Here is a 57,671-nt window from a genome sequence, read left to right on the forward strand (position 1 = left end):
AATTTTAGGGTCATTCGTCTCAACGGAGAGTCTGACCATGTTCATTTGTTGATTGAATATCCGCCTAAGCTTTCTATTTCTCAGATAGTCAATTCTCTTAAAGGCGTTTCTAGTCGTATGTTAAGAAAGGAATTTAAACTAACTCCCCACAAAGAACATTTGTGGAGTCCTAGCTATTTTTGTGTCAGTTGTGGAGGTGCGCCAATTGCGAAGATTAAAGAGTCTATTGGCAATCAAGAATCGCACCTTTAGGGTGGGGTTTTCGACCCATCTATTAAATTGATAAAAAGATCGATCGGCGCACCCTGTTCTATTTGATATTGTAAAGAGCCAGAAGAGCCAAAATTAAAAATGATTTTTGTTTGAGGATATTTTTGCTGGTAAAGAGTTTGAATATCTGTCAGGGCATCCTGCATACTAGCAGCGGCGGATACAGTCAATTCTGTATTGTCTGAATGGCGATCGCTAACCTGAGCGCAACTACCAATTAAACCCACCAAACAGTAAACAAGTAAAAATTTCTCAATTTTGCCTCTTATTTCCCTTGGCATTAATAGCAGCAGTGCAATTTTAAAGAGTTGAAGATAATTAAAACTTGAAGCGAGTTTACCTAAATACAGGCGATTCGGAGATCACGCCTGTGCTAAGCATCCCTTATTGCTGCTGCCTTCCGGCTCTGACAAGGTTCGGGCGTTAATACTGCATGAGTCCGAATCATTACCTAGCATAACATATTTATTGCCACTGCTAATTTTAAGTTGAAATTTGATGAGACACAAGCTATGAGCTTTTATTTCCTCCCTAAACTATTTAACCTTACCAAAACGGCGATCGCGCTGTTGATAGGTCGCTAAAGCTTTATGAAACTCAACCCGATCGAAGTCTGGCCATAAAGTAGCAGTAACATAAATTTCAGCATAGGCCATTTGCCAAAGTAGAAAATTGCTGATTCGCATTTCGCCACTGGTACGAATTAAAAGATCGGGATGAGGAATTCCTTTGGTATAAAGATGTTGTTCAAATATCTCTTCGTTAATCTGAGCAGCTTTTAAGTACCCTTGTTCTACTTTAGTAGCGATCGCCTGACAAGCCTGAATAATTTCATGTCTACCGCCATAGTTAGTCGCTACAGTAAATTGAATTCCTTGATTATTTTTAGTATCTTCCATCGAGCGATCGATTTCTTGGCGTAAAGAATTCGGTAGATCCAACAAATTACCGACAAAACGAATTTTTACGTTTTCTTGTTTCATCTCCTGTAATTCCCGTCGCAAAACTCGCTCAAACAAGGTCATCAGAAACTGCACCTCGCCGTGTGGTCGCCCCCAATTTTCCGTTGAAAAAGCATAGGCAGTCAGAGCAGGAATGCCCCAGTCCTTACAGCAGCGTAGCAAATCCTTCAAAGCATCCACGCCCTTCTGATGACCAAGAATGCGAGGTTTACCCTGGTTTTTAGCCCAACGACCATTTCCATCCATAATTACTGCCACGTGTCTTGGTAGACGGCTTGTGCTTAAATCTGTGGGTAGTTGTTGCAAAGTGACTGGTTCTACACTCATCGTTAAAATAGGACTCGAAAATGCTGAATAATTATAAAAGAATTTAATCCACTTTCTTATTGAGCATTCCTTTTAAGACCACGCTGTTGTGATCTAATGTGTTTCAGTTGAGGGGTAGTCTAGTTGTAATAACGGTTAAATTCTTGAGAAGCTTTACGGCTTCTTTTTACGGGAATTTGACGGCAACAAACGTACAACGCGCTCTAGGAGTATTTTGCCTTGAAAACCAATTTTACGACTAAGACGTACCGCATCCCGATCGACTATTGGGGCAAATCTATCTTGTAACAGCTCCTTTAGTTTACTACTGGTTAGAGGTCTATTTAACGTTCCTCGTTCAGCTAATGAAATTGAACCAGTTTCTTCTGAGACAACAATACATAAACATTTTTCTACTCGTTCGGTAATTCCCATTGCTGCGCGGTGGCGAGTTCCCAATTGGCGAGAGGCTGTGCGCTCAGAAAGAGGCAGGATTGCTGCTGCTGCCAAGATTCTCGAACCGCTAATTACAACTGCACCATCGTGCAATAGGGTACTAGTTTGAAAAATAGTTTGCAAAAGTTCTTTGGAAACCTCCGCATTCAAAATGACTCCTGCCGATACAAAATTTTCTTCCTCCAAAAAACCAGTCGTTTCCATCAACACTAATGCTCCAGTTCGATTTTGAGATAGCTCTTTGATAGCATCGACAATACGATCAATGACGCTATCTGGTTGAGTCGTAGGTCTACCAGAACCTTGAAACAGTTTCAGAACTTTTCCTTGCCCAATTTGTTCTAGCAAACGGCGAAATTGAGACTGAAAAATAACTGCCATTGCTACAGCAGAACCTAACACCAATTTTTCCAATAAGAACTCGAGTAACTGTAGCTCTAACTGTCCACTGACTACAGTTGCCAGCATCAGGACGATAAATCCTCTTACCATCCACAAGCTACGGCGTTCACCCTCGCCAATAATTAACAGCAAAGCGTAGCTCAAGGCTAATACTAAGCCCAAATCGATGAGATTAATTAAATTTGGCAACCAGGAAAGAATCTGATTTGAGTCAGGAACCAAACCCGACAATGACATTATTTTAGTTACTTTGCTATGAATGGTTAGCGGGACACAAACCTGAGAATTTAAAGTGTTGAATTAGGTTCGAGTACTTAGAATCAGCAACTTTAAATAGTAGGCTGGCTTCTATACTAAATCTACTATTGGTGTTTTACCAGTCTTTCGGGTAAGCGATCGCGTTCTATCAAATTATGATAGGTTTCACGTTCAATAATTAAGTTAGCTTCTCCTTCATAAACGACTAAAGCTGCTGGTCTACCAATTCGATTATAGTTGGATGCCATACTATAGTTATAGGCCCCTGTGTCTAAAACTACCAAGACATCTCCAGGTTCTGTTTTAGGCAGTGCAGCATCTTTGATGACTACATCTCCCGATTCGCAGTGTTTACCTGCTACTGTAACTTCTTCAGTTGTGGGTTCAGCCATGCGATTGGCAATCACAGCACGATATACAGACTTGTAAGTAATGGGACGAGGGTTGTCCGACATTCCTCCATCTACCGCTACATAAGTATGAAAATTAGGAATTTCTTTGCTGCTGCCTACAGTATATGCCGTAACACAAGCCGAACCAATTAAGGATCTTCCTGGTTCAGCAATCAACTTAGGTAAAGGTAGACTTGCTTCGTTGCAGGCTTTTTCCACTGCTTGACTGACTGCTTTAACCCATTCGCAAATGCTTGGTGGATCGTCAGATTCAGTGTAGCGAATACCCAACCCTCCCCCAACATTAAGAGTTGTTACAGGTAAGCCATAACCCTGAGCTTTTTTCATCCAGTCAACTAATACAACCGCCAAGTCTTGATGGGGTTGTCGTTCAAAAATTTGTGAGCCGATATGAGCGTGTAAACCAATACAGCTTAAACTTTTTTGCTGAGAAAGGTAAACAAACACTTCATCCAACTGATTAGGATCGAAACCAAACTTACTGTCTAAATGTCCTGTACGAATATATTCGTGAGTATGGCATTCAATCCCAGGAGTAAGACGAATCATAATGGGTACTGGTTGTTCACTTTGAGTGGAAGCGATTTGTGCCAAAGTTTTTAACTCTAGCCAGTTGTCAACCATGATGGTACAACCAGCTTCTACCGCCAACTCCAATTCAGCAACAGATTTATTGTTACCGTGGAAATAAATTTTGTTTTGGCTAACCCCAGCTTGTAGAGTCGTGTATAGTTCTCCTCCAGATACTACGTCAAATCCCAATCCTTCACTATCAATAATTCGGCATACAGCCAGACAACTCCAGGCTTTAGAAGCGTAAATCACCTGAGATTCTCCACCATAGTAAGTGGCAAAACTATCACGATACTGGCTGCAAGCTGTTCTAAGTGTAAATTCATCTAATACGTATAGAGGAGAACCATACTGATTGACTAACTGTTGCAGTTCACAGCCTCCAATTTCTAAATGATTGTGGCGATTGACTTTGGCAGTCAAGGGCATTAACTCTTGATTGGGGGAAGGAGGAATTTCTAAACTGGTAATTTGTGGAACATAACGATGTCCAGTATTGGGTAAACTGCGATCGGTCGAAAGCATAATTCTCTAATAAGTTGTTGGGAGTAAAATCTGTAATAATCAACTATTTTCTAGTTTACAGTCGTCTACTGTCAAAAAGTAGCTAAGTTAGATCGTGTCTAAAAATATAAATTGTTAATATTTTCTTGGAACAACTAGAGATTAGGGAAAGAGTGAAAATTTTAAAAATTAAATTATTAACTGCACCCCAAGTATCTGAAATCGTAGCTTTGGATCGAATTTGTATAGGTGGTTTATGGACAGCAGAAGCATATTTAAGAGAAATTGATAGTCCCAGAAGTACTCTGCTGGCTTTATATTATGCGGATGACAATGCTTCACAATCCCAATACGAGATGATCGGCATGGGTTGTCTGTGGGCAATTGTCGAAGAGGCTCACATTACATTACTGGGGATTCATCCTAATCATCGCCGACAAGGATTAGGAGAACTGCTATTATTAACTTTGTTTGAAGATGCGATCGCTCGCCAGCTAGAATGGGCAACCTTAGAAGTAAACGTCAATAATTTGGCAGGGATCGGTCTATATAAAAAATTTGGCTTTCAAGTTGCAGGCATTAGAAAAGGATACTACCAGCCAGCCGGAGAAGATGCTTCAATTCTATGGTTGAAAGGCCTACAGCAGCCAGAGTTCAAATCTAATTTGTCTCAGTGGCAGCATAAATTGCGCGCTCGCCTAAGTAAAAATCACTACTATTTGCACTAAATTAAAATTTGTTAATTTCAATACCGTATTTCCCTCACATTTCGGCAGGATCAGGAAACTAAAAGGCTGTGCTAAAATCACCATAACAAGGGCAAAGCAGGTGGATGGAATAAGACATGTTTGAACGCTTCACAGAAAAGGCAATAAAAGTGATTATGTTAGCCCAGGAGGAAGCACGCCGTCTGGGTCACAATTTCGTAGGGACTGAACAAATACTCTTAGGTTTAATCGGAGAGGGTACTGGAGTCGCAGCTAAAGTTCTCAAATCAATGGGAGTTAATCTAAAAGATGCTCGGATTGAAGTTGAGAAAATTATCGGGCGCGGTTCTGGTTTTGTCGCAGTAGAAATCCCCTTTACTCCAAGAGCTAAAAGAGTTTTGGAATTATCTTTAGAAGAAGCACGTCAGTTAGGGCATAACTATATTGGCACTGAACATTTACTTTTAGGGTTAATTAGAGAAGGTGAGGGAGTTGCTGCCAGAGTCCTCGAAAACCTGGGCGTAGACTTGTCCAAAGTCCGCACCCAAGTAATTAGAATGTTGGGAGAAACTGCTGAAGTGGCTGCTGGTTCTGGCGGTACTCAAGGCAGAAATAAAACTCCTACTCTAGATGAATTTGGCTCAAATCTTACCCAAATGGCAGGGGAAGGAAAACTTGACCCTGTAGTTGGTAGACAGAAAGAAATTGAGCGGGTAATTCAAATTCTCGGTCGCCGTACTAAAAACAACCCCGTTCTGATTGGTGAACCTGGAGTTGGTAAAACCGCGATCGCCGAAGGATTGGCACAACGGATTGCTAATAGAGATATTCCCGATATTTTAGAAGATAAACGAGTCGTTACTCTAGATATTGGCTTATTAGTAGCTGGTACTAAATACCGTGGTGAATTTGAGGAACGTCTCAAAAAAATCATGGATGAAATTCGTCAGGCTGGCAATGTAATTCTCGTAATTGACGAGGTACATACCTTAATTGGTGCTGGTGCAGCCGAAGGCGCGATTGATGCCGCCAATATCCTTAAGCCAGCTTTGGCCAGAGGAGAATTACAGTGTATTGGTGCAACTACCCTCGACGAATATCGTAAGCACATCGAACGAGATGCAGCCTTAGAACGTCGTTTCCAACCCGTTCAGGTAGGCGAACCAACGGTAGATGAAACCATTGAAATTCTCTACGGTTTACGCGAGCGTTACGAACAACACCATAAATTAAAAATATTAGACGAAGCATTAGAAGCAGCAGCCAAGCTGTCAGATCGTTATATTAGCGATCGCTATTTACCCGATAAGGCGATCGACTTGATCGATGAAGCTGGTTCTCGCGTCCGTTTGATTAATTCTCAGCTTCCTCCAGCAGCTAAAGAGCTAGATAAGGAACTGCGGGAAATTCTCAAGCAAAAAGACGATGCGGTTAGATCGCAAGACTTCGACCAAGCTGGAGAACTGCGCGATCGTGAAATGGAAATCAAGGAGCAAATCCGCAATATTGCTTCCACTAAGAAAAACGAAGCAGAAGGCGGAGAAGAGTCTCCTTTCGTAGACGAAGAGGAAATCGCTCACATTGTTGCTTCTTGGACTGGTGTACCAGTTAACAAGATTACCGAATCTGAATCTGAAAAACTGATGCACATGGAGGATACCCTTCATCAGCGCATTATCGGACAAGAAGATGCAGTCAAAGCCACTTCGCGCGCCATCAGAAGGGCTAGAGTGGGTCTAAAGAACCCTAACCGTCCGATCGCTAGCTTTATCTTCTCTGGACCTACTGGGGTAGGTAAAACCGAACTTACCAAAGCACTAGCAACCTACTTCTTTGGTTCGGAAGACGCGATGATTCGTCTCGATATGTCCGAATACATGGAACGCCATACGGTTTCTAAACTGATTGGTTCTCCTCCAGGATATGTCGGCTATAACGAAGGTGGACAGCTAACCGAAGCGGTTCGTCGTCGCCCCTATACAGTGGTGCTATTTGATGAGATCGAAAAAGCACACCCCGATATCTTCAATATGCTGTTGCAGATCTTAGAAGATGGTCGCTTGACTGATGCCAAAGGTAGAACAGTAGACTTTAAAAACACTCTACTGATCTTGACTTCCAACATCGGTTCTAAAGTAATCGAGAAAGGTGGTGGCGGTCTTGGTTTCGAGTTTGCTGAGGACCAAGCAGAAGCTAAATACAACCGTATCCGTTCTTTGGTCAACGAAGAGTTAAAAAGCTACTTCCGTCCAGAGTTCCTCAACCGTCTCGATGAAATTATTGTCTTCCGTCAGCTAAACAAAGACGAAGTAAAAGAAATCAGCGAACTCTTACTCAAAGAAGTGTTCCAACGCTTAACCGAGAAAGACATTACCCTAGAAGTTACCGACAAATTCAAAGAGCGTTTGGTAGACGAGGGCTACAACCCCGCCTACGGTGCGCGTCCTCTACGTCGAGCAATTATGCGCCTTTTAGAAGATGTCCTAGCTGAAGAAATTCTTTCTGGTCGTCTAGGCGAAGGAGATACCGCAACAGTAGATATCGACGAAGAAAACAAAGTCGCGATCGTACCTCAAAAAGAGAAGGTAGAATTACTTCCCTCTTCGTAATCGCTCAATAGCAATTGAATAATTAATTTAGGTGGAGATGTCAAAGTCTCTGCCTTTTTTATGGCAAATCATGTTTGGGTTAATCGATCGTGTCTTGTCTCAGTGGCGATCGCACTTGGGCTAACTAATACTATAGTCATTCCAAATAACAACCAAACGATCTCTTAAAAAAGTAGCAAGTAGCCTTAAAGGACTCTATCACGGACGACACGTAGTTAGTCTATTACGGATTCCGTGCATGATTAGCCCGTGCATGATTAGCTCCTTACGTCCTAAAGGACTAGCCCTAAAGAATTAGCTTCGCGTCCTTCGCGTCGCAGTAGCACGTAGCAAGTGAAAATAATTTACTCCTGACTTCTGACTTACCTAATTTTTAACGTTGAGATTAACCGTGCGATCGCTGTCTTCTTGATTTTCTTTTTACCAACAGTCTCTAAAATTTTATTTAAGTAAGGCTATAATGCTGAACAAAAAAGTCGCGAATTATGAGACAGAAATTACAGCATTGGTCAATTATTATACTTTTGAGCCTGAGATTATGGACTGGTTTGATTGAACCAGCTCAAGCTAGCAATGGACTATCTCCCCCTAGCCAAAAACATATTTTGGAAAGATTGAGCTTCGGCGTAACTTCAGCACAAACAAGACTAGTAAACGAAATCGGCATAGAAGCTTATATTCAGTCTCAACTTTCTCCTCAACTTGTTCCAGAATCTGCCATAGTCAATGATTATTTAGCAAAATTGAGTTCAATTCATCAAAAGCCAATTGAACTACAAAAGCAAGACATTGCTATTCGCAAAAAACTACGTAACTCTAAACTATCTATCAAGCAAAAGAAAAAAATACGTCGAGAAATCGGAAGCTTAAACGCTCAAGCCAGAGATGAAGCCATGGATGCTCATTTAGTTAGGGCAATTTATTCCGATCGCCAGCTACAGGAGGTAATGGTAGATTTTTGGTTTAATCACTTTAATGTTTATGCAGAGAAAGGTTCAGTAGAGCTGTGGTTAAGCGATTACGAAAATAAAATTCGGACTCATGCCTTAGGTAACTTCCGTGACTTATTGATCGCGACAGCGAAACATCCAGCAATGCTAATCTACTTGGATAACCGCAAAAATACTGACCCAAACAGTCCTGGAGGAGAAAAAAACCAGTTGGGTCTCAACGAAAATTATGCTCGCGAGCTAATGGAATTACACACTTTAGGGGTAAACGCTGGTTACACTCAAGATGATGTCATTGCCTTAGCTAGGATATTTACAGGTTGGGGTATGGATACTCGTGGCAAAAAAGGAGATGGTCAAGGCTTCTTCTACTATGAAAATCGTCACGATCGAGAAGACAAGATGTTTCTTGGGCAGAAAATCTCAGCTAACGGCATGAAAGAAGGTGAACAAGCTATTGATATTTTGGTAAGACATCCTGCAACCGCCCATTTCATTAGCTATAAACTAGCGCAATATTTCGTAGCAGATCGACCACCCGAGAGTTTGGTAGACAAGCTGTCGCAAGAGTTTAGGGAAACTAATGGAAACATTAAGCTAGTCTTAGATGCTTTGATTCATAGTGAAGAGTTTAATAGTCCTGAGTATTATAAGCAAAAGTTTAAAACCCCTTATCAATATGTAATTTCTTTAGTTCGCATGGGAGAAATTGAACAGCCTAATCTCAAAAGGGTTCGGGGAATGTTAGAGCAGTTATCGATGCCTTTATATATGTGTCTTGCGCCTACTGGCTATCGAAATACTCAAGAAGCTTGGCTAAATCCCCAAGCAATGTTACAAAGAACAGGTTTAGCAACCGCGATCGCTAATGGAACTTTAAACCGTAGCTATTCGATCGAACAAAAACAATTAACCAGGAACTTTGGTAAGCTTTCTAGCAACACTAAACAGGTAGTTACGAAAAGTCCTCGTAAGCTTCGTTCGGCTCTAATTATGGGTAGTCCAGAGTCGATGTATCGATAAACTGTTGAGGGTTAGTTAGCTTCGTTGAGATTAATTCTTTTTAGCTATTAGCTATCAGTTATTTACTTCAAGATTGAATTTGTTATTATTCGGGTTCGATAAATATGCAAAGAAGAAAATTTTTTACCGCAGCGAGTTTAGCAACGGCGGGAATGTTGCTTCCAGTGGGTTGCAATAGTTGGGTAGCTCAAAGAGTTAATTCGGCAAGCGATCGCCAACGCTTAGTCGTAGTTTTTCTGCGGGGTGCAGTTGATGGTTTGAATATTGTTATTCCCCACCAAGAAGCCGAATATTATGAGGCAAGACCAACTATAGCTGTTCCCTATCCTCAGGAAAAAAATGGTGGGATTGACCTTGATGGCTTTTTTAGTTTGCATCCCAAACTGCAAGATTTGATGCCTTTATGGAACAATAAGAATTTGGCGTTTGTTCATGCTAGTGGTTCACCAGTACCAGAACGCTCCCATTTCCAGGCTCAAGATTATATTGAAAACGGTACGCCAGGAGTAAAAAATACCCAAGACGGCTGGATGAATCGGCTTTTAGCTGAATTACGTCCAGATACACCAACTCAGGCACTTAACGTCGGTGTAACTACTCCCTATATACTTAAAGGCAAAATGGCGATCGCATCTCTTAAACCTGGAATGAATTCCGCCGCCCCAATTGCAACAGATCGTCCTCGTGTCGATAAAGCTTTTAGTAGTTTGTATAGTGGCACAGATGCCTTGAGCAAGGCCTATCAAGATGGCAAAAAAGCTAGAGAAATAGTTTTAGCAGACTTAAAGCAAGAGATGATTTCTGCTTCACGGGCGGCAAAAAGTGCCAACGCCTTTATCGATGATGCAGCCGAAGTAGCGAGGTTAATGGTCGGAAATGCCAAAACTCAATTAGCATTTATGGAGATTGGAGGTTGGGATACTCACATCAATCAAAATCCTGTTTTCGATCGCTTGCTGCCTTCTCTGGGTAGAGGTTTAGCTATACTTGCTCAAGGATTAGAACCAATCTTCTCTGACACGGTAATAGTTGTAATCTCAGAATTTGGTCGGACAGTTAAAGAGAATGGGAATAAAGGAACAGATCATGGCTATGGCAATGCGATATGGCTTTTAGGAGGAGGAATTCGGGGAGGAAATGTCTATGGAGAGTGGCAAGGTTTAGATCGATCTATACTATATGAAAGTAGAGATTTACCTGTAACGACCGACTTCAGAGCAATTCTTGCGCCTATTTTACAGCAGAATTTATCAGTTTCTAGCGATAGCTTAAATCGGATCTTCCCTAATTATCAACCGACTAATCAGATTGATTTTTTAGCCTAAAAAATTATCATAGTTTCGTCAAAATATTTTAAAATTTAATAAAAGCTAAGAACTAAAAGCTATCAGCTGCTCAACCCAACCTGACATTATATGGAACTATTCCAGATGCTTTTTCCTTCATCTTCATGAAAGCGATAGAATAATGCTTCGTCTTTAAACTGATGTTCATCTAGTACATGATGAAATATACCTTTATCAATCATTGTTTGACCTACATTAACTGCATCTTCCCTAGATAGTTTAATCTTATCTACAATCCAGTCAATGGCTTCGTTGCCCAAAAAGCAGCGTTGAAACAGCTTTAATTTATAGCGGCGAGTTTTGATCTCTACTCCTTGTTGAGAACGCATTTCTAAGGCTAATTGTCGAATGCTAATCCGATTTAAACTAGTCTTTGATTGATCGGTGCTATGAGAAGAATGAGTATTTGCAGCCTGTTGGACTGGACTTGAAGTGGCAACAATATCTGATTTGTACTGGTTATTCTGCATCCAAATGCCCACACTATTTTTTTCTTTAACTAACAAAGTGGCAATTTTAGATCTTTCTTCATGGTCTAGATATTCTTCACGACACTCTTTGATCGCTGCTTCTATTTCTTCTCTCGGAAAAGCTTTTTCTCTGATAAACAAATTATCGTTGTAAATTAAGCCTGATATGGTTTTATCTCGGTGTTGTATCTTGCAATACTTTACCTGCGTATGATCTAAGAAAAGCATTTATTTTCTTACTCCTATATCTGCCCCTATAGTTGTTCCAAGTAATAATCAATTTACACAGTTATAACTCAACTTTCGTCGTCTTAAGTGTTCTAAATAGTTATTAGCGTTTATGCTGAACTGGAACGATCGCGCTATATTCAAAATTGTTTAAACTGGGTTGAACCAAAAAATAATTTTGTTGGCTTAATTTAATGTTGTCTGACTCACAGTTTGCTTTAGGGGAGTAATAAGTTAGCACATATTCTTGACCAATTAATAATTCTGTTTCTGTCTCTACTTCTCCTTGCCACTGAGTCTTGGTTACTAAAATAACTAATTGATTGGCTAGTTGAGGAATCGCTTTGGCTACCTGTCTACGGTAAATTTGGTCTAAGCTACCGAAGGGGGAGTCCATGACGATGGGAAAAGTGCTGCTATCGTAACCCATAAGAGTATTGCGCTGACTCCATTGTCTCACTCGGTCGATAATGCCCCCGATAAACGACAGGCTTAAGATTTGGTTTTCTCCTGTAGAGGCTGCAACAGGTGCTTCTACCCCTAATGTATTTTCCACCAAGGTTAATTTATAATCACTACTGAGCTTTGGAATATAAGGAGTAAAAGAAATAAAGCTAAATATTTCCTGGACTTTTTGTTCTAAAGTTAGGCGAAACTGCTGTTCTAGACGTGTTCTAACTTCGTTTAATCGGTCGATCGCATCCTGCGCTACCTGGATTCGCTTTTGAGTCAGCTTTTGTTTGCTTTCAGTTAGCTGATGTCGCGCTATGGTTTGACTTAATTTATCTAGCTGTGTCGAGCGATCGCTTTTTTGCTGCTGATTTTCTCCCTGTTCTAAAATTAAGTTTTTTAACTCATCTTCAATTGCCTCTATGTTCTGCTGTAGCTGTTGAGTATTTTGATTGGGATAGCTTTTTAGCTGCCTATTAGCTTGTTCTATCTCTGCTTCGATACGGTTGAGTTCAAGATAATGATGCTTAATTTCTACTTGCTGTTGGTCTAGCTGTTGCCAAAAATTAGCTGACTCTACTTCAATTTTGCTTACCTGTGTCTCTAAACGAATGGCTGACTCCTCAACGTTTTTAATTTCAACTTTTTTGAGCCAAGACTTAACTTGGTTGTAGGATTCAGTATCGGGGTTTAAAGCTTCGCCACAAAGACAGCGTTGCTGTGATAATAGTTGTTGAATAAACTCTTGCTTGAGTCCGCTGGAAAGTTGGTTGCGATCGCGTAATGTTTGTAGTAGACCTAAGAAATTATCAGCTATAGCTGGCAGAAAAATTAGGTGGCTATCGTTCGACAGTAGTTTCTTGAGCTTATTTTTGCTTTGGAGCAAATCTTTTTTGAGTGACTTGTGCTGTTTGAGCAGTTTAATTTTTAGCTGTTGAATCTCATCTGCACCACTAATCTCTAGTAGCTGTTGCGAGAAATTCGCTTTTTTCTGTTCTAACTGAGTTACTTGAGCGACAATTTTGGCAATACGTTGGTTGATGGCTTCACGCTCTTGCTCTAAATTAATTTGTTTTCTCAATAACTGTTTAGTTTGAGCATCTCCAAGTTCTTCTAACTCTTCTTGTAAAGTTCTCCGAGCTTTCTTTAAATGCTCGATCGCTCGATCTAAAATCTTAACTCCCAGCAATTCTTTAGTATCGTCGGCGATATTAGAATTATGATTCTGGCGAAAAAAACCATCAATTCTTTCCCCATCAAAGAAAAAATATTGATGCAGACTGGCAGGTAAAATGCGATTAATAATATCTTCGGGAGGCTCAAGGGGTGGATACCATCGTCCATCGTCTCCTGCAACCAACATAAATAACTTAGTCTGGCTATACTGCACCTGATGCTGAGAGTCTTTGTTAGCGTAACACTTGCGCTTTAGCTGATAGAGTTTGCGATCGCGCTCAAACTGTAGCTCTACCCAGCATTCCACACCCCGTTCAGCCTGAGCTTCCGTAACAGCTCGCTGATTAATTAATAGTTCTGGAGAAGCAAAAGCTGCCGTAAACTTTTCGTAGAGTACCCAGGTAAAAGCATTGAGAATCGAAGTTTTACCTGCACCGTTATTGCCATAGATAACTGTCGTGTTGCGATCTCCGCTAGCAAATTTAATCTGAGGAGTTTTGCCGTAAAACTGTCTAAAATTACACAGTTGCAGATAATTTAATTTCATTGCACGACTTGCTTGATAATATTGAGAACATCATCGTTAATATTACGTGGAGTCTTTAAATATAGCTTGTCTTTCTCTAGCTTTAAAACCTGCTCAATTACCTGCTTTACTTCCACTGGCGCGTTGGTAATTGGCTCTTGAATCGAAGTTAAATCAGATATATCGTTTTGGTCTTTTTTATTCATGGTTTGACAATACCTAAAAAACAAGCAAGCCTAATTTATGACAAGTTATTTCTGTATATTTTAGAGTATCAAAAGTTTTTCTCTGTCCCTGCGCTGAATCTAAACATTGCAATTACTTTGATTAGAGGAATGATCGAAGTCCCCTAAAGGATATGCCCGTGCATGATTTGCGACCCGAAGCTATATGCCCTAAAGGATACCGCTGCGCGTCGCGAAGCGGTATCCTTTAGGAGTCCTTTAGGACTGCATCAAGAACACAGATGATTAATTAGCTTACCAACTATGTTTATTTTTTTGATTAAGCACTTGAAGTAAAAGCTAATAGCTAACAACTAATCAATCAACAGCGTAGTCTATCAAGCATGAAAACTGCTGTAGGTTAGTCAATCACAGAAATTTAGGTTATCTTCGGTAAAAAACATTCTATTTAGCTAATGAGTATTAGTAGCCTAGAATTTGAATTTGATCTGATGTGGGATGAATTATTTCCCGATTTAGATTTAGAAACAGAAGTACGGCTAATTCCTAAGCGTCGTTTTAAATTCGACTATGTTAATTTTCCTGCCAAAGTAGCGATCGAAATTAACGGACAAATTTGGCATCAAGGCGGACACAGCACTGGTAAAAGCCTGATGCGAGATTATGAAAAACTCAATTTAGCACAACAATACGGCTACTGCGTTTTTCAACTATCCAAAGAAATGATTACTGAAAGCTGGTTAAGAGCGATCGCCAATACCATTCGTAGTCGTAGTTTAGTTAGTGTTCCTGTAAAGTCTTAACTCCTGAGTTCTGAGTTCTGACTTCGTTTATTGTCTTTGTCTAAATATTTCATAAAGAGCGATCGCTGCTGCCACAGAAGCATTAAGACTAGGTGTTTGACCTACTAAAGGAATCGCGACTAACTGGTCACAGTTTTTTTCAGTCAACTGACTCAAACCTTTGCCTTCGGAGCCGATGACTAGTCCCACTGCACCATTGAAGTTTGTTTCGTAGAGCATTGTATCGGTATCGGCAGTCGTGCCATAGATCCAAAAACCCGCTTCTTTAAGTTTAGAGATCGCTTGGTTCAGGTTTACTACTCTAGCGATCGCCATATTTTCTAATGCCCCTGCTGCTACCTTCATGACGCTAGAAGTTATACCCGCTGCTCTACGTTGGGGAATAATTAATCCTTGAACTCCTAAAGCTTCTGCTGTACGAATAATTGCCCCTAAATTGTGAGGATCTTCAATTCCATCAGCAATCACGATTACAGGGTCAGGAGTCTGTTTTGCCTGGTTAATCAGCTTGGATAAGTCCCAATAAGAATAGGGAGCAACTTGAGCTGCAATACCTTGATGATTGCCCCCCTGGGTTAGCTGGGACAGACGACGGGAATCCACCTCATCGATAATTGTGCCGTTGGCTTTGGCTTCTTTAACCAGGGGATAAAACTGTCCATGAGCCATTAATTTATCGACAATCCAAATGCGATTGATTTGGCGATCGCCTTTTAATGCTGCTAATACGGCATGACGACCATAAGTTAAATCAATTTCTTCCTTCGGTTGCGATGGTGCGATCAGAGCCGAAACTGATTCAGATTGGCTTCTTTTTCTTGGCTGAGAAGAAGTTTTATTGGGTTTCACTGGTAAGTAATCTCAAAGAATAGATTAAAAAAGAGGTTAAATAACTAGCTATTAACCAATGATCGATAACTAATAACAACCCCAATAGGTTAATTTTAAAGAATAAAAGGATTAATTACTAAGTGAATTAAAATCTAATTTGGCTAATAATTCTTGTAACCGCTGCGGATTAGTCAAATGAAGATAGCCAATTAATGCTTCTAAGGCTGTCGCTTGCTGATAGATGGTACGAGATAGACGACGAGGTTTGGCTACACAGGCATTGCGTCCACGACGTAAAATTTCTTTTTCTGTATCGACTAGATAAGGCAAAAGCACTGATAAATGGATCGCCTGACTTTCGGCTCTTACTTGGGTAACAACTTGGCTATGGTAATTAGCCATACGCTTAGGAGGCATTAAGAATCTGGTGCGAACATATAGTTCAAATACAGCATCTCCGATATATGCCAGAGCGATTGGCGACAACTTTTCAAACTGATTAGTTTGAGTTGATTGAGTTGCGGTCGAATCTAGCATAACTCCACAATTTGTTCAAGTTTGAGCCGTGTCTATTGGCGCATTGTTGTTTTTGTCTTGCTCTGGTAAATTCACATCCAAACGGGACGTTAATTTTTGATGTTTTTCATTGCCTCTTCAACAGAAGGCTGGAGAGAAAGAAATTTCTCTAGACGAACTAGCTTTACGGTTTGAGTAACTCGTGGATTAGTAACAACCTGCAAGCTTCCACCAGCAGTTTGTGCCTTTTTAACGAGCTGCACCAAAGCTCCTAAACCAGAACTATCAATAAAATCAATCTGTGCCAGAACCAAAACCAGATTTTTTGGTCCTTCGTCTATACAGTTACCGATGACCTTGCGGAATGCTGGTTCAGAAAAGGCATCTAGTAATCCAGTAAGACGAAATATTTGGTTATTTTCCCTGACTTCACGGGTGCCTCTTAAGCTCACAGTCAGGTTTAGCTGCTCAGGAATAATCTCCTCCTCAACTGTACCTTGATGATTTTTAACAATCAGCACTGTGCCGCAAAACGGCATACTATTGTTAACTTTATCAATGGTAAAGTATAGCCCATTTTTAAGGGTAATGTTAATTAAGCCATTTAAACTAAATCTTTGTCGTATTTTTGTAGACTTAATATAATAAAAAAAATTAATTGATTTGATCCTCACACAAAAAACCCTACTTTCATACCAAAAGCAGGGTTGCAGAGCAAGAGGAATTAATATAAAAAACTGTGTATGGCTGTAAAAACAGTAACCTAAATAGATCATATTTTGAATAAAGCAATGCTATCGCTTTAAATTCTGCAATACATTCGTATAAACACTGAAGTTTTAAAATTATGAATGTCTTTTAAGCTGCTTATTTAAAATTTTGCCCTTGAGAGCTTGATTAATAATAATTTGACCAACCTGTTGAGATTAATCACCGAGAGAACTTTTCGCTTCTAAGCATTCCTAACCAACGACTTAACACTTCGGTACTAGGTTAATAATCTATAGGTTAAGCATAGAGTGTAAAGTAGGCAATAAGAATTAATCTCTAAAATTTGCCAATATTTCTCTTTGCTTTGCCTCTCGAATATAAATAATGTTTATCGATCGTTTAATCTCAAAACTCAATCAAAGTTGCTTCAAGTTATTCCAAACCAATCGCTGGTTAATTGCCTTTTTGGCTTTTGTGCTGTCGCTCCAAGTTGCTATTTTACCTGGCGCGACTCAGCAACCTATCGTCATTAAAACTTTGATTCGTGCAGATGAGGCTCAACAGTTACAGCCTCTGGTTAATAAATTTAATCAGCAGCACGCAGATATTAAATTTCAAATTGTCGAAGCTCCCAGCGATAGCAATCAAGTTGAAGACTTATATACATCTTCCTTTTTATTAGGCAATTCTCCTTATGATGTGGTTTACATGGATATTGTCTGGACTCCTAAATTTGCTGCTGCGGGATGGTTAAGAGATATTTCAGAGCGCCTATCTGCCGAGGAAGCCGAACAATATCTTGAGGCAGACATAGCAGGGGGAATGTACCAGGATAAGCTATATCGCCTTCCCTTCCGTTCTGATGCAGGAATGCTTTACTATCGTCAGGATTTACTAGAACAAGCAGGATATGAACCCCCAGAAACCTTTGATGAACTACTAAAAATCTCCCAGGATTTGCAGCAGCAGAAATTAGCAGACTGGGGATACGTATGGCAGGGTAAACAATACGAAGGATCGGCTGCCATGTTTGTGGAAATATTGCAGGGTAGTGGTGGTTTTTGGGTTAATCCAGATACTTTAGAAGTTGGGTTAGATCGACCAGAAGCGATCGCCGCCGTCGAGTTTTTACGGGAGACGATCGCCCGTAATATTTCTCCCCCAGGTGTTACTACTTATGCCGAAGAAGAGACTCGTTTATTGTTCCAGAATGGCAAGGTGGTTTTCTTGAGAAATTGGCCTTACGTTTATAGCTTGGCAGCCGAATCGGCGATCGCCGGGAAATACAATATTAAGCCAATGGTTCATGCCGTCGGCCAAGATAGCGGGGCAACTTTAGGAGGCTGGGGATTAGGCATTGCTACCAGCACGCAACACCCCGATGCGGCGTGGCAGGTAATTGAATTTCTCAGCAGTGAAGATGCTCAACGAGAATTTGTTTTAGATACTGGTTTTGTCCCCAGTCGTATCGCCTTGTTTAACGATCCTGAAATTGTAGCTAAATACGATTATTACCCTCAGCTACTAGAAGTAGTGCAAAGTTCGGCTCTGCGGCCTCCCATCCCTCAATATGCTCAAGCCTCAGATATCCTACAACGTTACCTAAGTGCTGCCATTACTGGCAAAATAACTCCTGAACAAGCAATGCAAACTGCTGCCAATGAAACTCGAAATTTATTTACCAAATAAGGAATTAAACAAAATAGCCAATGACCAATAACAATGCTTAATAAACAAGAAAAACTTACTGGCTGGCTAATGCTTTTTCCAGCTTTATTTATTTTAAGTTTAATATTTATTTATCCTATTGCCAGAGCTTTCTGGTTAAGCTGGTTTACCGAAAACTTAGGTACACAGCTACAGCCTGTTTTTACGGGTTTGGCTAATTATCAAAGGATGCTGGGAGACGGTAGATTCTGGCAAAGCTTAGGGAATACTTCTGTCTTTACAGTAGTTAGTGTAGTCTTAGAATTGTTTCTCGGCTTAGGCGTTGCCTTGGTCTTGAACAAATCCTTTTTTGGACGCGGAGTCGTGCGGACAATTGCCATTATTCCCTGGGCCTTACCTACTGCGGTTATGGGGTTAGCTTGGGCATGGATTTTCAACGATCAATATGGAGTAGTCAACGATATTCTGTTCAGGTTAGGCTTAATTGATACAGGAATTAACTGGTTAGGCTCACCTGCTTTAGCTATGGTTGCTTTAATTATTGCCGATGTTTGGAAGACTACGCCTTTCATCAGCATTATTTTACTCGCAGGTTTACAGTCGATCTCAGAAGACTTGTATGAAGCCCACAAAATGGATGGAGCAAGTCCGTGGCAAAGTTTTTATCAGATTACTCTGCCACTATTGATGCCACAAATTTTGATCGCTTTATTATTTCGATTTGCTCAGTCTTTTGGCGTTTTCGATTTAGTACAGGTAATGACTGGAGGAGGCCCCGCCGGTTCGACAGAAACAGTTTCGATTTATATTTACTCTACGGTAATGCGTTACCTAGATTTTGGTTATGGCGCAGCTTTGGTGGTAATAACTTTTCTGTTGTTGGTCTTAGCTGTGGCAACTATTTCGTTAATCTTAAACAGAATTCGTACTTAAATTATCTACCTACATTTTAATTAATTTTAATTCGCTGCCTCATTCCTCGTAGCACGTTATCCTTCATCCTCAAAAGAGGGAAGTATATCCCAAGCCTGAACAATGATTGTGCTTAACCATTTGCGACGATCTAGATCCAAAACCAGATCATCTTGTAAAATACTTTCAGTTAACTCTTCTAAAGATTGCCCTTGGCGACGAGCTATTCGAACCACACCAGCGATCGCCGTAGCAATAATTTCTTCGTTGATGGAGTTATTTTGAAGAGCCAATATTTCTTCCGTGTTAGCGGGAATAGAATAATCCATAGATTGAGCCAAGAAATTGAGCGGCAAATTAAGGAGATGTAACAGCTATATACTAATGTTTGAATTTGTCACATCTGAAAGACAAAAATTAATAATTAGATAAGCTTAACTTATTAGTAATTAATTTGACTCAGCTTTAAAACTTCTTAAGAATATATTAATATTATTTATATATGAAAGAGTTAGCCTACATCGAAATACCTACCTCAGATACAACAGGGGTAAGAGAGTGGTTAAAAACCCAATGGCAACCACAATTGGGAACAAAAGCGGCTACGCGCGATGGAATTCGCCTTCAGTTTAATTCATCAGCCTTTAGTGAACTATCAATCTTCGTCTGGCAGCTACAGCGCACTACCTATCTGAAAATCTTTCAATGGGGACAATCGATTCCCCAAGAGGCGCAAATTAAGCAGCAGTTAATTAAAGAAATTCGGGCTAGTTTTCCCCAAAAGTATCCTGTCCCACCCGCGATCGATTTAGCGCAACAGTCTATTTTTGAAGCTTTGGCACAAGCCTATCCTAAAACAGTTCATTTCTTCCAGAAAATGCCCAATGGAGAGTACGATCTCAATCGGGTTTATTGGTGGGAAAAACGCTGGCGTGAGAGTGTTGAAAATCCGCAACAGCCTCGAGAAGTAATTTTTAAAAGTAATTCAGCTTCAAATAACCAACAAGAATACGATCTGATCTATATTGGCGGTGCGTTGGGAGTGATTCACGCTGCGGTGATGGCGCAAAAAGGCTATCGAGTGCTATTGGTTGAAAGACTACCCTTTGGCAGAATGAATCGGGAATGGAATATCTCTCGGGACGAATTCCAAAGCTTGATCGATCTGGGTTTGTTTACTGCTCAAGAATTTGAATCGGTTATTGCAGCAGAATATATTGATGGCTTTAGTAAGTTTTTTGATGCCTATAATCCAGATTATTTGAAGGCTAAGATTTTACATACACCTAAAGTACTTAATGTAGCAATTGATGCAGAAAAACTGCTGCGCTTTTGTGGTGATAAACTACTTCAGGCTGGGGGCGAAATTTGGGACGAAACGGAATTTATTCGTGCTAATGTATCGGATACGGGGGTTACAGTAAAGTTAACTCATTTGCCAACCCAAATCAGCAAACAGGCAACCGCAAGGCTGCTGATAGATGCGATGGGGACAGCTTCACCTATTGCTTGGCAACTCAACGGTGGGCGTACTTTTGATAGCGTTTGTCCTACAGTTGGGGCAGTAATTGAAAGTGGTTTTGCCCCCGAAGTTTGGGATAAAGATTATGGCGATGTCTTAAATTCTCATGGCGATATATCTCGAGGCAGACAGTTAATTTGGGAACTGTTTCCTGGGGGGAACGGAGAACTGACTTTTTATCTGTTTCATTACCATCAGGTACATCCTAAAAATCCTGGTTCTCTTTTAGAGATGTATGAGGATTTCTTTACTATTTTGCCAGAATACCGTCGTTGCGATCTCGAACAACTGGTGTGGAAGAAGCCGACTTTTGGCTACATACCAGGACACTTTAGCACGAGCGATCGCGATCGTACCGTAGCCTTCGATCGTTTGGTGACGATTGGCGATGCTGCTTCTTTACAATCTCCTTTAATCTTCACAGGGTTTGGTTCATTAGTACGAAACTTAGAACGGCTGACTAACCTGCTAAATACTGCCCTACAACACAATCTACTAACTGCCAATCACTTAAATCAAATTAGAGCTTATCAAAGTAATATCTCTGTTACCTGGCTATTTTCCAAAGGAATGATGGTACCTACCGGTAAAACCCTGCCTCCCCAAAGAATTAACTCGATGCTCAATACTTTTTTTGGTTTACTGGCAAACGAATCCCCTGAAGTTGCCGACACCTTTATCAAAGATCGTACTGACTGGTTTACCTTTACTAGATTAGCGTTGATTGCTGCTCGCAAAAATCCTGCTTTATTAATTTGGATTCTGGAGATGGCAGGAAGCAAAGATCTGATCCGCTGGCTTGGTTCGTATTTAACCTTTAACCTAGATGCTTTGAGAAATCTGCTACTGGCTGGCTGGTTTTCTGGTTGGCTGAAACAATCTCAGCCTTGGTTAGAAAAGCAATATCCTGGCTTGTGGCTCAAGCTGTTAAGCTTGAATTATCAATTACGGCATTCAACCAAAGCTGACGATTCAAAGAAGCACGCTCATTCATTACCAAATAGTTAGATAGTCATACAGTAAGTAGCTAAAATTTCAATGCAGTTAGCGATCGCACCTAAATGAGCAATTTCATAACCGTGGGTATTCTGGGTAGGGAAACTTAGACAAGCACCTCGAGAAACATGACCAAACTTCATCGCGATCGAGGCATCACTACCAAAACTATCGATTACGGCTAGCTGTAGGGGAATTTCGGCTTGAGTTGCTGCGGTACGAATTTCCGCATTGAGGAACTCGTCATAAACGCCGTAGTTGTCTTGAGATAACAAAACAGGGGCAATACCCGATTCAATTGGGTATTCATCGGCTAAGGGACAAATTTCTAGGGCAATTAGGGCATCTAAAGTCTGGTTTTGGCTAAAGTATAGTGCGCCAATTGCGCCGACTTCTTCCTTTGCCGATGCTACTAAATAAATATCTACAGGAGGGCTGGCTATCTTGGATGCAAGAGACAGTAAAATAGCCACGGAAGCTTTATTATCTAAGGTATAGCTAGCAATATAGTCTTTGAGACGGAAAGGCTGTTTGCGATGTTTGCCGATGACTACCCTAGTACCAGGGCGTACCCCACAAGTAGTTAATTCTTCCAGACTACACTTAGTTTCTACCCAAGCATCCTCCCAATTCAAAGGCGTGTCTAGCTGCTGAGCTTTTTGCGGTGATTCGTGAGAAACGTGACGTGAGCCAAAAGAGAGAATACCGCTAATCACTTCTCGATCGCCTAAGATATCAACTACCCCTTCGCCATATACCCAGGGAAATGAACCTCCTAAACGGCGCACCTGTAAACAACCATCGGCATCAATGGACTTAACAATCATTCCAATTTCATCCTTATGGGCGGTAATCGCGATCGCTCCCTCGGATTGACCAGGAATTTTAGCAATTACGTTGCCCGCGCGATCCTGCCAAGTTTCTAGGTTTAAAGATTTGAACTGCTTCAGTATGATTCGATCCACCTCTGTTTCCATGCCGCTAGGAGAATGACACAAAACTAATTCTTGGATTTTCTTAAACAGGCGATCATAATCTTTAGCGGGCTTGCTACCATTGGTTTCCATAATTTGGGCGATGTAGTTCGATTGGAATGACTAAATGAATAAATCGCTTATGTCGTTGTCAACTTAAGCTATAAATTTTTTGATGATAATCGATCACTTCTGGTTAGAATCCAAATCATTTTTTTCTGTTTCTTCGTTCGATAACAATTTTTCCACTTCTTTAGGTTTCGCCATTGCTTCTTCTGAATCATTCAGCTGTAGCAGTTTGCTAGCTTCGTTGGCAGCCAAAGGACGACCAAACCAGAATCCCTGCATATTCACGCAGTTCAAGCTACGCAACAACTCAACTTGTTCTTGAGTTTCTACCCCTTCAGCGACTATTGTCAAATTAAAACCTTTGCCTAATTCAATTAATGCGGTCACCATGGCTAAATCTTGAGGACTATCGGTAAGTTGCTGAACCAAAGACCGATCTATTTTTAAAGTGTCAAGAGGAATTTGCTTGAGATATTCTAAAGCCAAAAATCCAGTGGTAAAGCCATCAACCGCAATTTTAACTCCTAAAGCTTTTAGTTGATTAATTAAGTGTCGGCTATGGTCTATATTATCCATCAAGGTGGCAGCACTAATTTCCAATTCTAATAAGCTGGCATCCAATTCGGTTTCGGCTAAGATCTCAGCAAGTTTCTGTGGTAGGCTTGGCTGCTGAAATTGGACCAAAGACAAGCTTACAGTAATCTTGGATGAAGGCAATGCTTGCCTTTGCCATTGTTTGTTCTGGGCGCAGGCAGTGCGAATTGTCCATTCGCCAATTGGCACAATTAGTTTAGTTTTTTCGGCTAATTTGATAAAATTCCCTGGTGCAACCAAACCCAATTCTGGATGTTGCCAACGTAGCAAAGCCTCGACGGCTACAATTATGCCGCTGTTGATATCAATTTGTGGCTGATAATAAAGTTGAAATTCTTCTCGCTCTATAGCTTGTTCTAATAAACCTTCTAATTCTAAAGCTACCAAGGCTTGAGAATTCATGGCTTCGTCATAAAATTGATAACTGCTTTTGTTGTTGCAGGCGCGTTCTAATGCTGTATTAGCACTAGCTAACAAGATTTCTGGATCGACTCCATCCTGAGGATAAACTGCAATTCCTGTAGCACTATTGATTGTAGCCTGAGTGTTTCCTATGGTAAAAGATTGTTTAACAGATTGGCTGATTCGTTGATTAATTTTGGTTACTTCTTCTATATCACTAACTTGAGGTAATAGCAGTGCAAATTTATCCTCTTGCCAACGAATAACTGTATCACCTGCACGTAAGCAGGTGCTTAATCTTTTTTCCAAAGCTAATAATAATTTATGACTTTTTTCTATTCCGATAGTAACATTAATATCAGGCAAAAATTCTAGCTTACAGAACATAATTGCCAATAGTTTTTGAGTTCTTTTGGCAGTGGCGATCGCCGTTAATAATTGTTGATCAAATAATTCTTTCTTATATAGATCTATTGCTATTTTTGAAGCGGTTTCTGGGGAAATACTGGTTACTAAGTTGCGAATAACCAAGCAGATTTTCTCTTCTAAGCCGATATTAATTAAATCTATGTGGACTATAGCTTTAATCAGACTAGTGTTCTGATGGCGTAACAAATATTCTCCTTCTACAGGATTTTTCTCAGCTATGATTCTCCGTAGAATTGAGGCAAACTTTTCTGACTCACCAACCAACTCATAGACATTCATCTGTAACAATTCAGTATTGGAATAGCCTAGTAACTCGCTACAGGCAGAATTTACTTCGACTATTTGCTTAGTGGCTGATTCAACTAAAATAATTCCCTCAAAGATTTGTTGAGTTATTTTACTATAGAGAGATTTAGTCTGCTGTAACTCAGTTTCTAATATTTTCTGCTGACTTATATCCGTAATGTAGCTTCTAATTACCCTTTTTTCAGGTAGATAATGAGCAGTTTGCCAAAAATTTTTGTGGTCTATTTCAATTTCTCTGCTAATTATATTGTCATGCCCCTGATGATATTGAGTAATTAAATTTTCTAAGAGAGGATGCTTTAGTTTTTGATGATGAATATTTTTAAAGTTAATAATTCCAGCGGAATTTATGTAGGTAATATTGCCATATAAATCTATTTCAATAATTGGCTGCGGACTTAGCTCAGCTAAGGAAGTATTTGGCGGATCTTCAACAGGTTTATTACTTTTATAACTGCTATTTTGCTCAGGAGTAACAACCGTCTCTTTATTGATAAAAGTGTCTCGATTAATTACGCCATTTGATTCTGCACTAAGATGAGGTAACCTAAGCTCTTTTGGTTTTGTGATATTGTCTGGTAGCTCTGAAGTAATTTTGTATCTTACCGAAGCATCTCCGCTAAAATGCACCAGATCCCCAGGCTGCAATTCGTGAACCAAACCTTTTTTGCCATTAATATAGATTCCGTTTCTGCTTCTGTTGCCCTGCAAATCTCCATCTAAAATCCAATAGGAACATTGATTAGTTTTAACATCTGTCCTTCTGAGGAGAGTGGCATGATTACGAGAAGTTTTCTGGCATGAAAGAACAATATCGTTACTGGAATGACGACCAATGGAGTAAGTAGCAGCATCAAGATGAATTTCTCTGACAAAAGAAGGATCTTCAATTACTAATATATGTTGAACCCGATCTAAATCCATTATCTGATTTTGGTTATAATTTGTATCCATATTGCTCTGAGCATCAATTAAAATTGATTTTCAAGAAATAGACTTGCAGCAATTCTACTTGAATAATTTAGATAGAAAAATATATTATTAGGTACTATTTATTGCCGATCATAAACTCAAGCATTAAACAGTAGCAAACTTTCCATCATTTACCAGCTATGCCAGATGATAGTCAATTTTATTGTTCCCTAAAGTAGTTATAAAGTATCAGCCCGAATTAATTGTTCATTCGATATTATTAGACAAATAAATATACGAAGCAAAAAAGTAGTGAATTTGCGGTTAGACAATCCTGGAATTGGAGCATAGGCTGGAGTAGATGAATGGTTAATTAATTCATGTTGGCAAGGGTTTGGAGCGCAGCGATCGCAGGTATTAACGCGGTTAAAGTAGGTGTTGAAGTCGATGTTTCAGGAGGACTGCCAAAAATTATTGTGGTCGGATTACCTGATGTCGCAATTCAAGAATCGAGAGAGCGAGTCAAAGCAGCGCTTAAAAATGCTGATTTTGCTTTTCCCGTGCGTAAAATTGTGATTAATCTTACTCCTGCCGATCTACGCAAAGAGGGACCATGTTTTGATTTACCCATTAGCGTCGGAATTTTAGCAGCATCCGAACAAGTAGATCCTCAGCTATTAGGAGACTATCTGTTTTATGGCGAGGTTTCCTTGGATGGTACTTTAAGACCAGTATCAGGAGTACTACCGATCGCAGCAGCAGCGTCAAGAATGGGTATTGCGGGATTGGTATTGCCGCTGGGTAATGCTCGAGAAGCAGCGGTAGTTAACGATATTAATGTATACGGATTTGAGAATCTTAGACAAGTAGCCAACTTTCTCAATCAGCCAGACAAATACCAGCCTGTAATAGTTGAAAATTCACTGGCAAAAGAGCAACCTCTGACTCACATCCCAAATCTAAAAGATGTTAAAGGACAGGTACAGGGAAGACGCGCTTTAGAAATTGCCGCAGCAGGAGGACATAACTTAATCTTTGTTGGGCCTCCAGGCAGCGGTAAAACGATGCTGGCACAACGCCTTCCAGGAATTTTGCCGAGTCTTTCTTTTCCTGAAGCCCTGGAAGTTTCTCAAATTCACTCTGTTGCTGGCTTACTTACGGATCGAGGGCAGTTAATTACGCAAAGACCTTTCCGTAGTCCCCACCATTCCGCTTCAGGACCATCTTTAGTAGGCGGGGGGACTTATCCTCGTCCTGGTGAAATATCTTTAGCTCACAAAGGTATACTTTTTTTGGATGAGCTGACAGAGTTTAAACGCAACGTACTGGAGTATTTACGCCAACCCCTAGAAGATGGTCAGGTAACAATTTCTCGGACTCGCCAGTCAGTGGTTTTTCCAGCACAATTTACCCTGGTTGCTAGTACCAACCCCTGTCCCTGTGGTTATTTTGGCGATCCAATCCAAAATTGTACTTGCTCTGGGCGACAGAGAGAAAACTACTGGGCAAAATTATCTGGACCATTGATGGATCGCATCGACCTTCAGGTAGCAGTAAATCGTCTCAAGCCAGAAGAAATGATGAGACAAACTATGGGAGAAGACACGGCGGCAGTTAGTCAGAGGGTAATGGCTGCGCGTAAGCTGGCAGAACAAAGGTTTGAGTCAGAAACGGGAATTAGCTGTAATGCGGAAATGCGATCGCAGCACCTGAGAGAATTTTGTGTCCTGGATGATGTCAGTCGCAACTTACTAGAATCAGCAATACGTAAATTGGGTTTATCTGCTAGGGCGATGGATCGGGTGTTAAAAGTATCCCGCACAATTGCCGATCTAGCGGGCGATCGCGATTTGCAGAGTAAACATTTAGCCGAAGCAATTCAATATCGCACTATAGACAGGATGCAGTAGATAAACTACAAAAGCAGGTGATAGGGGCAAAAAAAATCAAGTTTAGTTAATAGTAATTAAAACCACAGTCGGTTTTGCTTAACTAGTAAAGTATTAAACCATTACACGATCGGATAAATGAAATGGAAATAGGTATTCCGAAAGAGACTAAAGACCAAGAATTTCGTGTGGGCTTAACTCCCAATAGCGTCCAGGCGTTATCCAGAAATCACACGGTATTTGTCGAAACCAATGCCGGGATAGGGTCTGGTTTTACAGACGAGGAATATCGTGCTGCTGGGGCAAAAATCGTGACTGATGCTGCCGAAACTTGGAATAAAGAATTAGTAGTTAAAGTAAAAGAGCCTTTATCGAGGGAGTATCAATATCTTCGCCCACAACAACTGTTGTTTACCTATCTTCATCTGGCGGCCGATCGCCATTTAACCAAAGCCTTGATCGAGTCTGGCACGACGGCGATCGCTTATGAAACTGTAGAATTGGACAACGGTATGTTGCCTTTACTTTCCCCCATGAGCATAATCGCGGGGCGTTTATCGGTTCAGTTTGGTGCCAGATATCTAGAGAAACAGCAGGGAGGCAGAGGAGTCTTACTAGGCGGTGTACCAGGAGTCGCCCCAGGTCAAGTCGTAATTCTTGGCGGTGGAGTTGTTGGCACAGAAGCAGCTAAAATTGCCATTGGGATGGGGGCAAAAGTGCAAATGATTGATATCAATGTCGAACGTCTGAGCTATCTAGAAAGCCTCTTTGGTTCGCGGGTAGAACTTCTCTATAGTACTTCCGCACAAATAGAGCAGACTGTAGCAAATGCAGATTTGCTGATTGGTGCGGTATTGGTAGTTGGCAAAAAAGCTCCTGTTTTGGTATCTCGTAGTTTAGTCGCTCAAATGCGTCCTGGTGCGGTAATTATTGATGTAGCAGTAGATCAGGGTGGCTGCATCGAAACTCTGCGTCCAACTTCTCATACTCAGCCGACTTACGTTGAAGAAGACGTAGTTCATTTTGGCGTACCTAATATGCCTGGTGCAGTACCCTGGACAGCAACACAGGCTCTAAACAACAGTACTTTACCCTATATTATGCAGCTAGCGAATCATGGTTTATCGGCTTTAGAGAAAAACCCAGGTTTGGCAAAAGGATTAAATATCAAAAACGGACAAATCATTCATCCCGCAGTGCAAGAAGTTTTTCCAGATTTAGTTTAAATATTGGTTGAACTATGTGTGTTTGGCGATCGCCAAAAAGACAGCATCATTAACTATTTGCTACAGAATGACTTCATTTGTGCGACGCAAAGCTAGTCCGTGCATGATTTGCGAAGCTTATCATGCACGGACATATCCTTTAGGGGACTCTTTTTTAGCAACTAACCAGCAATAAAATTAGCAGGGTTTTGATCATAGCGGTGTCTGACTGGAAGGGGTTCAGGTTGAGTTTCACCTACTAAAGCAGCAGTTTGTTCTAATGCTGTCCGTAGTCTTTTTGCAGCATAAATTGACATATCTCTAGGTACATTAATTCTGTCTCGTAAGTATCGCAGAGCAACATCTGAACCTAATGGAGGGGTACACATTTCCCCCGTCATCATATTAGTTAAAGCGCAGCGTAAAGCCTCATCAAATAATTGCTCATCGGCGGGATTGACTTTTAAAACACTATCGCGGTGTTTAATTACCCGTTGGAGAGCTTCCGAGCGGGAGGTTTCGGGTTCGGGATAGGTAACATCTGGTAGTCCAAACCAATCACCCCGATCTACTTGTTCTTGATTAGCTAACGCTTGAGGTTCACCGTTGGCATAACATCCCCCCATTTGCGGGGGTAAATCATGAACATGGGTATGGAAATCGCTTTGAGTACCACGATAAGTAGGACGAGTTTCCATCGCATCAAACCAGGCTGACAGATGTGGGTTTTCCTCTCGTAGAGAATAGCCTTTGTAGTAATAAAGACTAGCGTTCATCCGCTCTACGTAGGGAGTAAACACGACATCTGCACTACTAAATTCCTCTAAAAAATATGCTCCAGGAGTACTCGCTAATGCTTCCTCTACCATCGCTACTGTTTCAATAAATTGTTGACGATTACCTTTTTCTTGTCCAGGAAAAATGGCTCGATAGCATAGCCAACCACACCAGGCTCTAAACAGTAGTCGCTCCAGTTTTCGCAACGGTAGCACCTGGGGATCTTCCATTCCTCGATACAAAACACCGAAAACCCGTTCTAAAGCCAGCAAGATGTCATCGCTTTCGGTGATAATTTGTCCATCAAGCTCAACCGCTGGTAGCATTCCAGAGGGAACTTTACGCTTGTACCAGCTTTCTTTTTTGCCATAGCAAAACATGGTCACCTTTTGAATGCGGTAAGGAATTTGCTTCTCTTCTAACCACAGCCAAATTTTTTGACAGTAGGGACACCAAGCATGATTATCCCGAAATAGGGTTACTCGTACATCAGCTTCTGTCTGTCCAAACAAACGGAGGGTAGATTGGGAGTTAGTCGTGCCGTTGATAGGATCGATGGCAAAGTCAGTAAGTTTTGCTAACTGTGACCAAGTAAGAGGTGTAGTAGACATAAAATATTTAAAATATTTGACGAAATTTAAAACTGAATTATTTTGGCGTTGCTGATTTGAGTAATGACGTATTTGCGTAGCTTATCCTTTAGGACAAAATATTACTGTTCGTAGATATCAGCTATCAGCTATTAGCTTTTTAGCAACGCCATTATTTTTAATCAACTCGTAAGCTTAAGATACAAGTGTTTGCTTAAACTAGTATCTGATTTTATTATCCTTTTTTTTGCTCGTAACTTCTGGCATCTTGACTCCTTTTATTGACTGCGCCGAGCATCTGTCCTAAAAAAGGTAAGCCGATTAACGCAGGGATAAAATAGCGAGAGGTACACAGCAAACCTAAAGCTGCACCCGTAGCTTCATTAAAGTAATCTTGATAGAAATAGATTATGGCTGCATCCCGAGTGCCAATACCTGCGAAAGTTAAGGGTAATAAACCCGCCAAGATTGATAGAGGAGAAAGTGCCAAACTAACAACGAAAGGAACGATCGCTTTTAAAGCTAAAATAAATAGCCAGATTTGTAGCAAGTGTAAAAACCAAACAAAAACCGAAGTACTAGCGATGAGTATTAGCTGCTGTCGATCTCCCCAAAAATAACCGTGCATCTCTCCCCAAGCAGCCTGCATTTTATTGAGCTTTGGCTTTAAAGACTTGGGGGCGAATCTTACGGCAATGGTAAAAAATAAATTGGCACACTGCTGATAGCTTAACAGCAATAAGCCTAAAACTAATCCTGTTGCTACCCCTACAGTCATTGCCCAAAATAGACCATCTTTGGCAGGATACAGAAATAAGCCAAACACACACCAAACTAATAGAGAAAGCAAGTCACAAGCCTTTTCAAAAATAGAAATTGAGAGAGCGAGACTGCCACTTAGATTAGATCTTTCGGACATAAAATAAGATTTAGCTATATCTCCCATTTTGGAAGGTAAAACCATGTTCAGGACACTTGCACCCAAAATTAATCGATTAGCTTCCAAAAATCTTAAGCTGCGCTGAGGTACTAATTGTTGCAACCGCCAGGAGGTAACTAAGGTGATTGGAATTACCATCGCTAGACTGACTGCGAGCATCAGGCGATCGCTATTTTGAAAGACTCTAAACAAATTAATCAGATCGATCTGAGTATAAATGTAAAGCAGGATAGCAACGCTAATTATGATCGAGACAAACCGTTTGAGATTCATATTTAACGCCAAAGAGTGAATCTGTTGAATGCTGGAAGTTTAAAGAGAAAACATTCTGTAAATGTTTCTAAGTTCATGCCGAGCAATCTCTTAAAAGTAAAGTCACTTTGTGAGATTGGGTAGTATAAAGAATTATATTAATTTGCTGACTTTAGCTGCAAAAATTCTGGGTTGTTACTGATGAGAGATAAATCTAACGCTTTTGCCATGTTCAAATCATGGCTCAATCAAGGAAAGCAGCACTTTAAAAGTATCCCAGTTTTGATTTGGTTGAATGCCATAACTGTGATTATTTTGAGCCTACTCAGCATTTACGCCAAGATCAAAAGCAAAGGTTCGGGTATCGAAAATCTGTTTAGCGATCCTTTCTATTTCGGTATTTTTTATTTAGGCTGGTTCACCAGCGTATCGGAAATTATGTGGTGTACTGCGATCGCGATTTGTCTTTTCTCGGCTTTTTTATTGCCCGAATCCAATCGCCGCTTTCAGATATTCTTGTGCGCCAGTGCGTTAGTTATGTTGCTACTTTTTTTTGACGATCGCTTTCGCCTAACTCTAATTTTGTGCGTTTTCTTTAACACCTGTAAAATAGTTAAATTAGCTGTCTATAGTCTTTATGGTTTGTTACTAGTTGGCTACGCATGGCTATTTCGCAGGACTATTCGCCAAACTCCTTATATTCCTTTGCTAGTATCTTTTTGTCTGTTTGGATTTTCCAGCGCGATCGATATTACTCCCATCAGCAGTCGCGGTATTCATGCCATGCTAGAAGATGGTACTAAGTTAATTGGTTTGATAAATTTAACAATTTATTTTTGGTGGATTTGTCAACAAGAAATAAAAAAAAATATAGTGCAGAAATAATTAAAAGCTACAGGGCAAACGCATACTAAAAAATTGAAGGATAGTGAAAAGGAAACCATAAGATAACTTTCGCGCTGGTTCAAATCTCAACAATTGGCTCAACCTAAAAGCTACGCCACCGTTACTTTCTAACTCGTAATCGGGTAAAGCTGTTCCCAAAGCATAAGTCTAACTAGAAATTGTTGCCAATAATGATTTAAATCTTCAGAGTTAAGCTGAAAAAGTTGAGCAGACTGATTCTCTATGGCGATCGCAATTATTGCCTGGTCGACTTGAACATTATATAAATGGTTAATCGCAAAGGTGTAGGCAGTAACCTGTAAACAATAATCAGTTATCCATTCGATTTTTTTAGGTTGGGCAGCAGTTTTCCAATCAAAGACACAAAGATTTCCTGACCATTCTCCTAAGCAGTCAAAACGCCCTGCATAGTGTTTTTCTGCATGATAAACTGCCGACTCTAATAAATGAACCTCAGAGACAGATTCTAAAACTGGTTTAATCGAATGCCAGTAAAGATTGTCTTCTACATCATCAGGTAAATCTTGACCATCCAAATAATAGTTGATGGCAGTATGCACAGAAGTACCACGTCGGCAGGCTTGTGTACTAATTTGCTGTGCTTTTTTAACTCCAACTCGCTGACGCCATTTTTGCAAAGCTAAACGGTCTTTTTCAGGTTTGGTAGCAGTTAAAATTGTGCTAACTGAGGGGTAGGCTTTTCCATCAAAGCTCAGTCTTCTTTTACGATCAACGGTAATGTATTTAGCGGGAATATAAGTAAACATTCAATATGTATGCTTTTGATGAACTGGCTGTCTCGAAATTTGTTGGTTTGTGGCTGTGAGCTATTAGTCCTTCGGATTCGACAGTTCTTACAGTAGTTTGTCAAGCTAAATTACAGGGCAAACTGCTGCAATAAATAACTATAAAATTTTTCTTTATCTACCTGAGTCATTACTTTAACTTTTCTGCCGCCAGTTTTAAGGATTGTTCTTCCTTGACTAACACCAGTAGTAATTATGTCTGTCTCTTGTTCTTTTGTTTGATATAGTTCTGGACGAGCTAAATAAGTGGTGGCTAGAATGTCCCAAAAGTAATAGTTTTGGGGAATTGCTAAGGAATAGCATAAACCCGCTAAATCTGATAAAGGGTGTCTGCGTTGTTTAGTTAAGTTGCGAATAAACTCTGGAGTCACAGGAACGTGATTAGTTAAATCTAATGGACATAGTGTAATAGAAATATCAGTATCCCAGATTTGTTTAGCTGCTAAGGGATCCCAAAAAACATTCCATTCTGCTGTGCCATCATGTTCTAGAGCAAATACTTTTTCGACATTTCCTGATACGGTTAACGCGCCTCCCATCCAAACAATTTCAGCTATTTGGTTAGCTATTACTGGTTCAAGTGTGATCGCTTCTGCTACGGTAGTCAAAGGTCCAGTTACCATTAAAGTTACAGGTTGTGGTGCATTTTGCAATCTCTCCACCATAAATTCCTGCCCTGATGCTTTTACTAAAGGTGTCAAGATCTGGTCGGACTCATTAAGAATCGGAAAATTATCAATAATCGTGCAATCGCGCCGAAAATCAGCTGGAAAAGGATTAATTCCTCTAACAGTACTTTTAGCGATCGCAACATTGATATGTCCCATTAAATTTAGTATTTTGCAACTTACGCTAACCGCAGCATTGATATAACAGTCTGCTGGAGTAACAACTATTCCTAACGGTTCGATTTCTGTCATTGTCATCAATAAGATCAGCGACAAGAAATCATCGATCGCTCCATCATGATCCATCAACACCAGTTTTTTAGACATATTAAGCTTTAGTTATTTTCAGTGTGGCTCATCTAAATGTTCAGCTACTGATTGGTATAGCTTTAGCACATGATGATCTAGCAGGCGATAGTAAACTTTTCTACCACGCTTGTTATAACTGACCAGCCTTAGCGATCGCAAGGTACGTAGTTGATGGGAAACTGCTGATTCGCTCATCTCAAGTAAAGTTGCTAAATCGCAGACACACAAGTCTTGCTTCGCTAATAAAGATAAAATTCGTAACCGATTTGCATCTCCCAATAAACGGAAAAAATCCGCCATCTGCTGTGCTTTGCTCGAATCTAAAGCTTCCAGGCGGAGATTTTTCCAGGCATCAACGTCAACAGAATGGCGATCGCTACAGGTAGGAATTTGATGCTTGACTGCTGACATAAATACTTTACTAATAAGCTTGTCTTTGTTTTCAATAAATAGGCCGATTACTTGTTCTCTCGTTTAACCACAGTTACAGTCTGACATCTGGCAACTTTGATCGTTGTTATGACCATTGGCACAGGCTTCGCAGCAGTAATATTTATTATCTTTTTTGATGGCATCTGTTAATGATATTTCGCAAGAACAGCGATCGCAGTCACATTTTACTAAGCTAGCATTAGTCATGATCTTTTCGTTTTTAATTATTAACTAATATATATTATATATGAACATACGTTCAGCTATTATAGGAAACATAATTAATTTTATTTAAGGGTTGCAAACTAGACATTCAGTCTGCTAAATTAGTTGAGCGCAATTAAAAGCGAGCCAGGATAGCTCAGGTGGTAGAGCAGAGGACTGAAAATCCTCGTGTCGGCAGTTCAAGTCTGCCTCCCGGCATTTACTGTACTGTACAGTGACTAATTATTTGTCGTTGGAGACAGATTACTGTCATCATGACCAATTACTTGTCGCAAAGACTAATTACTGTCCGCCAATGAGGTGGTGACAAATTCCTGTCATCAACTGATTTTTTTCATTGTATGTTTGTTTCAGAAGATTTTCAGTCCTCTGCTCCTTTCAATCGTTCCTTAATTTTGAAGATTATCTATCTCGATTTAAAAATCACACTAAAAAATTCTTATAGTTTTTTTGCTTTCAACCTATTTTGAACCTAACTAGCGAGCAAATGCGCCATAGTGTATCCTTTCAATCCATCTCCGCCTGAAATGGTCTTGGCAACTTTATAAGCTACAAGTTCTTTGTAAAAGCAATTTCAGAGTAAATTTTGCTGAAGCTAAAAAATTAAGTTTATTTAAACTCTTAAATTATAGCTGTAACTAAACTACAAAAGCTTACAAAGCCCAACTCAGTTAGATTTCAACAGTTTGTTGAACCCCCTAGGGATTTCGCCCACGCTTAGGTTCGACAAAAAAGGAAAATTAGGATAGATTCCTCCTTGCTCGGAGGTGATTCAGTAGCGATCGCTGTAGTACATCTACACCACTTATTACTGGGGGCGCACCTTATTCCTATCCGAAGATAGCAGTTTTAGGGTGGACAGCTACCAGGGTCAGAAAGCATCCATCCAGAAGATGGTAAAACTAACCCATACTTAACATAGTTCAGAGGTTCAGAAGAACATAACCTACGGCGCAATTTGTCGAACATTATATTTAGTTTTCGAGGTTCTAATTCTGTTTATGCAAGAATCGTTACACAAAGATATTGAGAACTTTAGTACCCATCAATAGCAATTTTTTTAGCAAGTTCAGTCGGACTTCCTCTGATTGATTGTTTACCTTCTTTTATTTTTATTCCTGCTTTTGCTGCTTGAGATTTGATATTATCAATCAGCCTGCCATAGCTCCATTGATGAATATTAGTTCGGTATTTTTTGGCATATTTTTTTTGTTTTTCGATACATCCAGGAATTTTGGCTTCTGCCTTTGCTTGAACTTCTGCTTGAATAATATCTCTTTTATTTTTAATTCTGGGTACGACAATACATCCTGCTCTATATTCTTTAGCTAATTTAATGACCGCTTTAGCTAAAAGGCGATCGATATATTGTCCTAGTTCTGATTCGCCAAATCTATTATCCGCATGATGTCTCTGAGCAACATTTCTTTTGTGAGCTAAAAAATGCTTTTGCTGCCGTTGGCGATTGAGTAAGCGATAGTCTTTCCCTAATAATTGTTTAGTACTGCGATATGTAATTGCTTTACTGGTTTTACCATCAACTATGGCTACAGTAGCAGGTTTTTCCAACTGAATTGCTACTCCCAAGAGAATATTAGTTTGACCTTGATATAGAGGTTTATGTGGAAGAGAATAGGAATTATTGATTCGGTCAAGAGATGTTTTAGTTTTTTTGACTAAAGCTTGTTGTTTAGGATTAAGATTTTCTTGTTCAAGATCCTGCAAAGTTTCGTGAAATGTCTCGGCTTTCTTCTGGCGAATTAAATCCGATCCTTCCGTAGTTAAAAGCAACGTATCAACAAAGCAATGTAGAGTTAGATGATTAACATTCCAAGGTTTACCTTTATCGTTGCCTTCTTTCCATATCATCCTTGACGATCGCAAGGCTAATAATGCACCCGAATGAGTATTATTGCTTTGTTTTTTTAGCTCTTGCTCGTCATAGAAAAGTTGAAATAGTGAAAGCTGTCGCTTGTCGCAGTAAATTTGAAAGCAATGCTTACCAATATACTTTTCCAATCCATTAAATTTCACAATCAAACGATCTTTTTCATTTTTGCCCCACTTTGTATCCTCATTGGATAAGAAGTTAACAGGATAAGGAACTGATTTCGATTGAGTCAGTAATATATCTTGCCAAAGTTTCGCCTGAGCATCATCTTGAGGAACATAGGTTGAAGCGATCGCGAGAGTATCCAACCATTTTTGTCCTGTTAAATCTCTTCCTTGCGGTGCTTTCCCATTTAGTTTCTTTGTTAATCTTTCGATCCTAATTTCTACCTTACGACGGCGTTTAGCAAATTTTTCAGGATCTTCTAGCTTTTGACGTACTTTACAACCGTTTTTCAGCAGATGAACGATCGCACAGCGAACCCAAACATCTTCGGAATCATCATACAGAGCGAATAACTGGCTATGAGTGCTTTTATACTCATCAGGCTTGAGATTATAAATAATCTCAGTTGCCTTACCTTTGATATCTTCTAAAGAACGATCTTGAAAAGATCTGCTTCCCAGACTGTATTCTTGGAAAAGTTCATCATCACTTTTTAGCATTGCTAGCCAACGTTCTTGTCCTCTTAATTCATAAGTCCAACCTTTACGTACCTTTAGCCACGATTTATAGACAAAATCCACCATTGCGATCGCCGAACTATAAAATCGCCCTGGCTGATTTTTATATTTTGGATGTTCTTTCAAAGGTTGACAAAGATTTTTAACAAGTCCTCTTGGTAGTTTTCCTTTTTGTTTCCATATTTCAAGATCTGGGTGTTCTGCAAGTTGTTTGAACAATTCGTTGATTAACGGAGTATTTTTCTCCGCCATTAATAGCCAGAGCTTATGACGAATATCTTCTGGTGCAGTTAAACGGCATTGAATAGTAATTTCAGTCATAAATTAAAACTACTATTAAAAACACAATATGTGCTTATTAACTTAATATTTTTATATATATAGCTCTTTCTCCGTGGCATCATTATTAGATATGAAAGAGCGTTTTTACAGTAGTACAGAAGCATCAAAAATTACTGGCTGCTCTCGCCGACAATTACAGTATTGGCGAAAGCAGGGTGTTGTCGTGCCGACGGTTAATCCTGGTGGCAAAGGGAGAAATGTTTATTACACAGAATCAGATTTATTGGTTTTGTCAGTTATGGAGTATTTGCTGTCACTAGGATTAAATTTCGAGATTTCTCTAAAAGTTTTAGAAATTCTTAGAAATAAAGATATGTGGTTTTTAGATAAATCTTGGACGAGAAAAAAAAACAACCGCTTAATGCTTATATTAAGTGGGCAAGAAGAAAATACAATTCAATTAACAGATTTCGATCTTGAATTAGCTATAGACAAATTAAACGAAGGTTGTGCAGTTGCTCCTTTCTGGCGCGGTCGCATTTATGCAAAATTACAAAATAATCTTCAAAATTTTTTTCATGAAAGAAATAGATTTGATCGCGAGAGAAAAAATTAAAAATAAATTTTAAAAGGGAAATAAAGTAATCAACTCTAAATTCTCTCGTTGAATGCGATCTCGTTGTTGTTCTGGAAAATCGTGAACTGAAACATTGCAGAAAATACCTATATTGGCTTTTTATCAAAAATTTACGATTATATTGGATTTATTGGAATTACTTCGATCACTTGCTGGTTTTAAGATGAATAAAAAGCACCTCTCGGAACGGGATATTTGTACAAAATTTATTACTCCTGCGTTAGAGAGAGCGGGCTGGAATGTGCAAACCCAGATTCGAGAGGAGTTTTCTTTGACAAAGGGGCGAATTATCGTTCGGGGGAAGCTACACACCAGGGGTAAAAATAAACGGGCGGATTATGTGCTGTTTTATAAACCCAATATTGCGATCGCGGTACTGGAAGCGAAAGATAATAATCATTCTGTTGGGGATGGGATGCAACAGGCTTTAGAGTATGCGGATTTATTGCAAGTACCGTTTGTTTTTAGTTCCAATGGCGATCGCTTATTGTTTCATAACAAGATTAATACCGACGGAGTTATCGAACGGGAAATTGAATTTGAGGCAATGCCGTCACCAGAGACTTTATGGCGGTTATGGTCGCAACATCAGGGTTTAACGGAAGCACAACAGGAAATTGTAACTCAGGATTACTATAGCGATGGGAGTAATAAAACACCTCGCTACTATCAGCTTTTGGCAATTAATAAAACCATCGAAACAATTGCTAAAGGACAAAATCGGATTCTGTTAGTGATGGCGACGGGGACGGGTAAAACCTTTACAGCATTTCAAATTATTTGGCGGTTGTGGAAGTCACGGACGAAAAAGCGGATTTTATTTTTGGCAGACCGCAATATTTTAGTAGACCAAACCATGACCAATGATTTTAAACCGTTTGGTTCGGCAATGACCAAAATTCAGAAGCGAGTGGATAAGTCCTATGAAATCTACCTCTGTTTGTATCAAGCGGTGACGGGTTCTGAAGAGGAAAAAAATATTTATAAACAGTTTAGTCCTGACTTTTTCGATCTGATTGTCATAGATGAGTGTCATCGAGGAAGTGCAGCAGAAGATTCAGCTTGGCAGGAAATTTTAGAATATTTCACTTCAGCAACTCAAATCGGCTTAACGGCGACTCCCAAGGAAACTAAGGAAATTTCTAACATCGATTATTTTGGCGAACCGATTTACACTTATTCCCTACGTCAAGGGATTGATGATGGTTTCTTAGCCCCTTATAAGGTAGTGCGGCTCGATCTCGATCGCGATTTATCGGGTTGGCGACCGAATAAAGGTCAAAGGGATAAGTATGGCAATGAGATTGAGGATCGGATTTATAATCAGAAGGATTTCGATCGCTCTTTAGTACTGGAAAAGCGGACGGAGTTAGTCGCCCAAAAAGTTACGGAATTTCTCAAGCAAACCAACCGTTTTGATAAAGCGATCGTTTTTTGCGAAAATATCGACCACGCGGAAAGAATGCGACAGGCTTTAGCTAATGCCAATAGCGATTTAGTTGCCGAAAATTCTAAGTACGTAATGCGGATTACGGGAGATAATCCAGAGGGGAAAGCGGAACTGGACAATTTTATTTTTCCTGAGAGTGTTTATCCCGTCATTGCTACTACCTCAAAGTTAATGACCACAGGAGTAGATGCTAAAACCTGTAAGTTAATTGTGCTGGATCAAAGGATTCAGTCAATGACCGAGTTTAAACAAATTATCGGTCGAGGAACACGCATTGATGAGGATTATGACAAGTTTTTCTTCACCATTATAGATTTTAAAAAGGCAACAGAACTGTTTGCCGACCCCGATTTTGATGGCGATCCAGTTCAGATTTACGAACCCAAACTTGATGATTCCCCCGTACCACCCGATGAGGTTCAATCCCCCGAAACTAAGAGCAAAAGCGATTGCGTAAAAGAACCAACCTCTTGGGGTGATTGGGATACAGAAGATGATGACCAGCCTAAACGTTATGTAGTTGCCGATGTGGAAGTAAAAGTTTCTTTGGAACGGGTGCAATATTATGATGCGGATGGTAAGTTGATTACAGAATCCCTGAAAGACTATACTCGCAAAGCGGTCAATCAAGAATTTGCTTCCTTAAATGATTTTTTACGGCGTTGGAGTGATGCAGATAAAAAACAAGCGATAATTGCTGAATTAGCTACTGAAGGAGTATTTTTTGAGGAATTGGCGCAAGAAGTAGGACGGGATTGCGATCCCTTTGATTTGATCTGTCATATCGTCTGGGATGTACCACCCTTAACCCGCAGAGAACGGGCGAGGGAAGTGATAAAACGCAACTATTTCACTAAGTATGGTGAGAAAGCCTGTAGGGTACTAGATGCTTTACTGGACAAGTATGCTGATGAGGGAATTGAAGCGGTAGAAGAACCCCAGATTTTAAAAATTGCCCCTTTTACCGAGATGGGAACACCAATGGAACTGGTGCAAGCTTTTGGCGGTATCCAAGGTTATCAAGAGGCGGTTCGGGAATTGCAAAGGGAACTTTACAGGGCATAATGGTTTAGTCTTTTATATTTTTCTGAGGATTATTGATAATTATGGCGATCGCAACGTTGGTAAAAAGCATTCAAGACATCATGCGGAAGGATGTGGGTGTGGATGGTGATGCCCAACGGATTAGCCAGTTGGTTTGGTTGCTATTTCTCAAGATTTTTGATGATAAAGAGCAGGAATGGCAATTTATGGTGACTGGTTATAAATCGCCTTTAGAAGAGAGTTTGCGGTGGTCAAATTGGGCAAAAAATCCCGAAGGAATCACGGGGGATGAGTTAATCGATTTTGTGAATAATCGGCTTTTTCCCACTCTCAAGGGTTTAGCAACGGCTGCGGGGGTTTCCAATCAGGGTAAGGTGATCGGTTCGGTGTTTGAGGATGCCTATAACTACATGAAATCGGGGACTTTACTCCGTCAGGTGATTAATACCATCGAAACGGATGTGGATTTTAATTCATCGAGCGATCGCCATTTATTTAATGATATTTACGAAAAAATTCTGGCGGATTTACAATCTGCTGGTAATGCGGGGGAATATTATACCCCTCGTGCGGTGACGCAATTTATGGTGGATATTCTCAATCCCAAGTTAGGGGAAAGTATACTCGATCCTGCTTGTGGTACTGGTGGTTTTTTAACCTGTGCGATCGAGCATTTGAGGAAACAAGTCAGTAATGCCGATGATGAAAATTTACTGCAAGCAACTATTCATGGAGTTGAAAAGAAGCCTTTACCCCATATGTTGGCAATGACCAATATGATGTTACATGGCATCGATGTACCGACCAACATCCGTCACGATAATACTTTAAGTCGTCCTCTACGGGATTATAGTCCAGCCGAAAGAGTAGATATTATTGTGACTAATCCACCGTTTGGGGGGATGGAAGAGGATGGCATTGAAAATAATTTTCCCAAGAAATATCAAACCAGGGAAACGGCAGATTTATTTATGGGTTTGATCATGCACCTGTTGAAAAAAAATGGGGGGCGAGGTGCGGTGGTGTTACCCGATGGTTTTTTGTTTGGGGAAGGAGTGAAAACCAATCTTAAAAAGGAACTTTTAGAGAATTTTAACCTCCATACCATCGTCCGTTTACCGAAGGGGGTTTTTAGTCCCTATACAAGTATTTCGACGAATATTTTATTTTTTGAAAAGGGTAACAAGACTGAAAGTATTTGGTTTTTTGAACATCCCTATCCAGAGGGTTATAAATCCTATTCTCGGTCTAAACCCCTAACCATTCAAGAATTCGATCGCGAGAAAGCTTGGTGGAACAAGCGTCAGGTTAATGAGTATGCTTGGCAGGTTTCCACACAGGAGATTGTTGCCCGTAACTATAATTTAGATTGTAAAAATCCCCATGAGGTAGAGATCGATCGCGGAGATCCGATGGAATTAATGGCGGAATTTTTAGAGATTTCCCAGCAGGTGGAGATTCAGGATTCTCTAAAAGCTGAATTAATGGAAGCGTTGGAATAATAAAATGTTGGTTTTTCAGTTACAAATATGCTAAATAATTAATTTTTAAAGTAAAAAATAAGGGGTGGATGGTGCGGAATATGCTAATTTAGCTTGAGGTTAATAAACTATGAAAAGTTTAGAGGAAATAACCCAACTTTTACAGGTAAATCAAAAGTATTTACGGGAAAGGTTTCGAGTTTCCCAGATGCAAGTTTTTGGTTCTTATGCTAGGGGTGAACAAACAATTAATAGTGATGTAGATATTTTGATTCGTTACGATCGCCCACCAACACTTTGGATGTTAGGTGAATTACGGGATTATTTAACTGAAGTTTTGGGGGTGCGTGTGGATATCGTGACGGAAAAAGGTCTTAAGCCAAGGATTCGAGAGCGGGTTTTGGCAGAAGCGGTTAAGGTATGACAAAAAGAGATTTAATCGATTTTTTAGAAGATATTCTGGAAGCCATAGCCGAAATTAATAGTTTTGTTAAAGGTGTTGGTTTTGAAGAATTTGCGAATAATCGAGAAAAGACTTTGGCTGTGGTTAAGTTATTGGAAATAATTGGTGAGGCACCAAAAAAAATCCCCTCTGATTTACGCGAAAAGTATCCCGATATTCCTTGGCGTGCTGTAGCAGGAATGCGCGATCTTTTAGTACATGAATATTGGCAGGTTGATACGGAGGTTGTTTGGCAGACGGTGAACGAATCTCTGCCTTTATTAGCCAGGGTGATTGCTGAAATGATTCAAGATAATCGATGAGAGGGGCGATAATTTTTTTGATGAAAACCGTAGAACTGTTAGATAAGTATTTTGAAACCGCTTTTGCTGCACCAGATGGGATTAAACGCTTACGAGAATTAATTTTAACTTTGGCGATGCAGGGTAAACTCGTACCGCAAAATCCCCAAGATCGCCCCGCAAGTGAACTTTTAAAAGAGATTGAAGCGGAAAAGAAACGGTTAATAAAAGAGGGAAAGATTAAAAAGTCTAAGCCTTTACCTGAGATTACACCTGATGAAATTCCCTATGATTTGCCTGATAGTTGGGAATGGGTTAGGTTAGGAAATTTAATAGAGTTAATTTCTGGACAACATTTAACTCCAAATGAATATAACGAAAATAGAATCGGTTTTCCTTACTATACTGGTCCATCAGATTTTGGTATTAAAAATCCAGTAACTACTCGATGGACAACTATTGATAGAGCTATTGCAATTCAAGGCGATATTTTATTGGGAGTAAAAGGAAGTGTTGGTAAAATTAATCTATTTTTAGAAAAAAAAGCTGCTATTGGTCGTCAGTTAATGGCATTGCGGAGCATCAAAATTGACAGAAATTTTTTGATGTACTTTCTAGAAGGAAAATTTGAAGAGCTTAAAAATTTATCTGTAGGTATTGCTATTCCTGGAATTGGAAGACAAGACGTATTAACACGATATTTTCCACTTCCACCACTTGAAGAACAGCACCGAATAGTAGAGAAAATCGATCGCCTGATGGAATAAGTCGATCGCCTGGAAAAACTACAAACAGAACGCGATCGCAAACGTTTAATTATTCACGCAGCAGCAAGCGATCGCGTTTTAAATGCACCAGATAAAAATAGTTTTAATGATGCTTGGAATTTTATCCAAAATAACTTTAATGAACTCTATTCAGTCAAAGAAAATATCAGCGAACTCCGCAAAGCAATCCTACAACTCGCCGTAATGGGTAAACTCGTCCCTCAAAACCCCAACGATCCACCTGCAAGTGAATTACTCAAGGAAATTGAAGCAGAAAGGAGAGAATTAATTAAAGAAGGCAAAATCCCAAAACCTAAACAAGTTGAGCCAATAAAAACAGAAGAAATACCTTATTTATTGCCTAATCACTGGATATGGACAAAGGTAAAACTTATTTGTGCTGTCATCGTAGACTGTCCTCACTCAACACCTATATTTATACCTGAAGGATTATTGTGCATTGATACTAACAGTTTTAAAGCAGGATCTTTTGTTGAGCATAAATTTAGATATGTTTCCGAAAAAACTTATTTAGATAGAGTTAAACGACTTGTACCTCAAGAAAATGATATTGTTTTTGCAAGAGAAGGTAGTATCGGTGAGTCTGTCATTATTCCTCCAAAAATGCAGTGCTGTTTAGGACAAAGAGTTATGCTTTTTCGTCCAATGCAAAAAATATTTCCCAAGTATCTACAACTGCATAATTATCGCTACAAGTTCATATCTAGTTTAGAAGCAATTAGCAAATGAACTAGAAAAATATGTTAAGCGAAATTAAAGCAGAAATAATTCAACTCGCCAGTAATACCACTTTTGCTCGAAATTTAGCTTTAACATTGATTGTGGCGAGCGCTGGTATATGTAGTCTTGCCGAACTACAGAGCCAAAATACTCAAGCAGCCGAACAAGCATCGATTATCTTTGAGCCAAACTCAAGCAAAATAATTATTGATTGAATCCAAATAGATATTTAAAGATGTTTAACCAATAACCAGAAATTTATACTTCTTATTAAGTAACTAAAATCAAACGCCCGACTAACGATAGGATTTAGTATGATGTTTGATTTAATTAAGAGTTAAGAAATGAATTATCTAATTGCTGTACTACCCGATCGCTTCCAGGCAGAAGAAGCTTACACAGCGTTAGAAAAAGCAGGAATCCCCCTGAGTAAAATTGCGATCGCCGGTAGGGGTTATAGAACGGCTGACGAGCTTGGACTATACGATCCCAAGCAACAGGCAAAGAAAAAAGCCAGGTTTATGTCTTACTGGCTAGTTCCTTTTGGCTTTATTGGCGGCTATATATTTAATTTAATTACAGGATTGGATAATTTAGATTGGGCTGGAGAGCCTGGAAATCATATAGTGGGAGGAATTTTGGGTGCGCTCGGCGGCGCTATGGGTAGCGTTTTTATTGGTGGTGGCGTAGGTTGGGCTACTAGTACTGCGAGTGATACAGTTCCTTACCGAGATTATCTTGATGCAGACAAGTACCTGGTATTAGTTGAGAATTTAGGCGGTTTTGGCGATCGCGCTATTCCGATCTTGCGTCAATTAGCTCCTGAAACTATTCAAAGCTACGAGGCTTAATTGCTGAAAGAAAAAGATTTATAGTTAACCTAGGATATTAATCGGTTATTTTACGATTGCTGGCTAAATTATGAATATAATGAGTCTGAAAATTATTAATTAGTAAATATAATTCAAGACCAATGCAAAATGAATAAATCTCTTCTCATCATTGGTATTACTCTGATATTTATATTTCCTGCAAGCATAGGCGGATTTGTCTATTCATTGTTACGTAGCGAAACTGCTGAAAAGCAGACAGAAAATCCTGCCGACTCCAATTTAGAAAATAACCAATTTGAGAGTTTACCAAAAGAAAAAAATATTATCGCACCAGCACCGCCAAGCAAGAGCAACGGTGCATCAGGAATAGGCTTAGATTCAAACCAGGGTATACCTACAGGTAAATATTCTAACCCGCCAACTACCGTCAAATCCTTTGGCGACTCGGGGTTTTCTGATGCCAGTCGTCCTCCTGAAATTGATTCTAGTGTAGAACGCAATCGATTAATTCAGCAGAGTTTAGACCAGTCAATTCCTGATTACAGCACTCCCTCATCGAGCAATAACTTTAATCGCCCTCAAGAAAACAGTTTGATCGATTCTTTAGAGGATGATAGCTTTTTAGAGATTCCCGATCGCAGCAACGAAGAACCATCTATTACTTCTCCTACCACAGAGCCTTTATTGCAACCTTAAAACTTTTTATACTGACTCTTGAGCGCAGCGGTTAGTTCATCAGGTTCGCCTGAGAAATATTGGTCTGCTGAAATAAATAACCGATTAAATATAAAGAGCCACACAGCACAATCAGTTTTTCTGCGTCACTATTTTTGCTCGACTCGATAACTTCATCCAGGGCGTTTATTACATTCTGATGAGTTTGACAGTTATTTAAACTAGGACAAACCTGAGTAGCTAAAATCGCTAAGTCTTTGGGTTCAGCACTGCTATGATCTGGTACGGGAACTAAATGTAGCTCATCTTGAGGCTTCAACAATACTTCAAAAATATCTTGGTGATCTTTAGTAGATAACATTCCCATGATCCAGGTAACTGGTCGATCGATCGTGTCTAAATATTGTCTTAAAGCGATCGCGGCTGCGGGATTATGCGCTCCATCAATCAAAAGAGGCTGATTTTTCCAGGTTGTCCACTGTAATCTTCCCCACCAGCGAGTTTTATTCATGCCAGTTTGAATCGCTAGTTCGGGAATGATCCAACCCTGTTGCTGTAATATTTTAATTGTGGCGATCGCGATCGCGGAATTACTTAGCTGTACCTGTCCGAGTAAGGGTAAAGGATATTTAAGATCTTGATACTTTGCCCATCTAGTATTATTTGGCGCAGCCAGACTAATTTCTTGGGCTGGTTCGATTGAGGTGATTGGCGCATTAAGCTCTTGTGCTTTTGAGATGACTACTTCTTTAGCTGCGTCGGGTAGTTTACCGACGACAACTGAACAATTAGGTTTAATTACCCCTGCTTTTTCTCGTGCAATGTCAGCTATAGTAGGACCAAGACGTTGCCAATGTTCTTTACTCAAAGAAGTAATCACGCTGACCAAAGATGATTCTTTGACGTTGGTAGCATCAAGTCTTCCCCCTAAACCTACCTCAATTACGGCTAAGTCTACCTGCGATCGGGCAAAATAGAGCCAGGCTGCTGCGGTAATCACCTCAAATTGAGTCGGGCTTTCGGCATGAAGATCGATAGCCAATTGAATATCCTGTAATATTTCGGCTAAATTAGCACTAGATATAGCCTGTCTATTGAGACTAATGCGCTCTGTCCAATCAACCAAATGAGGGGAAGTATAGCGCCCGACTCGATAACCAGCCTCGGTTAAGATCGAAGCTAAATAAGCGCAAACCGATCCTTTACCGTTAGTTCCAGCAACGTGAATAATCGGAACCTGATTTTGAGGATTGCCCAAATCTGCCAACAGTTTTTCAATTCTCTTCAAGCCCAGGTTAACCCCGAAACGTTGAAAAGGTTTTAGAAGAGAATTAATCTTGTCTTCTTGAAATGTCATGTTGACAGCTTTGCCAAATTACTGATGAATAACACAATCATAATCGAAAGTAGGGCATCAACTTTAAGTTATCCTTAAATTTTTGCCAAAGTAATCAGAGATTTGTAGTCAGAGATTACTCCGCCGTCCTAAAGGATTAGAAGTTCGCGTCACGCGAAGCTAGTCCTAAAGGATAAGCTTCGCAAATGCTAAAGCATACCGCTCCGCGACGCGAAGCTAGTCCTTTAGGGCATATCCTTTAGGGCATATAAAACGACGGAGCCTGCTCTGACCGTTGGTCAATATCATCGAGCCAAAGTCATAAAAGATTTGGTAGTGGAGTGATACGCTTTAGACCTTGGTATAGAAAACTTCTCGCAGAGTATGCAGATGATTAATCTGCTTACCAACCACTTCTCGCGCTCTTTGATTCTTTATCTCTCTAGCTAATGCGCGATAACTGGTATAACTATACATAAATTGTGCGACTCGTTTAGTGCGAAAGTACTATTTTTAGTACATAACCACTAGCATGGTACGACCAAGTGTTAAGTTTTTAACAATTTTTAACAGGTCAACTGAACCATGACAACTAAATATTCCGTATAGGTGAAATGTTCCTCATTAGAGGTAGCTAAATAATAATAAAAGCAAAATACATTAAGCCCTATCTCTCAGGTGTTGGAGATGAAAGCGTAACCCCTGCGGTAGAGAATGGTCATCAATCCGCAAAGCGGGGTTAAACGGGGTAATTACTGGTAGTCTGAACTGGTAATCCTAAGTGCAAGAACTCTATGGATAGAGCGTTCGCTCGAAGTATCACAACCATCGTTATATAGAAACGGCTAAATCAGTACTGACAAGCCGTAGCCAAAAGGCAAAATCGCAAATGTTAATCATAAATAATTTAGTTATGATTCAATACCAACCGCGATCGGTGGAAAGATAAAGTCGTAAGCACCGTTACGCCTAAGCAGCCAAATCAGGTCTGACAGGCTGCAACTAAAATAAGTAAACCTACGCTAAGTTTCCCTTATTCTGCCACAGATAAAGGACAATACCAACAAAGTAGGCGGTGTATAGACACATCCTAAAGATCCATACCAACGGAATATTTGGAACGAGAAAACCCTCCTATGACACTCAGTAATGGTCGAAATTACTGAGAAATCAACCAAGATGAAACCTCTCCTAATTATTAGGAGGTTATAGGAGGAGCAGGATTCAGCAAAAAGCTAATGCCCTAACTCGAAAACGAGTAACGCTGGCGACAGATGGTGTAATACCAGGGATATGCCCACGTGCTGACTGTAATTAGGAAGGTAAAGAACAAGTAGGAGTATATATGGCTAATACAGATTCTAAAACGGGGTTTATAAAAGGGCAAATCAAATTCGCCCCACAACCCCTTCCGAATACTGTGGCATGGAACGAAATAAATTGGCGTAAAGCCGAATTATCAGTGTACAAGCTCCAAAAGCGCATTTACCAAGCCAGCAAAACTGACAATGTAAGAAAGTTACGTAGGTTACAAAAAACCCTCTTAAACTCATATAATGCCAAATTGTTAGCGGTCAGGAAGGTAAGCCAGGATAATAAAGGATAAAAAAACGGCTGGAATAGATGGCATCAAGTCATTGACTCCCAAGCAAAGATACGTCCTAGTCAAAAACCTAAAGCTAGAGGAAAAAGCCAAACCTGTACGCAGAGTATGGATACCAAAAGCAAATGGTCAAAAGCGTCCTCTTGGCATACCTACCATGAAAGACAGAGCATTACAAGCGTTGCTTAAAGCAGCATTAGAACCAGAATGGGAAGCCCGTTTTGAAAATAATTCTTACGGATTTAGACCAGGAAGGAGCTGCCACGACGCAATTTCCAGCATCTTTAACCAAATTAGATATCAATCTAAATTCGTACTAGATGCCGACATAAGCAAATGCTTTGACCGCATAAACCACGTCAAACTTCTAGAAAAAGTTAACACTTTCCCGAAAGCAAGAAAACAAATTAGAGCATGGCTAAAAGGTGGAGTTCTAGATGAAGGAAAAACTATTTTCCCCACAGAAGGAAGTCCACAGGGTGGAGTCATAAGCCCACTCTTAGCCAATATCGCCCTACACGGAATGGAATTAAGAATAAAAGAATATGCTGCCACCTGGAAAGGAACTAAAAAGGATAATATCTATTCCTTAGCCCTGATTAGGTACGCAGATGATTTCCTAATACTTCATAAAGACCTGAACGTAATAAAAACTTGCAAAGGAATCATAGAAGAATGGTTAAAAGATGTCGGACTAGAACTCAATCAAGAAAAAACCAAAATATTAAACACTCTTTCAGAACACGAAGGAAGTAAACCAGGGTTTAACTTCTTAGGTTTTAACATCCGACAATATCCAGTAGGAAAACACCAATCTGGAAAAAACACAATAGGCAAAATACTGGGATTCAAAACGATTATTAAGCCATCAAAGGAAAAAGTTAACGAACATTACCGTAAACTGGCAGAAATAGTAGACAAACACAAAGCTGTTCATCAGCACGTGCTAATCGCTAAACTTACTCCCATCATTAATGGATGGTGTAATTATTACAGAACGGTATGCAGCAAAGACACTTATAGTAGTGTAAATAGTCTGGTAGTTCACAAATTACTGAGATGGGGATATCGTAGACATCCCAATAAGGGAAAAAAATGGACTGTAAATAAATATTGGTTAACAGTTGGAGGAGATAATTGGGTATTTGGATGTAAAAAAGATGGAATAAAATTCTTACTTCCTAAACATTCAAAAACAAGAATCATCCGCCATACTAAAGTCAAAAGCGAGTCCAGCCCGTATGACGGTGACATAGTATATTGGGGAACAAGAATGGGTAGACACCCAGAACTCAAAACCTCAATAGCTAGGTTACTAAAGAAACAGAAAGGGATATGTAATCACTGCGGACTAACTTTCAAACCTGGAGATATTATCGAAAACGACCATGTGATTGCCCTTCAAGCTGGAGGCAAAAATGAACAAGATAATCTTCAGGCAATACATAATCACTGTCACGATGCTAAGACCAATAGGGATTTATTAGCTATCAAGCGATATAAAAACCGAAAAGGTTGGGAAAAATTCTACAAAATTTTCCAGGCACAATTTATAGATTGTAACTGGATGTGGAATGACGATCTACCTACAGAGGTCTGAAGGTACACATAACAAGTGCCTAATTAGAGAGAAGCCGTGTGAAGCGAAAGTTTCATGCACGGTTTTGAAGACGAGTCGCCTCGGTGACGAGGTGGCTTAGTTTAACTAAATAATTCAAATAATTCGTCAAGAATTTCATTTAAGTAATGAGTTTGACTTCATTTCGAGTCAAGAAACTAGATAAGATAGATAATCAATAGAAGTAGTAAGCATAAATAAATTTCTTAACAGAAGCAAGATCGCTAATTTATGGCACAGATAGAAACTAGAACCGAACCCATGATTCTGAACATGGGACCTCATCATCCGTCAATGCACGGCGTTTTGCGTCTGATTGTGACTCTTGATGGGGAAGATGTGATTGATTGCGAACCAGTAATTGGCTATTTGCATCGAGGTATGGAAAAGATTGCGGAAAACCGTACCAACGTAATGTATGTTCCTTATGTAAGTCGTTGGGACTATGCTGCGGGAATGTTTAATGAGGCAATTACGGTAAATGCTCCGGAAAAGCTCGCCGGTATTGAAGTACCAAAGCGCGCTCAATATATTCGGGTAATAATGCTGGAGCTGAACCGCATTGCTAACCACTTATTGTGGCTTGGACCATTTATGGCAGACGTGGGTGCGCAAACGCCCTTTTTCTACATTTTCCGCGAACGAGAACTAATCTACGACCTTTGGGAAGCTGCTACGGGGCAGCGGTTGGTTAATAATAACTATTTTCGGATTGGTGGCGTATCGGTAGATTTGCCTTATGGCTGGATCGATAAATGCCGTGATTTTTGTGATTACTTCGATCCTAAAGTAGATGAATATGAAAAATTAATTACTAACAACCCTATTTTTCGTCGTCGCGTCGAAGGTGTGGGGACAATTACCCGCGATCAAGCAATCAACTGGGGTCTTTCAGGACCAATGCTTCGGGCTTGTGGGGTCAAGTGGGATTTACGCAAGGTAGATCATTATGAATGTTATGACGATTTTGACTGGGATGTTCAGTGGGAAACGGCAGGGGATTGTTTTGCTCGCTACCTTGTGCGAGTCCGTGAAATGCGCGAATCAATTAAAATTCTTCGTCAGGCATTAGACGGTATTCCTGGTGGTGCTTACGAAAACCTAGAAGCGAAACGGATGGCTGAAGGGCGTAAATCGAAGTGGAATGATTTTGAATATCAGTATGTCGCCAAAAAAGTGGCTCCTACCTTTAAAATTCCCGCAGGTGAACATTATGTCCGTATGGAAACTGGGAAAGGCGAACTAGGAATCTTTATTGTCGGTAATGACAATGTTTTTCCCTGGCGTTGGAAAATTCGCTCTGCCGATTTTAATAACCTACAAATTCTTCCAGAATTGCTTAAGGGAGTCAAGTTGGCTGATATTATGCCTATTCTCGGTAGCATTGATATTATTATGGGTTCAGTCGATCGCTAGAATCAGCAAATTCTAGCTATATTTTTTAAGGTGAGAATTCTCACCTTATTTTTTTTTAGCTAGTAAATAGTAAAATTATCAGCGATCGCTTTTTAGAAAAAACGATTAATTTTATCGTAACTAAAGTTGATGCCAAAAGTAATTGATAAGTTGAGTCCAGGTCTACGTAAAATCATCCGTAATATAGGTTGGTTGTCTGGAGAAAAGGTTCTGGGAATGATCCTCAACCTTTCGATCGGCATTTACGTCATTAGATATTTGGGATCTGAGGATTTTGGTAAGCTTAGTTATTGTCTTAGTCTAGTTGATATGTTTGGCGCGATCGCCAAGTTGGGATTAGATGGCATTGTCGTGCGTGAGCTAGTACAAGATGAGGAGTCAACATCAGAAATATTAGGTACGGCTTTTATTCTTAAATTGTTTAGCTCCCTAGTAACTTTAGCTTTAATTGCCTGGGCTGTAACGGCTCTCAAAGGAGATGCACAAACTTACTGGATCACCATAGTTATTGCTTGGGGGTTAATGTTCAACTCGACCGAAGTAATTGATTTTTGGTTTCAGTCAAAAGTTCTGGCGCGATCGATTGTCATCATCAGAAGTACTAAACTCGTCCTCAGTTCTGCTGCTAAATTATTGTTTATTCTGTTAAGACTTCCTTTGAGCGCATTTGTCTGGTTAATCTTGGCAGATGCAGTCATGATGGCTGCTGGCACTATTTGGATTTATTTAAAACAACATCAGTCAGTTTTTGTTTGGCAGTTTAATTTCACTAGAGCGATCGCTCTGCTTAAAGATTCATTCCCGCTCATTCTGTCTGGCGTAATGGTGGTAATTTACATGAAAATTGACCAAATAATGCTGGGGAACTTAGCCAACAATCAAGCCGTGGGCAATTATGCAGCGGCAGTAAGATTTTCCGAAGTTTGGTACTTTTTTCCTGTCGTTATCTGCTCTTCTGTCTTTCCTGCAATTATTCGGGCTAGAGGGAAAAGCCAAAAAGAATATTATGATAAATTACAACAGCTGTATGACTTGATGGCATGGATGTCACTTTTAATCGCTGTGGCGATGACATTTTTGTCAGGGTTTCTAGTCGATGCGTTATTAGGAAAAGGATACGCCGAAGCAGGAAATATTTTAGCTTTGCATATTTGGGCAGGACCATTTGTGTTTTTAGGAGTCGCTCGTAGCAAATGGTTGATTGTGGAAAACTTTACCCGATTTAATTTTGCCACCACAATCTTAGGAGCGATAACTAACGTCTGGTTAAACTTTGTGCTTATTCCGATTTATGGAGGTGTGGGAGCAGCGATCGCTACTGTCATAGCTTATGCCGTTTCTTCTCATGTCGCCTGCTTTATCTACCCGAAAATGTTCAATTGTGGTTGGATGTTAACTAAGGCACTATTCGTACCATTGAGAATTCGTCAAAATTTCAGCTATCTAAACAATGTTAAAAAAATTCTTAGTTAAATTAATTTCTCTGGTCAAATTAGATGCCCCACTCCTGTTTTGGCAAAGCGGATATTTACAAAAAAATGGTTGGGATAAAAGTTTTAGACTAAAACAGCCGATTGATGGCGATCGGCAGCCATTACCCTGGTATACATATTCAGCTATTGAATACATTAAGCAGCTAGATTTTTCCGAGCGAGAAGTTTTTGAATATGGTTCGGGAAACTCGACGATTTTTTGGTCTAAGTTGGCAAAAAAAGTTGTCAGTATCGAAAATAATCGAGAATGGTATGAAATTGTCTCCCAAAGCATCAGCCAAAATGTCGAAATTAAACTGATTAAAGATAATGCGGCGTACATTCAAGAAATTTTGCAGCACCAAAACTTTGATGTCATAGTAGTAGATGGTTCTCATCGGCTTGACTGTGCCACAACAGCAGTTAAACGACTCAAGCCTGGGGGATTTATTATTTTAGACAACGCGGATTGGCACGTTCAAACAGCCAAAACATTACGCAATTCAAATTTAATTCAGGTTGATATGACAGGATTAGGTCCGATCAATCGTTATGCTTGGACTACTTCTTTTTTCCTCCATCGAGATTTTAATTTACAGCCCAAAGGCAATAATCAGCCCGAACATGGCACTGGAGCGTTAAAGCAATATGCCCAGGAGCAAAGGTACTGGGAACAAAATTAATCTTCGCTCTGCTTGTACTTAGCTTAATTTTCAGTTATTAATTTTGATGAAATGTTAAAAAAAAAGTTAGCTAAATTTAGAAGAAAAGCATTTGAAACTATCGGTTCAGACCGCTATTCGCGACCATCTTTGTCTGAGATGGACAAAAAGCTGGAGAAGTATCTGACCTACTCTAACGGCTTTTTTATCGAAGCAGGGGCTAATGATGGATTTAGTCAAAGTAATACTTATTACCTTGAGAAATTTCGTGGCTGGACAGGAATTTTAATTGAAGGAATTCCTGAACTTTATCAACAGTGTGTTGTAGAAAGACCAAAATCTCGGGTTTTTAACTGCGCCTTAGTTGCCGCAGACTCTACCGAGCCTTATATTACGATGAAGTACGCTAACCTCATGTCTATTGTGGAAGGCGCGCTTAAAAGCGAAGCTGGCGATTTAGTTCATCTGGAAAAAGGTAACCAAATTCAAAAAAACATCGTGCCATATGAGGTTGATGTACCCACCAAAACCTTAACTTCTATTTTGGATCGATGCCAGGTTGAAACAATCGATCTCTTATCTTTGGATGTAGAAGGATTTGAATTAAATGTACTCAAAGGCTTAGACTTTGAGCGATATCAGCCCAAATATATGCTAATTGAGGCAAGGTTCAAGGAAGAAATCGAGTCATATATCTCAGATTTATATATTCAGGTCGATCGCTTTTCTAGTCATGATTATTTATATCAGTTGAAAAACATTTAATTACTCATCAAGCAAATTAGTAGCGTTAAACTGTACAAAACTCTTTTAATAGTCAATGCAGTCTTTGGGCGAAGTTTAAATGAATCTGAATCGTCGGTTTTTTTTGACCTTGATGGGATCGAGCTTTTTAGCTAATATTTCTCTGGGCGCGATCGCTTTTCTACTAGAAGATTTAACTGCTAATTCTGAGTCCCAGTCAGAATTAGTCTTTTACGTAGCTCCCGATGGCAGCGATCGCCACGAAGGAACCAAGGATGCACCGTTTGCTACTCTGCATCGAGCGCGATCCGCGATCCGCGAACTAAAACGTCAGCAAAATGGTACTCTCAGACAACCAGTTACAGTCTGGTTACGCGGGGGAACTTATTTTTTAGCTCAATCTTTAGAATTAACTAGCGAAGATTCTGGAACGGAAAACTTTCCCATTATCTATCGAGCATATCCAGGGGAAAAACCAGTTATTAGTGGTGGACAGCGCATTACGGACTGGAAACAACAGGGAGACATTTGGCGTGCTAATCTACCGCAAGTCAAGACGGGATGGAATTTTCGCCTGCTTCGCGTTAATGACGATTGGGCAATTCGCGCTCGTTATCCTAATTTTGAACCCAATAACCCTTTAACTAAAGGTTGGCTTTATCTTCAGCCATCGCCATCCCAACCCGTTGCCCCAGAGCGTGGCAGATTTAATCATGGTGTTGCTCGAGTACATAATCCAGGAGATAGGCTGGAGTGGAATATTTCTGTTCCTGAATCAGGAAAGTATCAAGTCTGGTTGCGTTATGCCAATAACATGAAAGCCTATGGTGTCGATAACATGGGCGGAAGAACAGCTTTGCGTTTAGGCAAGAGAAATACTAACATCTCGATTGCCGATCTGCCAGATACAGGGAGTTTTTCTACCTTTCGTTGGCAGTCGGTTGCTACAGTTGACCTTAGTTCGGGAAAGCAGCAATTAGTTTGGCAAAATCTTCAAGGCGGTGGTTTAACCCTGGATGCTTTTTGCCTGACCAACGATCTTGATTGGAACCCTAACCAAGCGGTGCGTAGCCAATCGGGCAACAGCCAGACTGGAATTAAGCAACCTCAATGGGGAAAAAGTTTGATTATCGTTCACGCAGAAACATTTGAGCAGGCAAAAGGACAAGATTTAAGTATAGTTCCTGAAACAGGTTTACGTACCGATATTGCCACTGCTGCTAATCAATTTCCTCAGTGGCAAAGCTGGAATAATGCAGAAATACACATCTTGCCCGATCGCGGCTGGGTCAACGCGATTTTGCCAGTAACCAAGATAGATAGCCAGTCACACACTATTTATGTCAACTCTAAACAAAATCTCCTGCCAGGAAATCGCTTTTTTATTGCTAATACCCGTGAAGCTTTGGATAGTCCTAACGAGTGGTATTTAGACCGCGATACTGGAGAATTGCTTTACTACGCCGATTGTCCCAATTTTCCCCATGACGTAGATGTTGTAGCACCAAAATTAGAGCAACTCATTATTTTAAAGGGCGATCGCGATCGGGCAAAATATGTCGAAAACATTTACTTCTACGGTTTGACCTTTACAGATACCAACTATACTCTGACAGATAACTATTACTTTCCCGCAGATGCAGCTATTTGGTTATCGGCAACGCGACGATGTGTAATTGAAAACTGTAATTTTGTGCTACTGGGTGGTTATGGCATACGGTTAGAACAAAGTAGTGCCGAAAATTACTTAGTCCACAACAACATGACTAAGTTGGGTCAAGGAGGAGTTGTGCTTTCGGGGAACAAGACGACTCAGCCGTTAAATAATACGATCGCAGCCAATCAAATTTATGACTGTGGCAAAGTTTACAAGCACGTAGCGGGAATTTATCTCATTACTGGTAGTGGTAATCTTATTGCTCATAACCGTATCAGTAATCTGCCGCGCTATGGGATCTCGCTTAAATCTCTCGATCGCGATCGCTATTCTCACCACAACATAATTGAGTTTAATGAAATTATCGATACCAATTTAGAAACCAACGACACTGGAGCAATAGAAACCTTAGGACGAGATAAACAGGCTAGTGGCAATATTATTCGGTTTAACTTTATTCGTAATGTAGTTGGCATGAAAACTACCCAGCAGGGACAAATTGTTTCACCATCCCTTACTTGGGGCATTTATCTCGATGACTACAGTAGCGGTACGCTGGTTTACGGCAATATTGTTATCGGTACTGTCCTGGGTGGAGTTATGATTCATGGTGGCAAAGACAACCAAGTTGAAAACAATATTTTTATTGGTGGAGTAGAAAACCAAATTCAAGTATCGCCCCAAGATGAATTTATGAGGAATAATCAGTTTTCTCGCAATATTGTTGTCTGTGACAGTTTGCAGGCAAAACTTTGGGATAGCAACAAAAATTGGCAGCCCGATTTGATCGTCAACAGCGATTTTAATTTATACTGCCACACCGATGGTTTAAACCTAGCCAAAACTGGCAAAGCCATTACACCTGAAGGAGATTTTCAACAATGGCAAGCTGCTGGCTTCGATCTTCATTCTTTAGTTGCCGAGCCACCATTTCTAACCTCTCTAAACCAAGATTTCAATCAAATTCAGCCAAAAGATTTTAAACTCAAGAGTGACTGCGCTCTAGTTGAGCAACTTCAGATTCAAGCAATTCCCCTTGAATCTATAGGTATTGAAGGCTTTGAGCAACAACTCCAAGTTTTTAGCTAACTACTTCTGCTTCCAAGCTCACGTGTTAATTGATTTGACTATATTGAACTATTGCTTTGTTGGATGAAAACCCCAGTTGCTTTCTTAATTTTTAATCGACCAGATACTACCCAAAAAGTATTTGAGGTAATTCGTCAGGCGCAACCAGCCAAACTTTTAGTAGTTGCTGATGGTGCCAGAATTAATCGCCCAGAAGAAGCGGATAAATGCCAAACTGCACGGGCAATTATTGATTCAGTTGATTGGGAATGCGAAGTGTTAACTAATTATTCCGAGGTTAATCTAGGCTGTGCTAAAAGGGTTTCTAGCGGATTAAATTGGGTATTTGAACTGGTGGAAGAAGCAATTATTTTAGAGGACGATTGTTTACCAGATCCGACTTTTTTTC

Annotated in this window: 52 protein-coding genes, 1 tRNA gene and 1 other RNA gene (1 of these 54 running past the window's edge); 31 read left to right on the plus strand and 23 right to left on the minus strand. The window is 40.0% G+C overall.

Annotation, left to right across the window (positions count from 1 at the left end; genetic code table 11):
- On the plus strand, nt 1-252 hold a 252-nt coding region (gene tnpA / locus V6C71_16055; protein HEY9769981.1), incomplete at its 5' end, for an IS200/IS605 family transposase.
- Here the strand turns inward: tnpA and V6C71_16060 are convergent.
- The 5 genes from V6C71_16060 to lysA all read right to left on the minus strand — a co-directional run bounded on the left by V6C71_16060 (nt 249) and on the right by lysA (nt 4,165).
- Nucleotides 249-551, minus strand: coding sequence for a substrate-binding domain-containing protein (locus tag V6C71_16060; GenBank protein ID HEY9769982.1), 303 nt, complete (start codon nt 549-551; stop codon nt 249-251). The two genes, tnpA and V6C71_16060, sit on opposite strands and share 4 nt — an antisense overlap.
- A gap of 68 nt (nt 552-619) precedes the next feature.
- An RNA gene (ffs, locus tag V6C71_16065) (signal recognition particle sRNA small type) lies at nt 620-716 on the minus strand.
- A gap of 90 nt (nt 717-806) precedes the next feature.
- Nucleotides 807-1,559 carry a polyprenyl diphosphate synthase gene (uppS, locus tag V6C71_16070; GenBank protein ID HEY9769983.1) on the minus strand — a complete coding sequence of 251 codons (753 nt, stop codon included), beginning with the start codon at nt 1,557-1,559 and terminating at the stop codon, nt 807-809.
- 153 nt (nt 1,560-1,712) lie between these two features.
- Entirely contained in the window at nt 1,713-2,633 is a 921-nt protein-coding gene (gene cdaA, locus V6C71_16075) for a diadenylate cyclase CdaA (GenBank protein HEY9769984.1), read from the minus strand.
- 125 nt (nt 2,634-2,758) lie between these two features.
- A complete protein-coding gene (lysA, locus tag V6C71_16080) occupies nt 2,759-4,165 on the minus strand; it encodes a diaminopimelate decarboxylase (GenBank protein ID HEY9769985.1) in 1,407 nt (468 codons plus the stop codon).
- Between the two features lie 152 nt (nt 4,166-4,317).
- Between lysA and V6C71_16085 the strand changes: the two genes are divergently transcribed.
- The 4 genes from V6C71_16085 to V6C71_16100 all read left to right on the plus strand — a co-directional run bounded on the left by V6C71_16085 (nt 4,318) and on the right by V6C71_16100 (nt 10,758).
- Nucleotides 4,318-4,872 (plus strand): N-acetyltransferase, encoded by a 555-nt coding sequence (locus tag V6C71_16085; protein HEY9769986.1) that lies wholly within the window; start codon nt 4,318-4,320, stop codon nt 4,870-4,872.
- Nucleotides 4,873-4,988: 116 nt separating this feature from the next.
- On the plus strand, nt 4,989-7,460 hold the full coding sequence (locus V6C71_16090) for an ATP-dependent Clp protease ATP-binding subunit (protein ID HEY9769987.1): 2,472 nt from the start codon (nt 4,989-4,991) through the stop codon (nt 7,458-7,460).
- Between the two features lie 485 nt (nt 7,461-7,945).
- Nucleotides 7,946-9,433, plus strand: a complete 1,488-nt coding sequence (locus V6C71_16095; GenBank protein HEY9769988.1) for a DUF1800 domain-containing protein — start codon at nt 7,946-7,948, stop codon at nt 9,431-9,433.
- Between the two features lie 104 nt (nt 9,434-9,537).
- Nucleotides 9,538-10,758 carry a DUF1501 domain-containing protein gene (locus tag V6C71_16100; protein ID HEY9769989.1) on the plus strand — a complete coding sequence of 407 codons (1,221 nt, stop codon included), beginning with the start codon at nt 9,538-9,540 and terminating at the stop codon, nt 10,756-10,758.
- An 86-nt stretch (nt 10,759-10,844) separates the two neighbouring features.
- Here the strand turns inward: V6C71_16100 and V6C71_16105 are convergent, their stop codons facing one another.
- The 3 genes from V6C71_16105 to V6C71_16115 form a co-directional block, all read right to left on the minus strand.
- On the minus strand, nt 10,845-11,477 hold the full coding sequence (locus V6C71_16105; protein ID HEY9769990.1) for a hypothetical protein: 633 nt from the start codon (nt 11,475-11,477) through the stop codon (nt 10,845-10,847).
- Nucleotides 11,478-11,580: 103 nt separating this feature from the next.
- On the minus strand, nt 11,581-13,650 hold the full coding sequence (locus V6C71_16110; GenBank protein ID HEY9769991.1) for an AAA family ATPase: 2,070 nt from the start codon (nt 13,648-13,650) through the stop codon (nt 11,581-11,583).
- Nucleotides 13,647-13,835 (minus strand): hypothetical protein, encoded by a 189-nt coding sequence (locus V6C71_16115; protein ID HEY9769992.1) that lies wholly within the window; start codon nt 13,833-13,835, stop codon nt 13,647-13,649. Before V6C71_16115 ends, V6C71_16110 begins: the two co-directional genes overlap by 4 nt.
- A 434-nt stretch (nt 13,836-14,269) precedes the next feature.
- Here V6C71_16115 and V6C71_16120 point away from each other — a divergent pair, with 434 nt between their 5' ends.
- On the plus strand, nt 14,270-14,617 hold the full coding sequence (locus tag V6C71_16120) for a hypothetical protein (GenBank protein HEY9769993.1): 348 nt from the start codon (nt 14,270-14,272) through the stop codon (nt 14,615-14,617).
- A gap of 27 nt (nt 14,618-14,644) precedes the next feature.
- Here V6C71_16120 and rlmB read toward each other — a convergent pair whose 3' ends face one another.
- The 3 genes from rlmB to V6C71_16135 form a co-directional block, all read right to left on the minus strand.
- On the minus strand, nt 14,645-15,466 hold the full coding sequence (gene rlmB / locus V6C71_16125; protein ID HEY9769994.1) for a 23S rRNA (guanosine(2251)-2'-O)-methyltransferase RlmB: 822 nt from the start codon (nt 15,464-15,466) through the stop codon (nt 14,645-14,647).
- A gap of 111 nt (nt 15,467-15,577) precedes the next feature.
- Complete coding sequence (locus V6C71_16130; protein HEY9769995.1) at nt 15,578-15,985, minus strand: ribonuclease III domain-containing protein; 408 nt, start codon at nt 15,983-15,985, stop codon at nt 15,578-15,580.
- Between the two features lie 89 nt (nt 15,986-16,074).
- Entirely contained in the window at nt 16,075-16,485 is a 411-nt protein-coding gene (locus tag V6C71_16135; GenBank protein ID HEY9769996.1) for an STAS domain-containing protein, read from the minus strand.
- A gap of 574 nt (nt 16,486-17,059) precedes the next feature.
- Here V6C71_16135 and V6C71_16140 point away from each other — a divergent pair.
- Both V6C71_16140 and V6C71_16145 read left to right on the plus strand, forming a co-directional pair.
- Nucleotides 17,060-18,364 (plus strand): ABC transporter substrate-binding protein, encoded by a 1,305-nt coding sequence (locus V6C71_16140; GenBank protein ID HEY9769997.1) that lies wholly within the window; start codon nt 17,060-17,062, stop codon nt 18,362-18,364.
- Between the two features lie 33 nt (nt 18,365-18,397).
- The gene (locus V6C71_16145; protein ID HEY9769998.1) at nt 18,398-19,276 is read left to right on the plus strand and encodes a sugar ABC transporter permease; all 879 of its coding nucleotides are present in this window, start codon (nt 18,398-18,400) and stop codon (nt 19,274-19,276) included.
- Between the two features lie 56 nt (nt 19,277-19,332).
- Here the strand turns inward: V6C71_16145 and V6C71_16150 are convergent, their stop codons facing one another.
- The gene (locus tag V6C71_16150) at nt 19,333-19,584 is read right to left on the minus strand and encodes a hypothetical protein (GenBank protein ID HEY9769999.1); all 252 of its coding nucleotides are present in this window, start codon (nt 19,582-19,584) and stop codon (nt 19,333-19,335) included.
- 173 nt (nt 19,585-19,757) lie between these two features.
- Between V6C71_16150 and V6C71_16155 the strand changes: the two genes are divergently transcribed.
- Nucleotides 19,758-21,785, plus strand: a complete 2,028-nt coding sequence (locus V6C71_16155) for a flavin-dependent dehydrogenase (GenBank protein HEY9770000.1) — start codon at nt 19,758-19,760, stop codon at nt 21,783-21,785.
- On the opposite strand, the gene V6C71_16160 is transcribed toward V6C71_16155, so the two are convergent.
- Nucleotides 21,782-22,840 (minus strand): M42 family peptidase, encoded by a 1,059-nt coding sequence (locus V6C71_16160; GenBank protein HEY9770001.1) that lies wholly within the window; start codon nt 22,838-22,840, stop codon nt 21,782-21,784. The genes V6C71_16155 and V6C71_16160 overlap by 4 nt on opposite strands.
- Nucleotides 22,841-22,933: 93 nt before the next feature.
- Nucleotides 22,934-25,501, minus strand: coding sequence for an EAL domain-containing protein (locus V6C71_16165; protein ID HEY9770002.1), 2,568 nt, complete (start codon nt 25,499-25,501; stop codon nt 22,934-22,936).
- 338 nt (nt 25,502-25,839) lie between these two features.
- Here V6C71_16165 and V6C71_16170 point away from each other — a divergent pair, with 338 nt between their 5' ends.
- The 3 genes from V6C71_16170 to V6C71_16180 all read left to right on the plus strand — a co-directional run bounded on the left by V6C71_16170 (nt 25,840) and on the right by V6C71_16180 (nt 28,749).
- Nucleotides 25,840-27,369: a YifB family Mg chelatase-like AAA ATPase gene (locus V6C71_16170; protein ID HEY9770003.1), complete on the plus strand. Its 1,530-nt coding sequence runs from the start codon at nt 25,840-25,842 to the stop codon at nt 27,367-27,369.
- 122 nt (nt 27,370-27,491) lie between these two features.
- Nucleotides 27,492-28,574: an alanine dehydrogenase gene (gene ald / locus V6C71_16175; GenBank protein HEY9770004.1), complete on the plus strand. Its 1,083-nt coding sequence runs from the start codon at nt 27,492-27,494 to the stop codon at nt 28,572-28,574.
- A gap of 7 nt (nt 28,575-28,581) precedes the next feature.
- Nucleotides 28,582-28,749 carry a hypothetical protein gene (locus V6C71_16180; GenBank protein HEY9770005.1) on the plus strand — a complete coding sequence of 56 codons (168 nt, stop codon included), beginning with the start codon at nt 28,582-28,584 and terminating at the stop codon, nt 28,747-28,749.
- Here the strand turns inward: V6C71_16180 and V6C71_16185 are convergent.
- Both V6C71_16185 and V6C71_16190 read right to left on the minus strand, forming a co-directional pair.
- Nucleotides 28,736-29,941: a glutathione S-transferase family protein gene (locus tag V6C71_16185; protein HEY9770006.1), complete on the minus strand. Its 1,206-nt coding sequence runs from the start codon at nt 29,939-29,941 to the stop codon at nt 28,736-28,738. The genes V6C71_16180 and V6C71_16185 overlap by 14 nt on opposite strands.
- Nucleotides 29,942-30,155: 214 nt before the next feature.
- Nucleotides 30,156-31,133: a lysylphosphatidylglycerol synthase transmembrane domain-containing protein gene (locus V6C71_16190; protein HEY9770007.1), complete on the minus strand. Its 978-nt coding sequence runs from the start codon at nt 31,131-31,133 to the stop codon at nt 30,156-30,158.
- Between the two features lie 180 nt (nt 31,134-31,313).
- Between V6C71_16190 and V6C71_16195 the strand changes: the two genes are divergently transcribed.
- Complete coding sequence (locus tag V6C71_16195) at nt 31,314-31,997, plus strand: hypothetical protein (GenBank protein HEY9770008.1); 684 nt, start codon at nt 31,314-31,316, stop codon at nt 31,995-31,997.
- A gap of 128 nt (nt 31,998-32,125) precedes the next feature.
- Here the strand turns inward: V6C71_16195 and V6C71_16200 are convergent, their stop codons facing one another.
- From V6C71_16200 to V6C71_16215, 4 genes are all read right to left on the minus strand, one after another.
- Entirely contained in the window at nt 32,126-32,785 is a 660-nt protein-coding gene (locus tag V6C71_16200; protein HEY9770009.1) for a PD-(D/E)XK nuclease family protein, read from the minus strand.
- A gap of 110 nt (nt 32,786-32,895) precedes the next feature.
- Entirely contained in the window at nt 32,896-33,819 is a 924-nt protein-coding gene (locus tag V6C71_16205; GenBank protein HEY9770010.1) for a nucleoside hydrolase, read from the minus strand.
- A gap of 18 nt (nt 33,820-33,837) precedes the next feature.
- Complete coding sequence (locus V6C71_16210) at nt 33,838-34,212, minus strand: metalloregulator ArsR/SmtB family transcription factor (protein HEY9770011.1); 375 nt, start codon at nt 34,210-34,212, stop codon at nt 33,838-33,840.
- A 63-nt stretch (nt 34,213-34,275) separates the two neighbouring features.
- A complete protein-coding gene (locus V6C71_16215) occupies nt 34,276-34,440 on the minus strand; it encodes a metallothionein (GenBank protein HEY9770012.1) in 165 nt (54 codons plus the stop codon).
- 143 nt (nt 34,441-34,583) lie between these two features.
- Between V6C71_16215 and V6C71_16220 the strand changes: the two genes are divergently transcribed.
- A tRNA-Phe gene (locus V6C71_16220) sits at nt 34,584-34,656 on the plus strand.
- A gap of 837 nt (nt 34,657-35,493) precedes the next feature.
- Here the strand turns inward: V6C71_16220 and cas12k are convergent.
- Nucleotides 35,494-37,353, minus strand: coding sequence for a type V CRISPR-associated protein Cas12k (cas12k, locus tag V6C71_16225; protein HEY9770013.1), 1,860 nt, complete (start codon nt 37,351-37,353; stop codon nt 35,494-35,496).
- A 73-nt stretch (nt 37,354-37,426) separates the two neighbouring features.
- Between cas12k and V6C71_16230 the strand changes: the two genes are divergently transcribed.
- From V6C71_16230 to V6C71_16275, 10 genes are all read left to right on the plus strand, one after another.
- Nucleotides 37,427-37,930 (plus strand): MerR family transcriptional regulator, encoded by a 504-nt coding sequence (locus tag V6C71_16230; protein HEY9770014.1) that lies wholly within the window; start codon nt 37,427-37,429, stop codon nt 37,928-37,930.
- A gap of 184 nt (nt 37,931-38,114) precedes the next feature.
- Nucleotides 38,115-40,466 (plus strand): DEAD/DEAH box helicase family protein, encoded by a 2,352-nt coding sequence (locus V6C71_16235; GenBank protein HEY9770015.1) that lies wholly within the window; start codon nt 38,115-38,117, stop codon nt 40,464-40,466.
- A gap of 41 nt (nt 40,467-40,507) precedes the next feature.
- Nucleotides 40,508-41,947: a class I SAM-dependent DNA methyltransferase gene (locus tag V6C71_16240; GenBank protein HEY9770016.1), complete on the plus strand. Its 1,440-nt coding sequence runs from the start codon at nt 40,508-40,510 to the stop codon at nt 41,945-41,947.
- Nucleotides 41,948-42,056: 109 nt separating this feature from the next.
- Nucleotides 42,057-42,350, plus strand: a complete 294-nt coding sequence (locus V6C71_16245) for a nucleotidyltransferase family protein (protein ID HEY9770017.1) — start codon at nt 42,057-42,059, stop codon at nt 42,348-42,350.
- Entirely contained in the window at nt 42,347-42,691 is a 345-nt protein-coding gene (locus V6C71_16250; protein HEY9770018.1) for a DUF86 domain-containing protein, read from the plus strand. The genes V6C71_16245 and V6C71_16250 overlap by 4 nt, the downstream gene beginning before the upstream one ends.
- 20 nt (nt 42,692-42,711) lie before the next feature.
- Entirely contained in the window at nt 42,712-43,437 is a 726-nt protein-coding gene (locus V6C71_16255) for a restriction endonuclease subunit S (GenBank protein ID HEY9770019.1), read from the plus strand.
- Nucleotides 43,438-43,641: 204 nt separating this feature from the next.
- On the plus strand, nt 43,642-44,187 hold the full coding sequence (locus tag V6C71_16260) for a hypothetical protein (protein ID HEY9770020.1): 546 nt from the start codon (nt 43,642-43,644) through the stop codon (nt 44,185-44,187).
- A gap of 11 nt (nt 44,188-44,198) precedes the next feature.
- Nucleotides 44,199-44,393 (plus strand): hypothetical protein, encoded by a 195-nt coding sequence (locus V6C71_16265; GenBank protein ID HEY9770021.1) that lies wholly within the window; start codon nt 44,199-44,201, stop codon nt 44,391-44,393.
- Between the two features lie 129 nt (nt 44,394-44,522).
- Nucleotides 44,523-45,029 (plus strand): hypothetical protein, encoded by a 507-nt coding sequence (locus V6C71_16270; protein HEY9770022.1) that lies wholly within the window; start codon nt 44,523-44,525, stop codon nt 45,027-45,029.
- 129 nt (nt 45,030-45,158) lie between these two features.
- Complete coding sequence (locus tag V6C71_16275) at nt 45,159-45,707, plus strand: hypothetical protein (protein ID HEY9770023.1); 549 nt, start codon at nt 45,159-45,161, stop codon at nt 45,705-45,707.
- Nucleotides 45,708-45,738: 31 nt separating this feature from the next.
- Here V6C71_16275 and V6C71_16280 read toward each other — a convergent pair whose 3' ends face one another.
- Together V6C71_16280 and V6C71_16285 are read right to left on the minus strand one after the other, a co-directional pair.
- Nucleotides 45,739-47,043 (minus strand): folylpolyglutamate synthase/dihydrofolate synthase family protein, encoded by a 1,305-nt coding sequence (locus tag V6C71_16280; protein ID HEY9770024.1) that lies wholly within the window; start codon nt 47,041-47,043, stop codon nt 45,739-45,741.
- Nucleotides 47,044-47,373: 330 nt separating this feature from the next.
- Complete coding sequence (locus V6C71_16285; GenBank protein HEY9770025.1) at nt 47,374-47,499, minus strand: hypothetical protein; 126 nt, start codon at nt 47,497-47,499, stop codon at nt 47,374-47,376.
- A gap of 1,160 nt (nt 47,500-48,659) precedes the next feature.
- On the opposite strand from V6C71_16285, the gene ltrA reads away from it, so the two are divergent.
- The 7 genes from ltrA to V6C71_16320 all read left to right on the plus strand — a co-directional run.
- Complete coding sequence (ltrA, locus tag V6C71_16290; GenBank protein ID HEY9770026.1) at nt 48,660-50,225, plus strand: group II intron reverse transcriptase/maturase; 1,566 nt, start codon at nt 48,660-48,662, stop codon at nt 50,223-50,225.
- A 249-nt stretch (nt 50,226-50,474) separates the two neighbouring features.
- Nucleotides 50,475-51,659 carry an NAD(P)H-quinone oxidoreductase subunit H gene (locus V6C71_16295; GenBank protein HEY9770027.1) on the plus strand — a complete coding sequence of 395 codons (1,185 nt, stop codon included), beginning with the start codon at nt 50,475-50,477 and terminating at the stop codon, nt 51,657-51,659.
- A 129-nt stretch (nt 51,660-51,788) separates the two neighbouring features.
- A complete protein-coding gene (locus V6C71_16300) occupies nt 51,789-53,132 on the plus strand; it encodes a flippase (GenBank protein HEY9770028.1) in 1,344 nt (447 codons plus the stop codon).
- Nucleotides 53,110-53,814 (plus strand): class I SAM-dependent methyltransferase, encoded by a 705-nt coding sequence (locus V6C71_16305; protein HEY9770029.1) that lies wholly within the window; start codon nt 53,110-53,112, stop codon nt 53,812-53,814. The genes V6C71_16300 and V6C71_16305 overlap by 23 nt, the downstream gene beginning before the upstream one ends.
- A gap of 51 nt (nt 53,815-53,865) precedes the next feature.
- Nucleotides 53,866-54,558 carry an FkbM family methyltransferase gene (locus V6C71_16310; GenBank protein ID HEY9770030.1) on the plus strand — a complete coding sequence of 231 codons (693 nt, stop codon included), beginning with the start codon at nt 53,866-53,868 and terminating at the stop codon, nt 54,556-54,558.
- A gap of 79 nt (nt 54,559-54,637) precedes the next feature.
- The gene (locus V6C71_16315) at nt 54,638-57,283 is read left to right on the plus strand and encodes a right-handed parallel beta-helix repeat-containing protein (protein HEY9770031.1); all 2,646 of its coding nucleotides are present in this window, start codon (nt 54,638-54,640) and stop codon (nt 57,281-57,283) included.
- Nucleotides 57,284-57,346: 63 nt separating this feature from the next.
- Nucleotides 57,347-57,671, plus strand: the beginning of a protein-coding gene (locus tag V6C71_16320) for a glycosyltransferase family 2 protein (protein ID HEY9770032.1). 599 nt of this gene lie beyond the right edge of the window; the window shows 325 of its 924 coding nt (coding positions 1-325); its start codon is at nt 57,347-57,349; its stop codon lies off the right edge, out of view.

Source organism: Coleofasciculaceae cyanobacterium, assembly GCA_036703275.1.
GTDB lineage: Bacteria > Cyanobacteriota > Cyanobacteriia > Cyanobacteriales > Xenococcaceae > Waterburya.

Coding starts and splice junctions, on each gene's coding strand:
- V6C71_16060 (HEY9769982.1), bottom strand. CDS start 551: ATGCCAAGGGAAATAAGAGGCAAAATTGAGAAATTTTTACTTGTTTAC.
- uppS (HEY9769983.1), bottom strand. CDS start 1,559: ATGAGTGTAGAACCAGTCACTTTGCAACAACTACCCACAGATTTAAGC.
- cdaA (HEY9769984.1), bottom strand. CDS start 2,633: ATGTCATTGTCGGGTTTGGTTCCTGACTCAAATCAGATTCTTTCCTGG.
- lysA (HEY9769985.1), bottom strand. CDS start 4,165: ATGCTTTCGACCGATCGCAGTTTACCCAATACTGGACATCGTTATGTT.
- V6C71_16090 (HEY9769987.1), top strand. CDS start 4,989: ATGTTTGAACGCTTCACAGAAAAGGCAATAAAAGTGATTATGTTAGCC.
- V6C71_16095 (HEY9769988.1), top strand. CDS start 7,946: ATGAGACAGAAATTACAGCATTGGTCAATTATTATACTTTTGAGCCTG.
- V6C71_16100 (HEY9769989.1), top strand. CDS start 9,538: ATGCAAAGAAGAAAATTTTTTACCGCAGCGAGTTTAGCAACGGCGGGA.
- V6C71_16105 (HEY9769990.1), bottom strand. CDS start 11,477: ATGCTTTTCTTAGATCATACGCAGGTAAAGTATTGCAAGATACAACAC.
- V6C71_16110 (HEY9769991.1), bottom strand. CDS start 13,650: ATGAAATTAAATTATCTGCAACTGTGTAATTTTAGACAGTTTTACGGC.
- V6C71_16115 (HEY9769992.1), bottom strand. CDS start 13,835: ATGAATAAAAAAGACCAAAACGATATATCTGATTTAACTTCGATTCAA.
- V6C71_16120 (HEY9769993.1), top strand. CDS start 14,270: ATGAGTATTAGTAGCCTAGAATTTGAATTTGATCTGATGTGGGATGAA.
- V6C71_16130 (HEY9769995.1), bottom strand. CDS start 15,985: ATGCTAGATTCGACCGCAACTCAATCAACTCAAACTAATCAGTTTGAA.
- V6C71_16140 (HEY9769997.1), top strand. CDS start 17,060: ATGTTTATCGATCGTTTAATCTCAAAACTCAATCAAAGTTGCTTCAAG.
- V6C71_16145 (HEY9769998.1), top strand. CDS start 18,398: ATGCTTAATAAACAAGAAAAACTTACTGGCTGGCTAATGCTTTTTCCA.
- V6C71_16150 (HEY9769999.1), bottom strand. CDS start 19,584: ATGGATTATTCTATTCCCGCTAACACGGAAGAAATATTGGCTCTTCAA.
- V6C71_16155 (HEY9770000.1), top strand. CDS start 19,758: ATGAAAGAGTTAGCCTACATCGAAATACCTACCTCAGATACAACAGGG.
- V6C71_16160 (HEY9770001.1), bottom strand. CDS start 22,840: ATGGAAACCAATGGTAGCAAGCCCGCTAAAGATTATGATCGCCTGTTT.
- V6C71_16165 (HEY9770002.1), bottom strand. CDS start 25,501: ATGGATACAAATTATAACCAAAATCAGATAATGGATTTAGATCGGGTT.
- V6C71_16170 (HEY9770003.1), top strand. CDS start 25,840: ATGTTGGCAAGGGTTTGGAGCGCAGCGATCGCAGGTATTAACGCGGTT.
- ald (HEY9770004.1), top strand. CDS start 27,492: ATGGAAATAGGTATTCCGAAAGAGACTAAAGACCAAGAATTTCGTGTG.
- V6C71_16185 (HEY9770006.1), bottom strand. CDS start 29,941: ATGTCTACTACACCTCTTACTTGGTCACAGTTAGCAAAACTTACTGAC.
- V6C71_16190 (HEY9770007.1), bottom strand. CDS start 31,133: ATGAATCTCAAACGGTTTGTCTCGATCATAATTAGCGTTGCTATCCTG.
- V6C71_16195 (HEY9770008.1), top strand. CDS start 31,314: ATGAGAGATAAATCTAACGCTTTTGCCATGTTCAAATCATGGCTCAAT.
- V6C71_16200 (HEY9770009.1), bottom strand. CDS start 32,785: ATGTTTACTTATATTCCCGCTAAATACATTACCGTTGATCGTAAAAGA.
- V6C71_16205 (HEY9770010.1), bottom strand. CDS start 33,819: ATGTCTAAAAAACTGGTGTTGATGGATCATGATGGAGCGATCGATGAT.
- V6C71_16210 (HEY9770011.1), bottom strand. CDS start 34,212: ATGTCAGCAGTCAAGCATCAAATTCCTACCTGTAGCGATCGCCATTCT.
- V6C71_16215 (HEY9770012.1), bottom strand. CDS start 34,440: ATGACTAATGCTAGCTTAGTAAAATGTGACTGCGATCGCTGTTCTTGC.
- cas12k (HEY9770013.1), bottom strand. CDS start 37,353: ATGACTGAAATTACTATTCAATGCCGTTTAACTGCACCAGAAGATATT.
- V6C71_16235 (HEY9770015.1), top strand. CDS start 38,115: ATGAATAAAAAGCACCTCTCGGAACGGGATATTTGTACAAAATTTATT.
- V6C71_16240 (HEY9770016.1), top strand. CDS start 40,508: ATGGCGATCGCAACGTTGGTAAAAAGCATTCAAGACATCATGCGGAAG.
- V6C71_16245 (HEY9770017.1), top strand. CDS start 42,057: ATGAAAAGTTTAGAGGAAATAACCCAACTTTTACAGGTAAATCAAAAG.
- V6C71_16250 (HEY9770018.1), top strand. CDS start 42,347: ATGACAAAAAGAGATTTAATCGATTTTTTAGAAGATATTCTGGAAGCC.
- V6C71_16255 (HEY9770019.1), top strand. CDS start 42,712: ATGAAAACCGTAGAACTGTTAGATAAGTATTTTGAAACCGCTTTTGCT.
- V6C71_16260 (HEY9770020.1), top strand. CDS start 43,642: ATGGGTAAACTCGTCCCTCAAAACCCCAACGATCCACCTGCAAGTGAA.
- V6C71_16265 (HEY9770021.1), top strand. CDS start 44,199: ATGTTAAGCGAAATTAAAGCAGAAATAATTCAACTCGCCAGTAATACC.
- V6C71_16270 (HEY9770022.1), top strand. CDS start 44,523: ATGAATTATCTAATTGCTGTACTACCCGATCGCTTCCAGGCAGAAGAA.
- V6C71_16275 (HEY9770023.1), top strand. CDS start 45,159: ATGAATAAATCTCTTCTCATCATTGGTATTACTCTGATATTTATATTT.
- V6C71_16280 (HEY9770024.1), bottom strand. CDS start 47,043: ATGACATTTCAAGAAGACAAGATTAATTCTCTTCTAAAACCTTTTCAA.
- V6C71_16285 (HEY9770025.1), bottom strand. CDS start 47,499: ATGTATAGTTATACCAGTTATCGCGCATTAGCTAGAGAGATAAAGAAT.
- V6C71_16295 (HEY9770027.1), top strand. CDS start 50,475: ATGGCACAGATAGAAACTAGAACCGAACCCATGATTCTGAACATGGGA.
- V6C71_16300 (HEY9770028.1), top strand. CDS start 51,789: ATGCCAAAAGTAATTGATAAGTTGAGTCCAGGTCTACGTAAAATCATC.
- V6C71_16305 (HEY9770029.1), top strand. CDS start 53,110: ATGTTAAAAAAATTCTTAGTTAAATTAATTTCTCTGGTCAAATTAGAT.
- V6C71_16310 (HEY9770030.1), top strand. CDS start 53,866: ATGTTAAAAAAAAAGTTAGCTAAATTTAGAAGAAAAGCATTTGAAACT.
- V6C71_16315 (HEY9770031.1), top strand. CDS start 54,638: ATGAATCTGAATCGTCGGTTTTTTTTGACCTTGATGGGATCGAGCTTT.